A 56,645-nucleotide genomic window follows, 5' to 3' on the forward strand; every position below is an offset into this window, starting at 1 on the left:
GCCGTCATCCGCGCGGCGCACGGTCAGTGGCTCGGTGCCGGAGGCGAGCAGAAGGGGGGTCATGGGCTGCCAGGAGTCGGCCGCGCTATCGACGAGGAACTCGCGCGCGGTGGCGAAGCCGTCGGAGAGCCCGGCGGTGCAGGCCCGCAGGAATCCCTCGACGATCGCCACGGGGTCCGCGCCGTCGACGGGGCCGGGAGCCGTCTGGACGAGGACGTCACTGCCCTCGTCGACGGCGTTGGACTGGAAGACGTCCCCTTCCATGGGGAGGCTGGAGCATGCCGCGAGGGAGCCCGCTCCCCCGACGGCGAGCATCGCGATGGCCGCGCGCCGGCTCGGGAGGCGCGTGGGAGGGGGCGAGTCGTGAGTGCCGCGCGGCGCGCTCACGACGGCCTCCCGCCGGACACCTCCGGGGTTCGGGCCGTGGGCGCCTGGCCGGGGGCGATGACGGTGACGTGCCCCGGGGCGACGGGGGCGTCGGCGACGGCCAGGGGCACCTCCCCATCCCCGTGGGGGCGCGCCGAGCGGCGCGAGACGGGCCCGGGTCCGAGGACGGTCCCGGTGACGGCCTCGGGGGCTCGGCGGGGCTTGACACGCGCGACGGCGGGGGCGTCGTCGGGGATGCAGGGCAGGGGGCCGGGCTCGGAGTAATGGCCGGGGGTCCCGCCCTCGCCGAGCTCGCGCGGGAGGGTGAGGAGGAAGGAGGCGCCGTCGGCGGGCCACCCCCAGGCCTGGAGGGAGCCCCCGTGGAGATGGGCATCCTCGGCGGAGATCGACAGGCCGAGCCCCGTGCCCCCCAGGGTGCGCTTGCGGGAGGGATCAGCGCGGTAGAAGCGGTCGAAGACGCGCCCGACCACGTCAGGGCTCATGCCTACGCCGTGGTCGCGCACGCGCACGGCGACGGCGTCGTCGTTGACCGCCATGGTGATATCGATCGGGTTGGACTCGGCGTGCTCGATCGCGTTGAGGATGAGGTTGCGCAGGATCCGCTGGACGCGCACGGAGTCGACCTCCGCCGTGGCGGGCTCATCGGGGGCCTGGAGGCGGATCTCGCAGCCCGAGGACTGGATGTGCACCTCATTGTCCTCCAGGACGCCGGACAGCAGGTCGCGCAAGTCCACCTCATCCGAGCGCAGCGTGACCCGCCCGGAGTCGATCCTGGAGATCTCGAGCAGGTCGGTGAGCATCGTCTGGAAGCGGTCGACCTGGCCGTGCAGCAGCACCGCGGCGCGGCGCACGAGGGGGTCCTCGATCTCCTCGCGCAGCTCGAAGATGTGCTCTGCCGCCATCTTGATCGTGGTCAGCGGGGTGCGCAGCTCATGGGAGACGTCGGAGACGAACAGCTGCTGGGAGACGGACATGGCGTTGAGCCGGTCGATCTGGGACTGGATGGACTCCGCCATCGTGTTGAAGGACGTGGCCAGAGCCGCGAGCTCGTCCTCCCCGTTGACGGCCAGGGGCTTATCGAGGCGCCCCTCCGCCAGGCGCTTGGCGGCCAGGGAGGTCCGCCGCACGGGGATGAGGACGCGCCAGGTGAAGACCGCCACCGCCAGGATGATGATGAGGAGGAAGCCGACGCCTGTGAGGACCACGGAGCGCTTGACCGTGTCCACCACCTGCTGCTGGGACTCCAGGGAGTAGACGATGTAGAGCTCGTAGTCCCCGGCCAGCGGCATGGAGACGCGCGATCCGACCACCATCCCGGACACGGTTCCGGCGCGCTCCCCGGGAACGCTCACGGACTGCCAGTACTGCCGGCCGATCCGGCCATTGCGGACCTCGCGCTCCATGCGATCCGTGATGAGATCGGTCAGGCGGTCATCGGTGGCCAGAGTGTTGATGGCCACCGATGACGACTCCCCGCTGCCCTGGACGACGGCTCCGATCGCCCCGGCGCCCGACGCGGAGTCGCTGATCCCCGACAACTCGGCTTGAATCGCCGCGGAGACCTCCTCGGAGGTGGAGGCCACCGTCGTCGCCAGGGCGGCCTGGGCGGCGACGATGCGCTGATGAGCGTTGGCCAGGATCGCGTCGCGCCGGTCGTTGAAAACGTTCTGGTGGATGGTGACGTTGACGATGCTCAACAGGATGGCGGTGGCCAGGGCCCCGATGATGACCGCGCCCAGGGTCATCCTGGCGACCAGGCTGTGCCGGAAGAGGAGGATCGGGCGCCATCGGGCGCGCCGGGAGCGCACGGGTCAGCGGGCGTCGCCGGCGCGGTACCCGACGCCGCGGACTGTCAGAACGATGGTCGGGTGCTCGGGATCCTGTTCGATCTTGGCGCGCAGGCGCTGGACGTGGACATTGACGAGCCGGGTGTCCGCGGTGTGCCGGTAGCCCCAGACCTTCTCCAGGAGCTCCTCGCGGGTGAAGACCTTCCAGGGGGTGCGGGCGAGGGCCAGGAGCAGGTCGAACTCGAGGGGGGTGAGGGCGATGCGCTGATCGCCACGGCGGACCTCGTGCCCGGCGACGTCGATATCGAGGTCGCCGGCGCGCACGTGCTCGGCCACGGGGTCGACGCCCCGGCGCAGGCGGGTGCGGATGCGGGCGAGGAGCTCCTTGGAGCGGAAGGGCTTGGTGACGTAGTCATCGGCGCCGGCCTCCAGCCCGGCCACGACATCCATCGTGTCGGTGCGGGCTGTCAGCATGATGATGGGGACGTCGGACTCGGCGCGGATGAGGCGGCAGACCTCGACGCCGTCGAGGCCGGGGAGCATGAGGTCGAGAAGCACCAGGTCTGGCGTGTTCTCGCGGAAGGCCTCGAGCGCCCGCGAGCCGTCCGTGCAGAACGACGGCGTGCACTCCTCAGCCTCGAGCATGATCCCGATCATCTCGGCCAGGGCGGTGTCGTCATCCACGACGAGGATATTGGTGCTCATGGGGCGTATCTTGGCACGACCATCCCACCTGGGAACACGCTGACACCCCGACTGATTCCTCCTTGTGATATGCGGGGCGCCTCCCGGGCCCGCTGAGGGCACGGTCTCCTCTGGGTCGCCCATGGGCCGAGACCCCCTGATTCCTCCTCTGGATGGAGGAGAGCGCTGCGCCGCGCGTGACAGCATGGGGGCATGAGCAATGACAGCAGTCACTGGCTGCCCCCCTCTCAGCCCGATACCGAGGACCCTAAGGGCATCGGTACCGGCGGCGAGCGGCCGGCACCGGACTCGCCGGGCGCGAGCGGCACTCCCGCGCGGCCCGCCTATGGCGCCTACGGGACCCCGCCCGCCGGTCAGGCGCCGTCGGCCGAGGGCATGGTCGGCGATCCCCACTGGGGCGCGCAGGGCTTCTTCGTGGCCCCCAAGCCGGGCGTCATCCCCCTGCGGCCACTGGGCATCGGGGACATCATCTCCGGCGCCTTCGAGTCGATGCGCGCCAATCCCAGGGCGATGTTCATCCCGGCACTGCTGACCATGGCGGTCGTCGGCGCGATCAACGCCGTCGGCAGCTACTCCCTGGGGAACTCCCTGCTGACCATCATCCCGGACCCGGGAACGAGGGAAGCGCTCACCCCCGAGGAGGCTGTGGCGCAGCTGCCCGCCCTCCTGCTCGGCCTGGCGTCCCAGCTGGGCTCGCTGGTCCTGACTTTCCTGGCGACGACCGTGCTGTCCGGACTGCTCATCATGACCGTCTCCCGCTCCGTCCTGGGCAGGGTCGTGAGCGCGAGCGAGGTATGGGGCCGGGTCAGGGGTCGGATGTGGGCCCTCATCGGGCAGGCGGCGCTCATCAGCCTCATCTCCTTCGCCACCGTCGCGGTCCTCGGGGGACTGGCCCTCCTGGCGGTCTACGGCATCATCAGGGATGCGAGCTCATCCCTCCCACCGGTCCTGGCCCTGCTCGTCATCCTGACCGCCTTCGCGGTCGCGATCCTGGCCATCGCGCTGTCCGGAGTGTTCCTGGTCCGTTTCACCTGCGCCCCCAGCGCGCTCATCCTGGAGGATATCGGGATCATCGAGTCGCTCAAGCGCTCCTGGCGCCTGAGCCGGGGCTCCTTCTGGCGGGTACTCGGCACCTTCCTGCTGGCCATGCTCATCACCCAGATCGCCTCGAGCCTGGCGACGCTCCCGATCTCCCTACTGGCCTCCGCCAACGTGCTCGTCGGGAGCAGCACTCTCCCCCTCATGGCGGCCCTGCAGGTCTTCTTGGCCAATCTCGTCCAGGCGATCATCCTGCCGTTCAGCGCCGCGGTGTCCGCCTTGATCTACATCGACCTGCGCATGCGGGGCGAGGGCCTCGACGTCGAGCTGCGCCGCGCGGCCCAGGCCTGAACCATGGCGGAGCGGTGGCGGGATCACGCATGATCGCATTGGAGACGGCGGCCTTCCAGGACTGGGGCGCGCCGGGAGGGCTCGCCCGCGCGGGGGGCCCGCCGGCGACGCCGGATGCCTCGCAGGCCGGCGAGGCGGCCCGGCGCGAGCTGGCGAAGCCCGCCTACGCCGAGAGGACCGACCCGCTGACGGCGATCTGGCAATGGCTCCAGCACCATATCGATCTCGGCTCGGTCATCCCCGGCATCCCGCCGTGGGCCTCCGTGACGATCGTGGTCCTCGCGCTGACGGCCCTCATCGTCATCATCGGCGCGATGGCGAGGCGGGTCACGATCGCCAGGCTCAGCGGCGACGTCCGCGGCCCGCTGTTCGAGGACGACCGCGACGCGGCCGCCCTGACCAGCACCGCGGACCTCGCCGCTAATCGGGGCGACTTCGCCACCGCGGTCGTCGACCGCTTCCGGGCGATCATCCGCTTCCTCGATGAGCTCTCCATCCTCGAGGACTACCCGGGGTTGACCTCCCACGAGGCGGCCGCGCTCGCCGCGAGCGCGCTGCCCGAGCTGTCCGCCGACCTCCACACCGGCGCCCGCCTCTTCGACGCCGTTCGCTACGGGGACGTGGTGGCCAGCCCGGATGAGGACGCCTGGATGCGGGCCCTGGCTGGCGACGTCGAGGCCCAGGCGGGCCGCGCGCAGCCGGGCGCCAGGGCCCGCGCCGGACGCCCCGCTGGCGCTCCGACCGCGAGCGGGGCACGCCGGTGACCCCCATTGGGGCGCGCCCCGGGACCGCGCCCCTCGTCCCAGTGCCCCCGGAGCCAGGGCCGGCGGGCGCGGGTGGGGGCCAGGTCATCGGCGCGACCATCCATCAGCGCCTGCGCTCCTGGAGGCCAGGGCTCCTCGCGCTGCTCGCCCTGCTCGTCCTGGTCATCCTCGCCCAGGCCCTCAAGCCCCCTGAGTCGACCGAGCCGCTGGCCATCGACAACCCGCACTCGAATGGGGCAAAGGCCCTCACGGCCCTCGTGGGCGAGTGGGGCGTCGAGGTCGATGCCGTCTCGACCGCGCGCGCCGCGCGCGAGGCCTCAGCCGAGGGCGCGACCGTCGTCCTCATCAACGCCGGGCGCCTCAGCGACGAGGAACGGGAGCGGCTCGCCTCGGCCGGCGGCGACGTCGTCGTCCTCGGCGCCCTCGACAACAACCTCGGGGGGCTCACCGAGCTCACGCCCAGCGGCGTCAGCGCCGCCCCCGGCGCCACTGTCAGCGCCCAGTGCGGCGACGTCGACGCCCAGGCCGCGGGGACCATCCCGGCCGGGCGCGGTTCGGTGGGACTGGGCGGCGCGGAGGGGGCCACGGGCTGCTTCCCCGTCGCCGACGGCATGTACGGCTACGCCACGGCGCCGCTCCCCTCGGGCGGGACTCTGCGCGTCCTGGCCTGGCCCGACACCGCGATGAACTCCCAGCTGACCAATCAGGGGAACGCGGCGCTGGCGATCCGCGCGATCGGCGTCTCCAAGCGCGTCGTGTGGTACGACGCCGCTCAGGCGCGGAGCCGGAGCATCTGGGACGAACCATCGATGCCCCGCTTCCTGCCGGTCGTCCTGGTGCAGTTGACCATCGCGGCGCTCGCCCTGGCCATCGTCCAGGGCCGCCGGTTCGGACGCGTCGTCGTCGAGGATCTGCCCGCCGTCGTGCGCTCCACGGAGACCACGATCGGCAGGGGCCGCCTCTACCGGCGAGCCCGGGACCGCGGCCGTGCCGCCACCGCCCTGCGCGCGGGGACGGCCCTGCGCCTCGGCAAGCGCCTCGGGCTGCCCACGGGCGCCGGGCGAGGCGAGCTCATCGACGCCCTGTGCCGTGACGGGCGCCTGCGGCCGGCCGACGTCGACCGCATCCTCTACGGCCCCACGCCCCCCGACGACCGGTCCCTCTCGGACCTGGCCGCCCAGCTCGACCGACTCGAGAGCGAGGTCCACTCATCATGAGCACCACTGACACCGGCCGACCCGATCAGGCCGATCGCTCCCCCGCGGCGCCGGCCCCGCCTGGAAGCCCGAGCGCTTCCGGTGCCCCCGGAAGCGCTCGGAGGGCGGAGAGCGCCGGCCCCGATCCCCGCTCCCGCCTCGTCGCCCTGCGATCGGAGATCGGCAAGGCGGTGGTCGGCCAGGATGCCGCCATCACCGGGCTGGTCATCGCCCTCCTGGCCGACGGGCACGTCCTGCTCGAGGGCGTGCCCGGCGTGGCCAAGACACTGCTCGTGCGCTCCCTGGCCCGGGCCCTCGCGATCGGAACCAAGCGCGTGCAGTTCACGCCGGACCTCATGCCCGGAGATGTCACCGGCTCCCTCATCTACGACGCCCGCAGCGCCGAGTTCTCCTTCCGCGCGGGGCCGGTCTTCACCAACCTGCTGCTGGCTGACGAGATCAACCGCACTCCCCCCAAGACGCAGGCGGCCCTCCTGGAGGCCATGGAGGAGCGCCAGGTGAGCGTCGACGGCGATCCCCGCCCCCTGCCCTCGCCCTTCATGGTGATCGCCACCCAGAACCCCGTCGAGTACGAGGGGACGTACCCGCTGCCGGAGGCCCAGCTGGACCGATTCCTCCTCAAGCTCGTCCTGCCCCTGCCCGAGCGCGGTCAGGAGGTGGAGGTCCTGAGCCGCCATGCCGGTGGCTTCAACCCTCGTGACCTGGCGAGCGCGGGCCTGACGGCGGTCGCCGACCCCGCCGATCTCCTCGCGGCCCGCGAGCAGGTGCGCGACGTCGGCGCCTCCCGGGAGGTCCTGGGCTACATCGTCGATCTCGTGCGCGCCACGCGCGAGGCGCCCTCGGTGTCCCTGGGAGTCTCCCCCCGCGGCTCGACCGCTCTGCTCGCGGCCGCGCGCGCCTGGGCCTGGCTCTCCGGGCGCGCCTTCGTCACCCCCGACGACGTCAAGGCGCTGGCGCTGCCCGTCCTGCGCCACCGCATCGGGCTGCGCGCAGAGGCCGAGCTCGAGGGCGTGACGGCGGAGGCGATCGTCACCGGCGTCCTGCGCTCCGTCCCCGTCCCCCGCTGAGCCCCATGCGCGAGCCCCGGGCCTTTCATCGATTCCCGCCCTCCACGGCGCCGCTGAGGGGAGAGCCGCCATGTTCCTAGCGCGGCGCACGGCCGTCGTCCTCGCCCTCGGCGCGCTCCCCGGCCTGATCTGGCCCCGGCCCGCGACCATCGCGGTCGTCCTGGCCGCCACCGTGATCGCGGTGGGAGCCGATGCGCTGCTGGCCGCGTCGCCGCGAGATCTGCGCGTCCGGCGGAGCCTGGACGGCGCCATCATGCTCGGCGAGACCGCCACCGCCACCCTGACTGTGACGAACACCGGCTCGCGGACCGCGGTGGCCGAGGTCCGCGACGCCTGGGCGCCGTCGGCCGGGGCGGCCGGTGAGCGCAGTCGAATGACGATCCCGGCCGGGCAGCGGCGCCGGACCCGCACCGCACTCACGCCCACGCGGCGCGGGGATCGACGGGCCGATCTCGTCACCGTGCGGCTGCTCGGCCCACTGGGGCTCGCCGGGCGCCAGGCCTCCCTGGTCGCCCCCGCGCGCCTGAGGGTGCTGCCGCCCTTCGCCTCCCGTCGCCACCTGCCCAGCAAGCTTTCCCGCCTGCGCGAGCTGGATGGGCGCAGCGCCGTGATGGTGCGCGGCGCAGGGACGGAGTTCGACTCACTGCGCCAGTACGTCGTCGGCGATGACGTGCGCTCCATCGACTGGCGCTCGACAGCGCGCCGAGGGGAGGTCGTGGTGCGGACCTGGCGCCCCGAGCGGGACCGCCGCGTCCTCATCGTCCTGGACACCGGGCGCCGGGCGGCGGCGAGGCTGGGGGACGCGCCCCGGCTCGATGCCCAGATGGAGGCCGCTCTGCTCCTGGCCGCCCTGGCCTCGCGGGCCGGCGACCGCGTGGACGCCCTCGCCGTCGACAGCGCCGTGCGCGCCCAGGTGCGGGGCGCGTCCGGCGCCTCCCTCATGAGCTCGCTCGCCGACGCCTTCGCCCCTCTCGAGGCCTGCCTGGTGGAGACGGACTGGTCGCTGATGACCTCGGCAGTGCGCCGGCTGCTCCCCCAGAGGTCGCTCGTCGTCATCCTGACCGGGATCGATGGCTCCGCCACCGATGCGGATATGCTGCACGCGACCTCCGCGCTGGCCAAGGATCACTTGCTCATCATCGCCTCGGCTCTCGACCCCGGGCTCGCCGAGCTGCGGGCGGAGAGGGGCGACCCCGTCTCCGTCTACACGGCCGCCGCCGCCGAGAGCGATCTCGTCGAGCAGCACGCGGTGCGCGCTCACCTGGCCCGCTCGGGGGCCGAGGTCGTCCAGGCCGATCCTGCAGGGCTGGCACCGGCCCTGGCCGACGCCTACCTCGCGCTCAAGGCCTCTGGACGGTTATGACGGCGGCAAGGAGTATGGGAGCGCCGAGCCCGCTCCCGGCACTGGCTGGGCGCCCGGGGCGGGGGCGGGCTCGGCGCCCTGCGGGCATCGTGTCCGGGGGCGGCGCCTGCCGCTCAGCCCGCCTCGGACGCGGCGTAGCCCATCTCATCGACGCGCACGACGTCGTCGCCACCGGCGAGGGCGCGCTCGGCGCGGCGCCCCAGGACGAGCACGGCCGCCCACAGGACCGCCAGGGCGAGCAGCCCCAGTGCCGCCTTGAGCAGCCACGGGATCCGCGCCGCGGTGACGAAGCCCTCCAGGAGCCCGGCGATGGCGAGCGCTCCCGTCAGCCCCACCGCAGCGGTGATGAGCAGCCGGCCGTCCTCGGCGAGCGCCCGTCCACGAGAGCGCGGTCCGGGGGCGAGAAGGGCCCAGAAGAGCCTGAGGCCCACACCGCCCGCGAAGAACACGCAGGTCAGCTCCAGCAGTCCGTGCGGGATGATGAGCGCGAGGAAGTGGAGGAAGCGATCATGGTCGGCCATGACGGCGCCGCTCCGGCCGAGGGCCATGGCATTGATGAGCACGAGGAAGGCGGGCACGACGCCGGTGATGCCCGCACCGATGCAGATCGCCGCGATCCGGGCATTGTTGGTCCACACCAGGGCGGAGAACTCGTGGGAGTCGTAGGTGGAGTAGTAGTCCTCGAAGCTCTGGTCGGCGTACCTGTCCAGCGCGCCGGGCGTCCCGAGGGCGCCCATGGCCTCCGGGCTGCGCAGGGTCCACACGCCGACGACGACGGCGATCGCCGTGAACGCGGTACCCACGCCGATGGCCCACCAGCGCGCCCGGTAGAGGGCGAGGGGGATCGTCTGCGTGAGGAATCGGGTGATATCCCTGACCCGGATCTCCCGGGGGCCGGTGATCCTCCCCCTCGCTCGGGCCACCCGCGCCGACATCTCGGCGATGAGCTGGGGGTCGGGCGCGGTCGTTCTCAACCGGGACAGGTGCTGCGCGGCGATCCTGTACAGGATGACGAGCTCATCGGCCTGGGCGCCGCTCAGGCGGCGCTTCGCGGCCAGTGCGTCCAGCCGCTCCCACTCATCGCGGTGCGCGGCAGTGAAGGCATCGATATCCACAGTTAGGAGCATGGCATGGAGGATGAAACGATGGCCTCATCCGAGCGGATGATGGAGGAGGTCCGGATCGTCACGGGCGAGGCGGTGCTCCTCGACGCCGCCCCGGCCTCGGTCGCAGTGCGCATGCTCAGCGGCCTCATCGACTACGGCCTGGTGATGGTTGGGCTTGTCCTGTCCCTCATCACGCTCGTGTCACTGCGGCCCATGAGCGCGGCGGCCCCGGATCCACTGATAGTCATCGCAGTCTCACTGATCCTCCTGACCTGGCTCGTCGTCCTGCCGCTGACGATCGAAACCGTCTCGCGAGGCTCCTCCATCGGCCGGTGGGTCCTGGGGTTGCGAGTGGTGCGGGACGATGGCGGTGCCGTGAGGCTGCGCCACTGCCTGGTCCGCGCGCTCGTGGGCATCATCGAGATCTACGCTGCCTTGGCGACACTGGCGATCGCCTCGTGCGCGGTGACCAGGCGCGGCAAGCGGCTGGGGGATCTGCTCGCGGGGACCTACGTGGTCCGTGATCAGGTGGAGACGGCCGCGGCACCGCCGATCCTCATGCCGCCCGAGCTCGCGTCCTGGGCGGAGCAGGCGGATCTGCGCGCCCTGCCGGGGGACCTGGCGCTGGTCGCGCGGACCTTCCTGCAGCGAGCCTCGACGATCGAGCCCCGTTCGCGGGAACGGATCGGCGCCGAGCTCGCCGCGAGTATCTCCCCCAGCGTCTCACCCCCGCCGCCGGAGGGCACGCACCCGGAGAGATTCCTCGCGGCCGTGCTGGCGGAGCGGCGGGATCGCGAGCTCGCCCTGGCATGGAAGGACCGGCGCGCAGCCGAGTCGACTCGCACCCGGATGGCCCTCCTGCCCCACGGCGTCGGCGAGTAGGAGGGCATCCCACCCCAATCACCCATCACCCCTTCTTATGAGCGAGACCGGTCGATATCAGGATTGAAACCGGTTCGGTAACCGGTTTCAATCCTGATATCGACCGGTCTCGCAGGAAGAGAGGGTCAGTCCTCCTTCTCGCCGCGCAGGACCCGGAGATGTCCGCGGCGGGCGATCTCCCCGTCCCCGAGACCCGTGAGGTGGTCGGGCAGGACGTTGGGATCGTGGGTGAGCGGGGCCGGCATGATGCCGCCGGGGCGGCCCACGCGCTCGGCGGGCCGGGCCGGGGGCCTGGGAGCGCGCGAGGCCTCGCGAACGGCATCGGCCAGGGCGAGCAGGTCGTCCTCCGACGGCGGCGCGGGAGCGAACTCGGTGGCCAAACGGATGATCTGCCACCCCCTGGGGGCGGTGAAGGACTCGACGTGCTTGGCGCACAGGTCGTAGGCCTCAGGCCGGCGCTCCGTTGACAGCGGTCCGATGACGATCGTGGAATCCGCGTAGACGCTGGTGAGCGTCGCGACAGCAGGGTTCTCGCAGCCGGGCCGCCGGCAGCTCCTCACATTCCTCACCAGCGCAGGTTATCGCGCCCGGCCAAGCGAATCACTCCGGGCGACGGCGGGGCGCGCACGGCCGCCCCTCGGCCCGGCACGTATGGTGGCCGCGTGAGACGCTCCCGCCCTTTCCAGCCCCGAGCCCTCCCGGCCCCGGCCCCGAGATCGGCCAGGCGCCACCGGGACCGTCACGGGCACGGCCTGCGCGGCCCGCTCATGCCCCCGGTGCTGCCGGCCTGGCGGACCCGTGCCGAGCTCTTCGACACCCTCGTCATCGAGGTCGCCGACGATCTGGCCCGGAGGCACCCCTTCGTCGCGGATGTGCAGTTCGCCGTCGAGGAGGTTCCCCCCTCCGACCCCGCGCCCTGGGAGCCGGGGATCGTCCTGGGGCGCGGTTTCGCTCCGGAGCCCCGCGCGGGGCTGCCCGGGCGGGTGGTGGTCTACCGCAGGCCCGTGGTCTCCCGGACCCGGGACATCACCGAGCTGCGCGCGCTCGTGCGCCACGTCGTCGTCGAACAGGTCTCAACGATGATGGGCCGCCGCCCGGAGGAGATCGACCCGAACTTCTTCTGACGCCCTGCCCGGTCCGCGGTCCTCGGCATCGCTGCCCGCGCCCGGACCTGGTCAGCCGAGGCTGATCCGCGTGGAGGGCTGCGAGGCGGAGTCGGCGATGACCGGCAGGACGGCGATGAGCGGGCCGGCCGCGTCCCCCAAGGCCTTGCGGGTGAGCAGCACGGCGGCGCTCAGGCCGTCGGGCTGCGCAGCACTCAGCCGCACGGCGCTCACACCCGCCGGCACCTGGGCCGTCACGCTCGACCCCGCCGGGATGTCGACGGTGGTCGACCATCCCCCATCGGGACTGGCCAGGTCCACGGTCCTGGCCTCGCTCGCCGTCGAGGAGATGACGAGGCCCGGCGAGATGCCGTCGCGGGGCATGAGGGCCGTCGCGGAGGCGAGAGCACCGGGTGGGGCCGCCTGGCTCCAGGCGACATCGTGAACGAGAGCGCCGGAGCCCGCGGGCAGCTCGCCGCCGACGCGGACCATCCTGGCGGCGGCGCTGACCGGAGCGTCGGAGGTGACCCGGATGCCGTAGGTACCGGGGTCGACACCGGTCAGCGTGATGTCGAAGACAGAGCCGGGATCGATGGTGACGGCCTGCGCGCCGGGCAGTGGGGAGGGGCCGGCGCTGCCGGAGAGCGCGACCGCGACGGTGGCCGTCGTGTCCCCGGGATTGACCACGCGCAGGACGGGCTCGTCGGAGGACTCCGCCCCGTTCACGGCCTCGGAGCCCTGCTCGGCGGCCTTCGCCATGACCACCGCGGGGATGGTCTGCTCGGTGGCGGGCGCGGCGCCCGGGGTGAGCATCTCCACCCCGGCGGGGGTCTCGCCGTCAAGGCCCTCGGCGACGAGGGTGGGGACGATGCTCCCGCCGTCGGATTCGACGGACAGGGCGATCCTGGGGTCGGCGGCGCCGGCGGACTCCAGGAGGAGGGACGAGGTCTTCCCCGCCGCGACGACGACCTCGCCATTGGAGGGGAGGGAGATCGCCCCGGCCGATCCGTAGAGGCGCACGCGGGCGGTCACGGTGGTGACGCCGGGGTTGGTCAGGCGCAGCTCGGCGGAGGAGCCGAGGGCGGTCGAGCCCCCGACGATCCAGGCGACGGGGCGGGCGGGCGCGCAGGGCGCGGCGGCCAGCCCGCGCAGGTCCCCCGCATCGGTGGCCGAGGTGACGGCGCCGGCGGCGCCGGCGGGCGCGGCGGTGAGGACTCCGCCGCCGGAGCCCTGGGAACCGGTCAGCGTCGTCGGCGTGGAGGTCGCGGCACTCACGGCCCTGCCCGCGTAGCTCAGTGAGGCGGGCGATCCGATGGGGAGGATCGTGGTGGTCGTGACGGCCTGCCGCACGTCGACACCGCCGAGGGTGTTGCCGGGGGCGGCGGGGCAGCCGTAGGCCGCGGTCCCGGGGGGCGTATCGACATCGACGGCCCCGACCTCCCGGATGGGTGCCGCGGGAGCGGGGCCGGCCCAGGCCGCCAGGGCGACCGCGCCGGTGAGGAGGAGGGCCCCGGCACCCCATCCGGCGGCGCGCCGAGCGGGGCTGGACCCGAGGCTGATGCGGGGGCTCATGCGGACCTCCTGCGACGCAGCGGGAGCGCGGCCAGGGCGGTGATCGCCCAGACCGTCATGATGGCGACGGCGAGGATCCGCTCGTCGAGAGAGGAATGGGTGAGGGTGAGCTCACCGCCGCCGGCGGGGACGAGGAAGGCCTGCTGCCACTGGCCCCGGCCATCGGTCCGGGTGGTGGCCTGGAGGGGCTCTCCGTTGAGGGCGGCGCTCCAGCCCGGGTCGGCGCGCTCGGCGAGCACGAGCACGCGCTCGCCCCCGGAGACGGAGTCGGGGATGGTCGTGGTGGTGCCCTGGCCGGTGAACGGGACGGTGGAGGCGCTCGGACCATCGCCGTCGGCGGTCTCGAGGAGGACGGCGCGCGCCGATTGCGCGGCATTACCGGGGCTGACGCGCCAGGAGACGCCCGCGTCCGTGCGCGCGAGCTCCTCCAAGCCGGGGGTGGAGGCCAGTCCGGCGCGGGCAGTGGCCGTGGTCTCGTCGCCCTGCCTGGTAGTCAGCAGGACGACGCCGATGCCGTGCGCCGAGAGCTCGTCGGCGGCGGTCTCGCCCTGGCCCGCGACGGCATGGGCGATGGCCGCCGCCAGTGAGGAGTCGGCGGTGTCGGCGAGGCCCGCGGACCCGTCCGCGGCCGGACCCGCTGAGGCGGACTGGGCGGCGCGGCTGTCGAGACGCGCGCCGGTGGGCTCGGGCAGCGCATCGGTGAGCAGGAGACCGGCGCCGCGCCAGATGGAGGCGGTCAGGGCGGAGCCGTCCCCGGTCCCTGACGAGCCGAGGACGAGGACGCGACTGGCCTCGGGGGCGCGCTGGAGCTCGCGCGCGATGAGCGGGACCCGCTGCGCTGCCGGCCGCAGGGCCATGAGGGGGGCGCCCGGGTTGGCGGCCCGCGCCTGACCGGGGACACGGTCGCCGTTCGCGACGGCGAGGGCCCATCCGGCGCCGAGCACCAGGGGCGGGGTGAGGACGAGCGCGCAGGCCAGCGGGGCGGCGATCTGGAACCAGCCGTGGGAGCGCTGGACCAGGGCGGCGCGAGCGGCGTCGGCCCCGGCCAGGGCCGCGGCGAGCATCCCTGCCAGGGCGAGGCTCTGCGCGGCGCCGGGCCAGCCGGCCACGGTCATGCGGACGCCGCTGGGCGCGAGATCGGTGCCGATGATGGTCCCGGTGGTGACGACGGCGAGGGCGAGGGCGCCGATCGCCGCGAGGGCGCCCGCGCGTGCTCTGCCGCCCCGGCGCCCGGAGGCCAGCAGGCCGGTGAGGGCGAGGAGTGGGGCGAGCGCCAGCAGAAGGCGGACGGCCAGGAGCGCGTGCGCGCCGGGGATGAGCGAGGCCAGATCGATGGGTGAGCCGAGGAGCAGGTCCGTGCGGCCGGGCGCCGGGGTGACCACGGGCGCGCCGGGGTCGGTGACGAGGAGGCGGAGGGCCGCGGCCCCGTCGCCGGCCTCGCGCAGCTGCCAGGCGCGCCACCACACGGGCGCCGGGGTGATGGCGGCCGGGACGAGGGCGAGCAGGAGGCGCCGTGCCCCGCCGGAGGCACGGATGGGGCCGAGCGCTCCCTGGAGCGCCTTGACGGCGATGAGCAGGAACAGCGCGGGGACGATGACGGCGGCCGTGGCGGGCACTGCCGCGGTGATGGCGGCCAGGAGCAGCCCGGCGACGGCGGCGGCCGTCGGGGAGCCGGGGCCGTAGTGCTCGACGGCGGCGGTGGCCCGGGCCTCGGTGGCCGCCTGCTGGATCCTGGCGGCCAGCCGTTCGGACAGGGGATGCCTCGGCGGGGCCTCGACGCCGTCCTCTGCACCGTCCTCCGCCGCCGCCTCCGCATCGTCCGCTGGCGGACCGGGGGCCTCGGAGGCCCCGGGCCCGTGCTGCTCGCCCGACTCCCCGAGTTCCCCGAGATCCTCGATGCGGGCGCTGCTGATGCTCTCGGCGTGGGCGAGCTCGTCGTCGGAGATACGGTGGGCGCCCGCGAGACCCGAGAGCACGCGATCGCGGCGGTCGGCGCCGACGGCGCGGGCCAGCGCCACCAGCGCCCAGGGCAGGATGAGATGGACGATGAGCGAGGCCAGGCGCCCCTGCCCGACGGCGAGCAGCAGGCTGGGCGCGGCCGTCCAGGTCAGGGCTGCCCAGGCGCGCAGGGCGATGCGGCGGGTGACCGTGCCCGCGGCGAACCAGGCGCCGGCGGCGGCCAGGGGCAGCGAGACGAGCAGGAGCAAGTGGACGAGCGCGTCCCCGCTGATCCCCACCGCGCCGGCCAGGGCCATCGGCAGGGCGAGGACCGCGAGGAAGGGCGTCATCGCGGTGGGGTAGCCGTCGGCCGAGCCCGCCCAGGTGCTCCAGGCCGCCTCCCACAGGGCTCGCCAGTCCTCGCCGAGCGAGGCGAGCGCCCCGCCCATGACCGAGCGGGCGGTGAGCACATCGCTCAGGGCGGTCAGGCCGCAGATGGCGGCCAGGACCAGGACGACCCCCAGGGTCCGCCGGCGGCGGAAGGCCAGGATCGCGAGCTCGCCCAGCTCGAGCTCACTGGGCGCGGCGGCGCGGGCGAGGCGCTGGCGCTCCTGGCGACCCCGATCCCTCCTGGCCGCGCGGATCTCGGCGGGGTCGAGGTAGAGCTCGGCGAGCACGCTGCGCGGGACGGCGGTGAAGGAGGCCAGGCGCCGCCGGCCGCGCCGGATGCGGGCGGGCCGGGAGGCGACGGTGAGGGCGGCCGCCAGCTCGTCGCCCGCCAGGGCCGGGTCCTTGGTGAGCAGGCGCCAGGCCCCCCGCCCGAGGGCGAGGAGGATCATCCAGGCGAGCAGCGGGAGCAGGGGCCGGGTGGAGATCGTGGCCCAGGCGGCCAGCTGGGCGGTGCGGCGGGCCCGGAAGGAGCGGTCGAGATCCGGTGGATCCACTGAAGCGGCGGCCTCGGGGGTCTGCCCGGCATCGGGGGACCCGGCGCGCTCTCCCGGGGAGTCCGCACCGGCGGCCTCATCAGCGTTGGTGGGAGCGCCGCCCTCCTTGGCGCCGCGCAGGCCTAGGTAGGTGGCGCGTCGGTGGCGGATGACGGCGCTCGGGACGACGACGACCCTGTGCCCGGCCAGCCGCAGGGCGTGGGAGAGCTCCAGGCCCTCGGCGAGCAGGGGCATGTCGGGCGAGGCGCCGCCGATCTCCTCCCAGGCCCGATGGGAGATGAGCGCGCCCGCGGTGCCCACGGCGAGCACATCGCTGCGGTCATCGTGCTGCCCCTGATCGATCTCACCGGGGACGATGTCGTTCGCGCGGCGCGCCGAGCCCGTGGCCCGCAGCCCGACCTCGAGGAGCAGATCGGGGTTGTCCCAGTCCACCTGCTTGGGGCCGGCCAACGCGATCGAGCGAGCGGTGGTGACGGCCTGGAGGAGCTCGGCGAGGCAGTCGGGCTCCGGGGCGGAGTCGTCGTGGAGAAGCCAGAGCCACTGGGCGTCGGAGGGGTCGAGGTCGAGGCTGAGGAGCGGGCGGCCCTCGTCCTCGTCACCGATCTGCGGGCGGGGCCGGGCCGAGGCCCGCTCCTGGGCGAGGGCGAGCCCCCGGGCGACGGCGCCGCCGAGGGTGGGCGCGGCGGGGGCGCGCAGGATGCGCACGGCGGTGACGAGGTCGAGGCCGGAGGCCTCCACGACCTCCTCGACGGGGGTGCCGTCGCCCAGGCCGTTGGCGCGCGAGGCGACGTCGACGATGAGGACGGCGGCCGGGAGGACGGTCTGCGCCGCGAGCGCGACCAGCGTCCGGGACAGGAAGGCAGTGACCCCCGCGGTCACGACGACGGCGAGGGTCTCATCCTGAGCGCGGCCGACCCCGGCGCCGGGAATGCCCTCGGCGCTCGAGCGGGCTTCGGGGCCCGGCGAGGTCATACGGCCCGGCGCTTGAGCTTGCGGCGCTCCCGCTCCGACAGGCCGCCCCAGATGCCGAAGCGCTCATCATTGGCGAGGGCATACTCAAGGCACTCCTCGCGGACCTCGCAACTGGCGCACACGCGCTTGGCCTCGCGGGTGGAGCCGCCCTTCTCCGGGAAGAAGGCCTCGGGATCGGTCTGGGCGCACAGCGCGCGCTCCTGCCACGGCAGCGGACCGGACTCGTCCCCACCCCCGAAGAGAAGGATGATCGCAGCGTCGTCAGCATCATCGGGCAGTGCCAGAGGCCCGTCGCCGAGGATGTTCCACACGATAACTTCCCTTCGAAGAGGATCAAGCAATGAAACCAAACTACACGCCTGTAAGACCAGGTATCAAGCCGGGAAAGGCCACATGATCTGCTGAGACCGAGTTGAGACACACCACTCAAGCCCGCAGATCACCCGCTGTTCTGCGGAAATCTCGTCACCCGAACCTCGCTGGCGACCCTCAGAAGTGCCTCGATCTGATTGAATCCGGCTATGAACGACCCCCTCGCCCCACTCCTCCCGACCTCCGCCGACGGCGATCGCCCCTGGCTGATCTGGTACGCTCCCGAGGAGCGCATCGAGCTGACGGGGCGCGTGCTGGCGATGTGGTCGTCGAAGACCGCCGCCTTCCTCGACGCCGAGGCGGGTCCCGCGCCCCTCGTCCACTGCGCACTGGAGCCCCACTGGAGGACGGTGACCTGGTGGCTGGGAACCTGGCAGGTGGGGGGCGGCGTCCTGGAGGCGGGCGCCCTGGAGACCAGCACCGCCGCCGCGCCCGCCGTCAGCGTCGCCTTCTCCCCCGATCGGCTGCACCGGGACGCCGACGTCCAGGCGCTCGTGGCCCGAGCCTCGCTCGCCCTGCGCTGGCCGGACGGGCTGCCGCCCCTGGTGAGCGACGGCGTCGCCGATCTCATGGCTCATCCGGACTCCTTCCCGGCCCTCCCGGCGGCTCCCGGCGCCCCGGCACTCATCGAGGCCACCGGGACACCCGGCGAGCCCGGCGCGGAGCGGAGCCTCGACCGGGGGGCGCTGGTCGACTCGCTGCCTCCCACCACGGGCTCGCCGGGCGCTCCGCCCGGGGCGCCCGGCGCGGTCCTCATCCGCCGCGAGACGATGCCGGCCGCGATGCGCACCATCCTCGCCGCCTGGAGGGATGGGCGCGCCGCAGTGCTCCTCGCTCCGGACGCCGACGACGCGCTCGCCACCGCGGCCGCCCGTCAGGAGGGGGCCGCCTGAGGGTCAGGGCACATCCGCCTGGACGACGCTCCCATCGCCCTCGACGGTGAGGGCCCGCTCGTCCGCCCCGACGAACAGCGCCTGCCCCCGCTGGAGCCGCTCGCGCCCCGCCGTCGTCGAGACCTCCACTCGGCCGTCGATGCCGAGCAGGATGCGCGGACCGCGCCCGGGGACTCCCACGGCGCCATCGGCCGCCGCCACGTCGGTGACGAGCAGCTCGAAATCGTCCACCGGCGCGTAGTAGGCGCGGGTCGCCCGCGAGAGGTACTCAGGGGCGGGGCGCACCGGCGGCGCGGCCACGTAGTCGACGCAGGCGAGCATCTCCGGGATGTCGATGTGCTTGGGGGTCAGCCCGGCCCGCAGGACGTTGTCGGAGGAGGCCATGATCTCCACGCCGAGCCCGCCGATGTATGCGTGGACGGAGCCCGCGGGGACGAAGAGGGCCTCTCCCGCGCGCAGGGTCACCGGGTTGAGCAGGAGGGCGGCGGCGATCCCGGGGTCGCCGGGGAAGGCGCGGGCCATCTCCATCGCGTTGGCGTCCGCGCGCCGCGACGGCGAGGCCCCTGCGGCCAGGCGGGCCGCGAGCTCGACGACGAGCTCATCGATCTCCTCGCCGCTGGGACGGCTGTCCACGGAGACGATGTCGGTGAATGCCTGGCGGATGCCGAAGCGGCCGGGCGCCAGACGCAAGGTCCGGCGCATGCGGCGGGCCAGGGGGGAGGAGAGCCCCGAGAGCACCTCCGCCGCACGGCGGGGGGCGCGGAAGCCCGCGACCGCCTCGAAATCGGTCAGGGCCAGGACCATCTCGGGCTTGTGGTTGCGATCCTTGTAGTTGCGCACGGGGTTGGCCAGGTCGATGCCGGCCCGCTCCTCGGCCTCGTAGCCCTCGATGGCCTGCCCGATGGAGGGGTGGACCTGGAGGGACAGGGGGCGCGCGGGGGCGATGATCTTGAGCAGGAAGGGCAGCCGGGGACCGAAGCAGAGCATGACGTCCTCGCCCAGGAGGCGGGCGGGCTCGGCGGCGATCCGCTGGGCGAGAGTGTCCGCCCCCTCCCCCATGGTGGCGGGCCCGAGGGGATGGGCCCCGAGCCACTGCTCGGCCCAGGGCTCGCCGTCGGGCGCCTCCCCCAGGAGCTCGGGGATGGCGGAGGCGTGCCCCCAGCCGTACCTCTGCCGGAAGCCGTGGAGTCTCTCCATGGGCACACCGTAGCGGCAGCACCGGCGCTTCCACGCGCAAGCGGGCCGGATGGTACACACTTGGGGACTATGCGAGGCATCATCCTGGCCGGCGGCTCCGGCACACGACTCAACCCGATCACCCTTGGCACCTCCAAGCAGCTGGTGCCGGTCTATGACAAGCCGATGATCTACTACCCGCTGTCCACGCTCATGCTGGCCGGCATCCAGGACGTCCTGGTCATCACCACCCCGCACGACGCCCCCAGCTTCCACCGCCTGCTGGGCGACGGCTCGCAGCTGGGAGTCAACCTGTCCTACGCGGTCCAGGAAGTGCCCAACGGGCTGGCGCAGGCCTTCGTGCTCGGCGCCGACTTCATCGGGGGCGAGAGCGCAGCCCTGATCCTGGGCGACAACATCTTCTACGGCCCCGGCATGGGCACCCAGCTGCGCCGCCACACGAGCCCCGACGGCGGAGTCGTCTACGCCTACCAGGTGGCCGATCCCACCGCCTACGGCGTCGTGGAGTTCGACGCGGACTTCAGGGCCGTCTCCATCGAGGAGAAGCCCGCCCATCCCAAGTCCGACTACGCGGTGCCCGGCCTGTACTTCTACGACAACGACGTCGTCGCCATCGCCCGCGACCTGGCCCCCTCGGCCCGCGGCGAGTACGAGATCACCGATGTCAACCGCACCTACCTGGAGGCCGGGCGCCTCACCGTGGAAGTCCTGCCCCGCGGCACCGCCTGGCTGGACACCGGCACCTTCGACTCATTGGCGGACGCCACCTCCTTCATCCGCACCATCCAGCACCGCCAGGGCCTCAACATCGGCTGCCCGGAGGAGATCGCGTGGCGCATGGGCTTCATCGACGACGACGGCCTGCGCCGGCGCGCCGAGCCCCTGGTCAAGTCGGGCTACGGCCAGTACCTCCTCAACCTCCTGGCCCGCGAGCGCCGCTGAGTGCCGTCCGCGCCCGCCGGGCCCCGGCGCCGACGAGATGAAGGCAACACGGCCCTCCTGTTCATCTTCTGAATATATGGGACTATTCTCGAACATGCGAGGTCCCCATTCAGATCCGAACAGGAGGCCGCTTCATGCCCGGCACCCTCACCCAGCCCCAGTTCGACGCCCTGATCGCACTCCTGCGCGCCGACGCGGCCCTGACCCAGCGGCAGATCCAGGAGTCGACGGGCATGTCCCTGGGCAGCGTCAACGCCGCGGTGCGCGAATGCGAGGCCGCCGGCTACATCGCCGGGCGCGAGCTGACCGCCTCCGGCCGGGCCGCACTGGAGCCCTACCGGGTGGACAACGCGATCATCCTGGCAGCGGGCCTGTCCAGTCGCTTCGCCCCGATCTCCTACGAGCGCCCCAAGGGCACCCTCAAGGTGCGCGGGGAGGTCCTCGTCGAGCGCCAGATCCGCCAGCTACACGAGGCCGGGATCACCGACATCACAATCGTCGTCGGCTACAAGAAGGAGTACTTCTTCTCCCTGGCCGAGCGCTACGGGGCGCGGATCGTGGTCAACAAGGAGTACGCGACCCGCAACAACAACGCCTCCCTGTGGCTGGTCAAGGACGACTTGGCAAATACCTACATCTGCTCCTCGGACGACTACTTCACGATCAACCCCTTCGAGTCCCACGTCTACCAGGCCTACTACTCGGCCACGTACATCGCCGGCCCCACCCGGGAGTGGTGCCTGACCACCGGCGCGGGCGGGCGGATCACCGGGGCGACCGTCGGCGGGGCGGACGCCTGGACGATGCTCGGCCACGCCTACTTCGACCGCGCCTTCTCCGCCACCTTCCGGACGATCCTGGAGTCCGTCTACGACCTGCCCGAGACCGCCCCCAAGCTGTGGGAGTCCATCTACCTCGATCACATCAAGAGCCTCGACATGGTGATCCGGAAGTACCCCGACGGCGTCATCCACGAGTTCGACTCCATCGACGAGCTGCGCTCCTTCGACCCCGCCTTCATGGAGAACATCGACTCGGAGGTCTTCGAGAACATCTCGGCCGCCCTGGGCTGCGAGCGCGGCCGGATCGGCGCCTTCTACCCCCTCAAGCAGGGCATCACGAATCTGTCCTGCCACTTCTCCGTGGGCGAGGACGAGTACGTCTACCGCCACCCCGGCGCCGGCACCAACCAGCTCATCGACCGCCGCGCGGAGATCGAGGCCCTTCGGCTCGCCGGGGAGCTGGGCCTGGACTCCACCTTCCTGGCCGGGGATCCCGAGCAGGGCTGGAAGATCTCGCGCTACGTCCCCGACTGCCGCAACCTGGACGTGTCCAATCCCGATGAGCTGGAGCGGGCCATGCGCATGGGCCGCGCCCTGCACGAGTCGGGCCGCGAGCTCGCGCGCAACTTCGACTTCGTGACCGAGGGGCTGCGCTACGAGTCGATCCTGGCCTCCCGCGGCCCCATCGATATCCCCGGCTACGACGAGCTGCGCGCCAAGGTGCTGCGCCTCAAGGAGTTCGCCGACGCCGACGGCTTCGATCTGGCCCCCAGCCACAACGACTTCTTCCCGCTGAACTTCCTCGTGGACGCCTCCGGCGAGCTCTCCCTCATCGACTGGGAGTACGCCGGCATGTCCGATGTCGCGGCCGACTTCGGCACGATGGTGGTCTGCGCGCAGCTGGGCGCCGAGCGCGCCGAGGACGCCCTGGGCTACTACTTCGGCCGCCCCCCCACCCCCGCCGAGCGGCGCCACTTCTGGTCCTACGTCACCTTCGCCGGCTGGTGCTGGTACGTGTGGTCCCTGGTCAAGGAGGCCGAGGGCGACGACGTCGGCGAGTGGTTCCTCATCTACTACCGCCACGCCGTCGACTACGTCGACGCCCTCCTGGCCTCCTACGTCTCCGGCACGGACCTCACGGACGCCCCAGCGGCCCTGAGCGCGAGGAGGGGAGCCTGATGCGCTACGGAGTCATCAGCGGGGCCACCTGGGGTCTCGACACCGTGATCCTGGCCATGGCCGTCGCCCTCGCCCCGTTCCTCGGGGCCTCGCAGGCGCCCATCGCCAGCGCCCTCATCCACGACGTCATCTCCGCGCTGCTCCTCGTGGCCTACATGGGCGCGCGCGGGCGCCTGCGGCACACGCTCGCCGCCCTGCGCACCCGTTCGGGCAGGGTCGTGGTGCTGGCCGCGATCCTCGGCGGGCCGGTGGGAATGAGCGGCTACCTCATCGCCATCAACAACATCGGCCCCTCCTATACTGCGATCATCTCCACCTTCTACCCGGCCCTGGGCACGCTCCTCGCCTTCCTCATCCTCGGCGAGCGCATGAGTCCGCGCCAGATCCTGGCCCTCCTCGTCGCCCTGGGCGCCATCATCGCGATCGGCTGGTCCTCCTCCGCCGAGTCCGGTGGCGGCAACGCGATCCTGGGTATCATCGCGGCCCTGGCCTGCGTCCTCGGCTGGGGTTCCGAGGCCGTCATCCTCACCTGGGGGATGCGCGACGACTCCGTGGACAACGAGACCGCCCTGCAGATCCGCCAGACGACCTCGGGCGTGGCCTACCTCCTCGTGGTGGCCCCGCTCGCGGGGGCCCTCGGCTTCTCCGCCGGCGCCTCCCTCACGCCGGCCACCGGCGTCATCGCCCTGGCGGCCATCGCCGGGACCGCCTCGTACCTCTTCTACTACAAGGCCCTGGGCTCGATCGGCGCCTCCCGGGGCATGGCCCTCAACATCTCCTACTCCGCGTGGGCGGTCATCCTCGCCCTCGTCCTGCAGGGGACCATCCCCACGGCTCTTCAGGTGGTGTGCTGCGTCGTCATCCTCGCGGGCACGGTCCTGGCCGCCACCGCCGACTGGTCCGACCTGCGGCTCACGCGCCGCGCCCCCGTGCTCGCGGAGGAGGCCTGAGGGCGGGGCCGGCCGCGCCCGGCGTGAGCCGCTCGGCACGGCCGGCCCCGACACGTCGCCCCGCGGCTTCCCGGTCGGCTCCCCGCCGGGAGAGGATGTACTCATGAGCACCACCGGCTACGACGACCCCGCCCTCCTCAAGCGCGTCCAGAGGGCCACCGCCCGCGCCCTGGCCGAGCTCGACCGCGTCTGCAACGAACTGGGCCTGGAGTACGCCGCCTACGGGGGCACCGCGATCGGCGCCGCTCGCCACCAGGGCTTCATCCCCTGGGACGACGACGTCGACGTCGTCATGCCGCGCCCGGACTACGAGCGCCTCCTGGCCGAGGCCGATCGCGTCATCGGCCCCGGCTTCGTGCTGCTCAGTTCCCGCAACTCCCCGGACTACCCCAAGACCTTCGGCGTGCTGGGCCTGGCCGGGACCGCCTTCATCCCCGAGATCGCGCGCGACCGCGCCTACCGGGTTCCCATCGGCGTCGATATCTTCCCCCTCGATGTCCTTCCCGACGACGAGCGCGCTTTCAAGCGGATGGCGCGGCGGACCTGGGTGTGGGGGCGGCTCATGTACCTGCGTGGGACGCCCACCGCCGAGGTCCCGCTGCCCGCGCCCGCGAGGCAGGCGGCCGGGCTCGTCCTGCGCGCCGTCCACTGGGGGCTGCGGGCCGCCCGGGTCTCACCGCGCGCCCTGTACGAGCGCTGGGATCGCGCCGCGCGCTCCCACGAGGGCGAGGACTCGGTGTGGCTGGGCGATTTCTCCACCCAGGACCCCAGGCGCTGGTCCATCCGCCGCGATGAGCTGCTCCCCACCCTCGCCCTGCCCTTCGAGGGCATGACGATCCGGATGCCCCGCGCCTACGACGCGGTGCTCACCCGGGGCTATGGCGACTACATGGCGATCCCGCCGGTCTCCGAGCGGGTCAACCACAAACCCTCACTGGTGGACTTCGGGGATCACGACTTCGCCGACGACGCCGAGGACTGAGCCGGCGGCCCGCCCCGCTCCGAGCCGAGCCGGCGGTAGTCGCGGACCAGGAACAGGGACAGCAGCGCGACGGCGAGCGAGTAGGACAGCACGCCGACCCAGCTGACACCGTTCATCCCGAAGGCGTCGACGAGGACCTTCATCGAGACCAGGGAGGTCAGCGCCGCGAGGGCGTTGCCCAGGAAGCCCGCCTTGAGATCGCGCACGGCGATGAGCAGGTCGTTCATGAACCAGGCGAAGGCCGTCATGACCGTGCACACGATCGCGGGCAGCAGCAGGTCCGTGTGCCCGATGATCTTATCGCCGAAGATGAGCCGCAGCACCGGATCGCCCAGGAGCAGCAGCAGGGCCGCCGCGACGGCGATGACCACGAGGATCCCGCCGATGGTCCGCCACAGGAGGGCCAGGGCCGAGCGCTTATCGGAGTGGAAGCGGTCCGCGAACTCCCCCATGAGGGGGCTGTAGACGTAGACGGCGCCCATCTGCACGATGACGACGGGCGAGGCCACGGAGTTGTAGATCCCCAGCGCCTCGCTCCCGACGGAGGACTCCAGGTACTGGCGGGGCAGCGTCAGGACGGAGGAGCTGCAGACCTGGGCGATGACGAGGGGGAAGAGGGTGACCAGCAGGGACATGGCGGGGCGGAGGTCGATGACGGGGCGCAGGCGCTCGAATTGGGCCGAGCGCGGTACGTCGTAGACGACGCCCACGAGGATGGTCGCCACCGCCATGGCGACGACGGCCGCCATGAGGGAGTTCGCCAGCCACAGGACGACGCAGAAGCCCGCCAGGGTGGTCACGCCCTGGAGGATGTAGGACTTGCCGATGTAGTCCATCCGGCGGTGCCGCTGGTCGATGGCGTGGAGGACCTCGATGAAGTTCGTCGCCAGGGAGTAGACCAGGTACATGGCGATGAGCGGCAGGGCGTCGAATGAGGCCGTGGCCAGGGAGTAGATGATGCCGATGAGGAAGGCCAGGGCGGTGGTCAGCACTCGCAGGCCCACGTACTCCCCGGCGCTCCGCTCACCCTTGGTATCGGTGACCTGGATCGTGCGCAGGCGGTAGTCGGCGAAGGGGTTGATGAGGTTCGCGATCGCCATGACGAGCGCGAGCCCGCCCGCGGTGTCGAACCCGTGCGAGAGGCGCACGACGGCGACCCCCACGAGGTAGTTGCAGACGAGTCGGGTGATCGAGCCGACCGAACTCCACAACATGTTCGTCCGGAGGGACAGGGCCTCGGGCTGTGCCATCGTTCTCCTACTTGAACAGCGTGTACCTGGCCACCAGCGCGGGCAGGTAGCAGGCCAGGGCCGCTGGCTTGTTGGGCGCCATGCGCAGGGCGCCGGACTGCCCGGCCAGGCGGCAGCCCACAAGGTACAGGAGCGTCTCGCGGACGACGCCCTTGAGCGTGGTGGAGCGCTCGGCGCAGTAGCGCTTGTGCTTCCAGTAGCCGATGGGGTTCCGCTTGGCGTTGGCCGCGAAATTGCGGGTGAGCCCATCGGGCAGGTAGTGGCAGATCGTGAGAATCGTGTTATCGGCCAGCATGACGTAGCGCTCGTCGAGCCGGTAGTAGACCGAGGTCTCGGCGATGAAGATCTCCCCGGGGGCGACGTCGTAGGGGTAGTCCCGCAGGACCTCGGTACGGTGGATGAGGGAGGTGTCCCCCCTGAATCCCATCGTCTCGAAGAGGTCCCAGTACTTCACGTCGCGCGCGCCCTCGGGCATCCACGTGTCCATGGGGGTGCGCTCATCCGTGCCGCGCAGGGCGACGATCCCGGCGTAGCGGTCCTGGCCCTTGATGGTGGCCCAGGTGGCCAGCACGTGCTCGATGGCGCCGGGGAGCAGCCAGTCGTCGGAGTCGACGACGAAGAACAGCGGGCTGGTGGCCCGCTCCACGCCGAGATTGATGGCCCGGGGCTTGCCGCCGTTGGCGGTCTTGACGTAGTCGATCTCGATCTCGCCGCGCTCGATCCAGGAGGCGACGAGCTCCTCGGTGCCGTCGGTGGATCCGTCGTCGACGATCATCCATACGAAGTCGTGGGAGGTCTGCGCCACGAGGCTGTCGTAGAGGACGGGCAGGATGTAGGCGCGCTCGTAGGTGGGGGTGAAGACGCAGACGGTCCTGGGCGCGGGGCCCGCGTGGGTCTCGGCGATCTCAGGGCTCCCGGGCATCATGACCTGTCTCCTGCCCAGGTGACGGCGCGCAGATGCGCGGGCGGGCGCTCCTCGGCCGGCGGGATGCGCTCCCAGTCGCCGTAGTAGTCGGTGAGCACCTGGGCCGCCTTGGCGGGCACGGGGTATGTCCCTCCCTCGAAGACCGCGCGGGCCGCGGGGAAGAGTGAGCGGGGCTCCAGGGTGTTCTTATCCATGTGGTCGTCCACGAGTAGGACGTAGCGGATGTCGTCGTCCTGGGAGGAGGCGTCCTTGATATTAGCCCCCCGGGCCAGGGCATCGGCCCTGGCGGCGATCCGGTAGGGGTCGAGGCGGCGGGTGGCCGGGTGGATGACGCGCTTGACGAGCTTGGCGGCGCCGGAGGTGGCGTATCGGGGATCGGTGGCGGCCAGCGAGCGCCACCGGACGAGTCGGGCGGCCTTGGCGCGCACCCGGCGCATGCGCGGGTCGGACAGCCTCACGCGCTCCAGGGGGAAGATGTCGCTCCACAGGCCCAGGGCCCGCTCCTCGTCGATGAAGGTCTCCTCGGCGCGCGTGCGGGTGTCCACGAGCTTGAAGTAGGGGTAGATCGAGGTGCGGTCGCGGTAGGAGACCAGTTTGTAGCGGTCCGCGAGGGCTCCCGCGCGGCACAGGCGGAAGAGGGCCTCGTAGTCGTCACGGGGCATGACGACGTCGACGTCGTCGTCCCAGGGGATGAAGCCCTCGTGGCGCAGCGCGCCGATGAGAGTGCCGTAGGCCAGGAAGTAGGTGAGGCCGTGCTCCGCGCATACGCGATCCAGCTCGCGCAGGATGTCGAGCTCGATCTTCTTGATCTCCTCTTGTGAGAGCGATTCCATCGCTGGCCTTTCTCATCGCGGGCGCCGGATCGAGCGGGGCGGGCGCCCGGTCGCACAGATGGGCGCGCCGTCGATGCTACCGCTCCCTGCCCGGCCCCGGGGCCGCCCGGGCGCTCCCTGCCCGGAGCTGCGCCATCGATGGCCCCGCGTGTGAGAGCATTCCTCCTAAGGAGTGCCCTCGCCGCCCGTGTCCCACCGATGGAAGCCCGTATGAGAGTCGCCCTGGTCATCAATACCTACCCGCCCCGCCTGGGCGGCCTCGAGAACCACGTCTCCTCCCTGGCCCGGGGACTGCGCGATCTGGGGCACGAGGTGTGGGTGCTCACCCTCTCGGACGCCCCCGGGCTCCGCGATGACGACGGCGTGCGGGTCCTCACGGGGCGCGGTTATCTCCCGATCGCGGAGGTCATCAGCTTCCCGCGCGTGGGCACGACGAGGCGCGTCGCCCGATTCCTGCGCGAGAACCGGATCGACATCGTGAGCACGCACACGCGCTTCTTCCCCATGAGCCTCGTCGGATTGCGAGCGGCGCGCATGGCCGGGATCCCGGTGATCCACACCGAGCACGGCTCGGGATTCGTGGCCACCCCCTCCCCCATCATCCTCGCGGGCTCGCGGGCGGTCGACCTGGCGATGGGCCGCTACGTGCTGCGCCGCGCCGATCGAGTGCTGGCGATCTCCGCGCAGTCCGCCGCCTTCGTCAAGCGCTTGGGCGGCGTCGACGCCGAGGTCTTCCACAACGCCATCCCCGCGCCCGAGCCCCATCGAGCGCCCGAGGACAGGCCGGGCCACCTCGTGTTCGTCGGGAGGGTCGTGGCCGGCAAGGGCTGGGAGGCCTTCCTGTCCTCCGTCGCCGCTCTGCGCGGGCGCGGCATCGACGTCGACGGCGAGTTGCTGGGCGCGGGCGCCGAGCTGGAGGCGGCCCGGGCGATGGCCCGCGAGCTGGGCATCGATGACGCCGTGTCGATCCCGGGCCGCGTGCCGCCCAGTCAGGTGGGCCGGGCGCTGGCCGGGTCCACCCTCGTCAACCCGACTGTGCTCTCTGAGGGCTTCCAGACCACGCTGTTGGAGGCGATCGCCGGGAGCGGCCGCGTGGTGACCTACGAGGTCCCCGGCGCCCGGATCCTGGCCGACGAGGGGGCGCCCGTCGTGGTCACGGGGGAGCGCAGCGCCGAGAGCCTCACCGACGCCCTGGCGACGATGCTCGCCGCCCCACCGGCCCCGGCTCCCAGCGGCCTCATCGAGCAGTGGACCTGGCCCGTGCGCTCACGTCAGTACGCGGGCATCCTCGCCGAGGTCCTGCGCGATCACCGCGCCTGAGGGCCCGGCCCCTCGCCGTCCGCGAGGTCCATGGACGCCGTGCCCGCGGAGCCCGTGGGAGCCGCGGCGCCCGGGTCCCGCGCATCGATCCCCACCTCGTCGATCCGGGCGGTGAGCCGATCGACCTCGGCGCGCAGGATGGCGATCTCCTCAGCGAGGCGCCGCCGATCCTCGGCGTTGTGGGACAGGTCCACGCTGAAGCGCAGGGAGAGCAGCAGGAGGATGATCCCCGCGACGAAGAAGCCCAGGTTGAGCGGCACCTCGACGCCCAGTCGGCTGGATACCGCGCGCAGGCCGCCGGGGATGAGTGCGAAGACGAAGCAGCCGATGGCGATGATGATCCACCACGTCGCGTAGGCCTCCTTCATCCCGGAGTTGCGCATGCGCAGGAAGATGGAGACCAGCACGATCATCGCGAAGATGACGCCGAGGATATAGGTGGAGCTCATCGCTGCCCCTCCTGGTGGGCCGACGAGGGGCCGGCGTCGGGGGCGGCCCGGTTGGGGCGGCTCAGCGCGATCCCCAGAGCGAGGAAGGCTCGCAGGAGGAAGCGCGCGGCCTTGAGCGGGTTGTGGGAGGGCTCGCCGCCCGCGCGGGGGCGCATCCGCACGGCGACCTGGCGGACCAGCAGCCCGGACCGCTTGGCGACGACGAGCGCCTCGATGGTGTCCCCCAGGTACTCGGCGGGGTAGTCGCGGGAGAAGACCGCCAGGGCCCGGCTGTTGTAGAGCTTGAAGCCGCTGGTGCTGTCCGTCAGACGAGTCCCGCTGACGCGCGAGAGGATCGCGGAGAGCACCTTCATCGCCCAATGACGGGGGCCGCGCACCGAGTAATCGCCCTTGCCCGCGAAACGGGCGCCGATGACGAGGTCCGCCCCCGTGGTGCGGGCGCACTCGAGCATCACGGGGATCTCCGAGGGATCGTGCTGGCCATCGGCGTCGAGCTGAACCGCGTGGGAGTAGCCGTAGCGCACGGCGTAGACGAAGCCGGCCCGCATGGCGCCGCCAACCCCCAGGTTGATGGGCAACTCGAGAACGGTCACCCCGGCGCCGCGGGCGAGCGCGGCCGTGCGGTCCGTCGAGCCGTCCGAGACGACGACGATATCGGCAATGCCCCCGAGCCTCGACTGGACCTCGGCGATCACTCCCGGCAGGGCGATCTCCTCGTTCCAGGCGGGGATGATGACGAGGAGGTCGTGGCGGCGCTCAACGCTCATCGGAACCCTCCGCGGATGGGTCTGCCGATGGGCGGCGCAGGGGATCGATGGGGGGCCTGGTGCCCTGGGCGCCAGTGGCGACGGCGGCACCGGGCGTGGCGGGGCCTGGCGGGGCAGTGGTCTCGCGCTGGTCGGCCTGGACGCGCGCGTGCCGCCCCGGCGACCTCCGGGTCACGAAGGCCTCGGCCGCCTCCCGGCACTCCGGCTCGGCCTGGGCGGTGGCGGTAGGGGCGGCCGGCTCCGCGATGGGTCGCGCGGGGCGGCGCCATACCAGGAGCGCCATCGAGGCGATGGCCACGGCGTAGACGAGGACGAGCACGCGCCAGGTGTATTCCGGGGTGAGGGGGAAATCCGACCACCACCAGCGCAGGGAGAGATCGAGGCTGTAGACGGGGTGGTCGAGATCGAGGCGCCCATGGGTGTAGCGCTCCATGACCCTCCGCAGCGCGTAGGCGTTGACGATCACCGAGCCGATCCCGATCATCCAGACCTGCGCGCCGACCACATGCCCGCCCTTGACGGACATCGCGAGCCAGAGGAAGAGCAGGATCGCCAGGAGCGGCAGCATGTAGCGGGGCTGGTACTGGTAGACCCGCGAGAAGCCGGCCTGCAGGGAGACGACCAAGGGGACCCCGGCGATGGCGCCGAAGACGATGAGGGCGCTCAGCGCCTTGCGCCGCCCCACCCTCCGGGCGCCGATGAGCAGGCAGGCAACGACCAGGCCGATGGCGATGGTGGACGGGGCGCCATCGAAGGGGATGTCGAACCAGCCCGCCCCCCAGCGCTGTCCGTAGAACCCCGCGAAGTACTCGGGGAGGGAGGTGACCAAGGAGCTCAGGCGCATCACCAAGGGGATGGCCTCCTCCGAGGGGGAGACGGAGCTGAGCGCGCTGGCCTGGCCCGTGGACTGCATGATCCACACACCGACGGCGCTGGCGGTCAGGGCGAGGCAGGCCTCCGGGAGGATCCTCCTCGTCCATGGCGCGCCGACGAGCACGGCGAGCGAGATGACGAGCATGAAGAAGGCCGAGTCCCCGCGCGCGGAGCACGAGACGAGCGCTCCGATCGCCGCGAGCCCCAGGAGCGCCCAGCGGCGCCTCCCCTCCGTGCGCAGCGCGCCGAAGAGGGCGGCGGCATACGCCAACGTTCCCGATAGGGCCCAGGATGTGGGGTTGTTCGAGGCTACGAAGTAGAGCCCCATGGGCATCCATGCCACGAGGATGGTCAGGGCGAGGCTCTCCCTGTAGCGCGATGGCAGGAGCCATCCGATGGAGCCGAGCAGAACCATCGCGATGAGGATGTTGACCCCGCGCATGATGAGCACGGAGCCGGTGACGTCGTCGCTGACGAACAGGTGGTGGAACCAGTAGTAGCCGCCCGGGTAGTTGCCCGCGTCGTAGCGGCGCGAGTACGTGTACTCGTCGTCGGACAGGGCCCCCTTGCACAGCAAGGTCCCATCGCTGTCCGGGTAGGAGAAGCAGGAGGTCCGCTGCGAGACGGTCTCGGGCACGTAGACCTGGACCTCATTGTTGATGACCTTGGTCCCACAGCCCGAGGATTCCACGGGCGGGGGGCACCAGATGGAGCCCAGGTGGTAGTCGTCGTCCGGGGAGCCGCCGACCGGCGAGACCAATGCCCAGCCGAGGCCGGTTCCGAGCACCGTGAGCGCCAAGAGAGCGCCGAGGATCCAGCGGGTGGAGGGCCGGTCCAGCCAGGCGGTGCGGCGGGAGGGGGGCGTGGCCGCCGGGGAGTCGCCCCGTTCGGGGGAGTCGGGAGGGTCGAGGGTCTCGTTGGGCCGGGCGGCCGCAGCGGCTGAGGGAGGGGAGTCCTCGCGGTCCCTCACAGTGCCGTGCCTCATAGGCCCGCGATGTAGGCGTCGAGGCGCTCCATCGAGTCGCCGGGGGTGAAGCCGGTGGCCTTGATCCGGGTGAGGTCCAGGGCGGACTTCAGGGGCCGGGGGGCGACGTCCTGGCCCGCGAAGTACTCCTCGGTGGTGATGGGAGTGACCTCGGCGGGGTCATGGCCGAGGCGCTCGTAGACGCGCTTGGCCACATCCGCCCAGGAGACCACGGGGCCCTCGCCGGAGAGGTTGTAGGTGCCGTAGGCGGCGGAGGAGGACAGCAGGTGGATGATGCCCGCGGCCAGGTCCGTGGTGAAGGTGAGGCGGCCGGTCTGATCGTCGACCACCTTGGGGGCGATGCCGCGCTCGGCCAGCGAGGCCATGGTGCGCACGAAGTTCTTCCCGTCGCCCACCACCCAACTGGTGCGCACGAGGTAGTGGCTCGGGGCGGCGAGGACGGCGGCGTCCCCACCGGCCTTGGACTGCCCGTACACGCCCAGGGGGCTGGGAGGCTCATCCTCGGTGTGGGGCTCGGTCGCGCCGTCGAAGGTGTATTCGCTCGAAATGTGGACGAGGACGAGCCCGTGCTTGGTGGCGGCGCGGGCGAGGTTGGCCGGGCCGGTGGCATTGGCGCGCCAGGCTGCGGGCCGGCCCTCGGGGGTCTCGGCGCCGTCGACGTTCGTCCAGGCGGCGGCGTTGATGATGATGTCGTAGGCGGACCAGTCGAGCACGTCCATGGCGGCGGCGTCGGAGATGTCGAACTCGGGCAGGTCCACGCCGGTGGCCGCGTAGCCGGCGTCGGCGAGCCGGCTCATGAGCTCACGGCCGAGCTGGCCGTTGGCGCCGGTGACGAGCACCCGGCGCCCCGGGACGGCGGTCCGGCCGACGGCGGGGAAGGGGGTGACGTCGGCCAGGCGCGGGTGGGCCCTGTCCTTGTCCGACAGGATGGCGTCGTCGAGGGGGATGGGCCAGGGCACGGCGACGGTCTCGTCGGCGAGGTTCAAGAAGGTGTACTGGGCGTCGGGCGACCAGTGATCGTTGACGAGGTAGGTGTAGGCCGTGTTCGGCTCGAGGGTCTGATAGGCGTTGCCCACCCCGCGGGGCACGAAGACGGCGACGGAGGGGTCGATCTCGCAGGTGTAGACGGTCCCGAAGCTGGGGCCCTCGCGCAGGTCCACCCAGGCGCCGAAGACGCGCCCGGTGGCCACCGAGACGTACTTGTCCCAGGGCTCGGCGTGGATGCCGCGGGTCACCCCGGCCTCGTCGTTGAAGGAGATGTTGTTCTGCACCGGGCCGAAGTCGGGCAGGCCCAGCGCCACCATCTTCTCGCGCTGCCAGTTCTCCTTGAACCAGCCCCGGTTGTCCCCGTGCACGGTCAGATCGATCCGAAGGAAGCCGGGGATGGGGGTGGTCGCAACACCGAGGGGCTTCGCAGTGGTGGTCATGGGCTGGTAGTCCTCGTTCCTCGTTGCGCCCAGCGCGTACCGGGCACTGATTGGGATTGGGCTGAGTCTATCCTCCGCGCGGGGTGGCGGGCACCATGATCGCCGCTACCAGCCTGGGCGCCGGGCGCGGCAGCAGCGCATTAGAGTGGCACCGCCAGGTCCACCCCCGCGCCACGCGGGCCGTCTTGGGAGAGCCCATGAACAACCCGGGATCAGCCCCATGAGCAGCGCCACAGTCGTCGCCGTCATCGTCACCTACGAGCCCGGGCCCCTGGGAGGCCTCCTGGGGGCGCTCATCCCCCAGTGCGACGCCGTTGTCGTGGTTGATAACGGATCAGCCGCTCCCGGGCTCGAGCGGGCGCGCGAGGCCTGCGCCGCTCATGGCGCCGAGCTCATCGAGCTGGGTGAGAATCTCGGGATCGCCGCCGCGCAGAACCGGGGCATCGCGGCCGCTCGGGCCAAGGGGGCACGGTACGTGCTGCTGTCGGACCAGGACTCGATCCCCTCGCCCACCATGGTGGCCCAGCTCCTCGAGGCGATCGAGGAGGACACGCGGATCGCCGCCGTCGGGCCGCTGCCGGCCGAGGAGCGCGAGGGCGCCGACGAGCTCGTCTACGTGGACCGGGGATGGAGCCCCAAGCGCGCCACCAAGGCCGAGTTGGCCAGGCCGAGGCTGGAGGTCGCCTTCCTCATCGCCTCGGGCTGCCTGGTGCGCGTCAGCGCGCTGGAGGAGATCGGGCCGATGCGCGAGGACCTGTTCATCGATCATGTGGACCTGGAGTGGGGAGTGCGCGCCCGGCGCTCGGGATGGCGGCTGGTCGCGGTGCCGGCGGCCCGGCTCACCCACTCGCTGGGCGATGAGGTGGTGCGCCTGCCGGGGCGGGACCAGCCGATCCACGTGCACGCCCCGATCCGCAACTACTACATCCTGCGCAACACGCTCGCGCTGGTGGGCCGCGGCTCGCCGCTGCCGGCGCGCTGGCGCGTCCGCTACTCCTACTGGGCGGCGAAGTACGCGGTGTTCAACGCCGCTCTGCCGGATCGGCGCGCCGAGCGCCACCGGATGCTGCGCCGGGGCCTGGCCGATGGCCTGCGCGCCCGACTGGGCCCCTACGCCTCCCGCTACCCCGACCGCTGATCCCCACGAGACCGGTCGAAAACAGCATCGAAACCGGTCGATATGAGCACCGAGACCGGCCCGGTGACAACCCGCCGACATTCTGGCACCAACGGTTGCGGGAATCGGCGCTTGACTCCCCCGCGAGCGCCCGAGCAAACTTGTACTTGATGCCGTACATCTAGAGAGGTCTCACCATGTCCGTCATGACGGCGAGCCAGGCACGCGCGAATCTGTTCGGCCTCATCGAGCGGGTCAACGAGGATGCCTCCCATGTGGAGATCACCTCCCGGCGCGGAGACGCGGTACTCATCTCCCGCGATGAGTTCGATGCCCTGGAGGAGACGGCGCATCTGATGCGCTCGCCCGCCAACGCGGCGCATCTACTCGCCAGCCTGGCGCAGGCCCGTCGGGGGGAGAGCGCCGAGCACGAGCTGCTGCGGTGAGGATCTCGTTCACGCCCAAGGGCTGGGAGGACTACACGTCCTGGGCGGACACCGATCGACGCATGATCCCGCGCATCAACAAGCTCCTCGACGATGCGGCCCGGCATCCCTTCGAAGGGATAGGCAAGCCGGAGCCGTTGCGTCACGCGCTGGCCGGGGCCTGGTCGCGACGCATCACCGGCGAGCACCGGCTGGTCTACATCGTCGACGGGGATGACATCGTCGTCGTCCAGGCCCGCTACCACTACAAGTAAACGCCGAGACCGGTCGAAAACAGCATCGAAACCGGTCGATATGAGCACCGAGACCGGCCCGGTGCGCCGGCGGGGAGCCCCTCAACTCCAGATGGCCTGGCGCAGGGCGAGGAGGTAGGTGCGCCCGTAGCGCGTGGTGGGCTCCAGGACAGCCGACTCGGCCCACTCGTTCCAAGCGTTGATGAACACGAGGCGGTCGGCCTCCTCGCGCCCGGCAACGGCCCGGATGAGGCCCGCCACCCAGCGGTGGAAGCTGTAGGGGTTCGAGCCGTACCAGGCATCCGCCTTCCACTGGCGGCGGGCGGTGTTGTCGAAGGTGACCATGGCGCCGGGGTACTCGTGCTCGGTCAGGCGCACCGCGTTGCGCAAGGAGGCCTTGAGAGTGGCCTGATAGCTCATGAAGTTGCCTCGCCACCGCTTGTCCAGGCCGACGTCGAGGGCCGGGCCCGCGATCCACGGCAGGTTGTGGGGGGCGAACTCCAGGGTGCCATCGAGCCCATTGGCGCGATAGTCCTCGCCGACGCCGTCGAACTCCTTGGCCACGGACACGGCGATGACGTGGAGCTCGCCGACGCCCGCGGCTCGGGCGCGCTCGCGCCAGGCGGCTACAACCTGCGGGAAGTTCTCCATCTGGGCGGGTCGGTAGACGGCGATGAGCGCCTTGCCGTTCACGCGCATGTAGCGGGGGTCCAGGAGGAACTCCATGACGTCGTCGATGAAGTCCTCGGCGGGGACCTTGTCGTAGTCCTGGCCGATGAGGACGTCCTGGCTGCGCCCATCCCAGCGGCGCGTCCAGTTCTCGTTGGCCCACATGATGCAGTACGGGAAGTCGAGGTCCGACGCCCGGAGCTTCTCGATGGGGCGGTTGAGGATCCGCTCGCCGGAGAACCAGTAGTAGTAGTACATGAAGCCGGCCAGGCCGTGGGTGCCGGCCAGCTCGGCCTGGGCGGCGCGCACGGAGTCCATCTCCAGGTCGTAGTAGCCCAGCTCCGTGGGCTGCTTGGGCTGGTAGTGGCCTCGCCATGCGGGCACGGCGCCCACGACGTTGGACCACTCGGTGAAGCCCTTGCCCCACCACACGTTGTTCTGCGGGGAGTCGTGGAACTGGGGCAGGTAGAAGGGGATGACGGTGGCGGCCGGGACTCGCTCGGCATCGCGATCGAAGCGGCGCCAGCCCTGCCGGTCGGTGCCCGGGGCGGCGAGGAGCTCCCGGATCGCGTCGGGCTCCACGGTGCGCAGCCCGGCCTCCTTGGTGACGATGCCGATGATCCTCTCGACGGCGTGCGCGGTGGTGCCGTCCACCTGGCCGGCCTCGTGGTCGAAGTCGGCGGCCTGGAGGTTGAGGGCACGCAGGCCCTGGAGCACCAGGCCGCGGCACCAGTACATGGAGCCGGAGGCGAACTCGAGCTCGTCGGGATCGATCCTCAGCTCGAGGCGGCGCAGGAGCTGCTCGACGATGCGCTGGTCCCCGCCCCAGAACTGCTTGCCGACGATGGAGTCGGTGGCGGTGAGCACGCCCAGGGCGGGATCGGCGGCGAAGGCGGCGAGGATGCCCTCGATCGTCTCCTGCGAGCCCGCGAGGTCATCCAGGAACTGCTGCTTCCAGGTCTCGCCGCTGCCGGCGAGCTCGGCGTGCTCCTCGCGCCACGGGCTGCGCTTGGTGTGCATCTTGAGGATGAGGTCGTAGGGGTCGAGGATCCCAGAGTTGACCAGGTTGACGGTCGGCAGGATGTCACGGCCGTGGTTGTCCACCTCGACGACGACGCTGGTCCCCAGGTGCTCCAGATCGTCCGGGACCCGGATCCCCCTGCCGGAAGCGTTGGTGACGAACAGGTCGAAGTCGACCGGCATGAGGCGCAGGTGCGTGAAGAGCTCGTCCATGAGCTCGGGGTAGAAGCAGTGGATGACGACGGCGATGCGGGCCGGCGATTCGACGCGGAAGGCGGGATCCACGCGCCACTTGTCCGGGAATCCGGAGTCCTGGCGCCCGCCGAGGCGGTCGACGAAAGCGGCGAAGTCCGCGGGGTGCTTGGGGCGGTAGCCGCGCACTGAGCCCGTGGCGATGAGGTTGGCGGCGGCGTTGCGTCCGCGGGCCGCGAAGTAGGTGGCGCGGCGGGCGGCGCCGTGCTTGGAGATGCGGGTCATGTCTCGTGCCTCTTGCTCACCACTGGTGGATGTCGATGTTGTACAGGCGCTGCAGGTGCTCGGCGCTGGCGGCCGCCTCAGCGGCCAGATCCGGATGGGTCAGGATCGTGCGCTTGAGGAAGGGGGCGCCCGAGGCGATGATCCCCTGCCAGGCGCGGATCGTGGGGTTCTCATACCCGGCCCCGATATCGGTCCCGGTCACCCATTCGTCGATGGAGTAGGCCTCGGAGAAGGCGAGCCTGGACAGGCCCAGCTCGTAGGCCATGACGACGTCCTCCTTGGTCGGCTGGACGCGGATGCCGTCGAAGAAGCGCACCCAGGCCCGCTCGGCGAGGATCCCTCCTCTGAAGGACAGGAAGTAGCTCTGCATATGCCGTCCGAACTGGTAGGAGGTCGTCAGGCAGCGGATGTCGGGGCCCGGGGGCTCGGCCGCCCACTCCAGGAGAGTGTCGATGGGGGCGAAGGGCCCGAGCATGGAGTCGTTGGTCAGCAGGACGACGGGCTTGGACCGCACACCCGGGATCCAGCCCAGCCCGGTGGTCCAGGAGCCGAAGTCGTAGCCGAGGTTGGGGCGGCGGATGACGACGGTCCGCTCGGGGATGCCGTGCGGGAACTCGAGGGGCTCGCGGCGCTCGCATGTGGACACCACGACGGTGACGTAGCCGGAGGCGTCCAGGGCAGCCAGGTAGCGGCTCAGGGAGAGCGGCTGAACCGGGGTCGCGGAGTACTGGGCGACGATGGCGACCCGCTCGGCGGCGTCGACGGTGCTCCGCTCGCCGCGCTCGACGTGGATCCGGCCCCGCGTGACGTCGACGACGCGCGGCCCCTCATGGGAGGCCTGGCCGTGCTGGGCGCGCAGGAGGCGCCCCGGAAGGGGGCTCACCGGGGAAGCCTCATGCGGATAGCCGACTTGACGAGCCTGACCGGGGCGGTGAGGTGCCAGGAGGTGGAGTGGCGGATGTCGCTGAGCTGCTCCCAGGCGCCGTCGAGCTTGCGCTGCATGATGCGCTGCTCCTTCTCCAGGCGCTGGATTTCGGCATGGAGTTCCCCGGCCTCGGCGTGCGCGTGGCGCAGGGCGGCTCGCAGGCGGCGGATCTCGTCATCCTGACTGATGGTCATCGGTCCCCCTCGTTCAAGGACTCGGACTGTTCGGCCTGGGGCGCCCCTGCGGCCTCGACGCTCAGGGCGGGGCTCCAGCGGCCCTCGGGCATGGTGATCAGACCCGGCTCGTCAATGACTCTGCCCTCGTGGATGAGGAGCTCGGTCTGGCGGTCGGAGTAGTCGTAGGTGGCGCCGTCGCGCAGGAAGCAGGTGGTCAGCCACAGGCGGCCGGGATGGAGGACGACGGGGTCCATCGCATAGTCGACGAAGCCGTCCTCGCCCGCTCTCAGGTTGTAGAGGTACCCGGCATGACGGGAGTTGGGACCGGAGATCATGACCCCGCCGTCGGTGATGAAGGCCAGGCCGAGCTCGACGTCGCGCAGGTCCTTGCGGGCGTGGACGTGGATGCGCAGGGTGGCGGGCCTCCCGGTGGTGAGGAAGGGGACCTTGTTGCCCTCGCCGTCGAAGATCTCGACGCCGGTCATGCGGCACTCCCCCGAGCCCTGGTTGAGCCGGAAATCCTTGTCCGCCTCCCGCTCGGCCTCGGTCTGCTCGGCGGCGCGCTTCTCCGCCTCCTTGGCGTTGACGGCGGCGATGTAGGCCGAGACGCCCTCGTCGGCGGGACCGATCATCTTGACGCGGCCGTGGTCGAGCCAAACGACCTCGTCGCACATCTCCTTGGCCAGGGACAGCGAGTGGGTGACCAGGGCGATCGTGGTGCCGTGGTCGCGCAGGTCGCGCATGTACTCGAAGCACTTGCGCTGGAACTCCTCGTCGCCCACGGCGATGATCTCGTCGACGATGAGGATCTTGGGGCGGATCGCCACGGCGACGGCGAAGCCCAGGCGCACGGTCATTCCCGAGGAGTAGACCTTGACGGGCTGATCGATGAAGGCGCCGATGTCGGCGAAGTCGATGATCCAGTCGATGGTGGACTCGATCTGCTTGCGGCTGCGCCCCAGGATAGCGCCGTTGAGGAAGATGTTCTCGCGCCCCGTGAGCTCGCCGTGGAAGCCGGCTCCGAGCTCGAGGAGGGCGTCGACGCTGTCCGAGACGGTGACGGTGCCACTCGTGGGGCGGTAGACGCCTGCCAAGAGCTTGAGCATCGTGGACTTGCCCGAGCCGTTGTGGCCGACGAGCCCGAAAGTGGTTCCCTTGCGAATCCTGAAGGAGACGTCGTCGAGGGCGTGGAAAACGCGCTGCTCGGAGGTGGCGCGCCCGCGCACGAAGCGCTCCTTGAAGGTGGAGCGGCGATCGGCCTGCATCTCGAAGCTCTTCGAGACGCGGTCGACGACGATGGCGTATTCCTCCGGCCCGGAGCCCCCGGGGGTGGTGGGCGCGGAGGCTGTCTCGATCATGTCAGCGCTCATCTCAGATCATCTCCCCCAGGTCGGCGCCCCACTTGCGGGCCACGATGCGCGCCCCGAGGTAGGCGAGTCCCGCCCAGGCCAGGCAGGCGGCCCAATGCGTCAGGGAACCGACCTGCCCCATGTAGACCAGGGATCGGAAGAGCTCGATGTACTCGGCGACCGGCATGTGCTTGACGACGAACTGCAAGGGGATTCCCCATTTGCTCTCCGGCACGATGGTCACCACATAAATGATGGGCGTGGCGTAGAACATGAGCTGGAGGATGACTCCGACGAGCTGGGCGAGGTCGCGCATATAGACATTGCCGATAGCCAGGATGACCGCGATCGCCTGGACGAAGACGACGATGAGCGCGAGGAGCACGGGTACCAGCAGCCATGACCAGTCCAGGAAGCCCAGGAGGGCCAGGACCACCATGAGCAGCCCCGCCTCGATGGCGCTCTGGATGCCGACGGCCAGGCCCGCGCCGAGCACGGGTGCGTAGGCCGGGAAGTAGACCTTCTGGAGCAGCCCTCCGGAGGACAGGAGCCCGTTGATGCCCGCATTGATCGAGTTCTGGAAGTAGCCCCAGATAGTCAGGCCGGCGAAGAGCCACAGGGCGAACTCGCCGATACCGCCCGTACGATTGTCCAGTGCCGGGGGGCGCATCTTGAACAGGCCGCCGAAGATGACGGCGTAGATGCCCAGGGTGACCAGGGGCACGACGAGGGACCAGAGCCAGCCCAGCAGGGTGCCGTTGAACTTGGCCTTGAGATCCCTCTGGCCGAAGGCGTTGATGAGGCTCGCCTGCTGGCCGAGGGTCAGGGGTGCCCTCACGTCGATATGCTCCGCCATGGCCTCACTCATCCGGGTCCGGGTGCGAATCCGCCGCCCTGGGAGATGGCGACTCGAAGGCTCAGTCTAGACCAGGCTCGGTGCCGCGCGGGCAACCCGGCCTGTGCGTCCGGCTACGGCCGGCTCGGTCAGGCGATCCAGGCGCCGGAGGGCGCGAAGCGGTAGGTCCTGCCGTCGATCCGCTGCGCACCGGTGACCATGAACCCGGCATCGGGGCGCAGGTAGTACCAGCTGCCGCCGATGCGGTGCCAGCCGGTGGCCATGCCTCCCCAGTCCTCCGCCAGGTAGTACCAGCCCCCGTTGATGAACCGCCAGCCGGTGGCCATGGCCCCGTTGGAGGGATCGAGGTAGTACCAGTCGGGGCCGACCTTCTGCCAGCCAGTGGCCATGGCCCCACTGGAATGCAGGTAGTACCAGCGGCTGCCGTCCTTCTTCCAGCCGGTGGCCATGGCTCCGCTGGAGGGATCGAGGTAGTACCAGTCGGGGCCGACCTTCTGCCAGCCAGTGGCCATGCGGCCAGAGCCGGGCGAGAGGTAGTACCAGGTGGAGCCCTGCTCGAGCCAACCGGTGACGAGCTCCAGGTCGTCGGTGTAGTAGTACCAGGCGCTCCCGGACCGAACCCACCCGGGCCTGGGTGCGGGGGCGCCGCCCATCTGGGTGGCGGCGATGGAGCGGATCCGGTCCATGCGGGAGTAGCCGACATCGCCCGGGCACGCGGTGTTGCCGACATCGCGGTGGGCGAGGATGCGGGGCAGGGAGACGACCTGCCCGGCGGCGTACTTCTCGGAGGAGTGGATGGTGAAGTCCGCCCAACCGTCCGCATCCGTCACCCCGCCACGGGCGAGGAACCAGCCGGCGAGCCTGCCGACGCGGTCGAGCTGGGCCTGCGTGGGGGCCACGGCCGAGTAGTCGCCCATCATGGAGATGCCCATCGTCCCGGTGTTGGCGCCGTAGGCGTGGCCGCCCACCGCCATGGTCCCGGGCGCGGAGTCGAGGGTGCCCAGGCGGCCCTCGTAGACGGTGCCGTACTTGTCGACGAGGAAGTTGTAGCCGATGTCCCCCCAGTCCAGAGTGACCGAGTGGTAGTGGTAGATGCCCTGGATGATGCCCATGGACTGGGCGGCGGTGTAGTTGTTCGTCCCCGCGGTGTGGTGGACGACGACGTGCTTCGCGCTCGCGTACTCGACGTCCCAATCGGAGCTGGAGGAGGCGCCCCAGGCCGAGCGCGGGGTGACGGCGAAGGGCAGGCCGGCGACGGCGACCGCTCCGGCGATGCCCAGGAGCGCTGCCCCCGCCCCGGCGGCGCCGGCGCCCGCGAGCGCGGGAGCGGGGGCCTCGATGGTCCCAGCGGCCCGGCGGGCAGTGGCGGCACGGTCGACGGGCGTGGCGGGCGCGGTGACGGACTCGAGCTCGGAGGTCTCGATGGTCTCCTCCGAGCCGCTGGGGGCGTCGGGGATGAGATGGAGGCGCAGGCCCGCGGGGATGGATCGGGTGTCGTCGATGACGAGAGCGGCCTGGACGGCGTCGGCGCCACCGGTGACGAAGGGCTCGGTGCCGGTGGATCGGGCGGGGCCCGAGTCGCGCCCCCCGGCGCTCTCGACCTCGAGGAGGTGCCAGGTGGACCACTCGCCGCCCTCGCGCACGCGCAGGTAGGCGCTCGCGCCGTCGGGCAGGCCCCCGCCGTTCCAGGTGAAGCCGGCCACCACGAAGCCGTCGACGGCGAGCGGCTCGGTCAGGAGGGCGGCGTCGCGCTCGGGGTCGATGTCGGAGGAGGGATCCGCCGTTGCCAGGGGGAAGTGGGCCGCTCCGACACCGGTGCCAGAGGCGGCGGGCGCGCTGCCAGCCGGGCCGGGGGCGGCGGGCGAGGCCTTGAGGCCCGCCCGGGCGAGGGAGGTGAGAGCACCGTCCCCCGAGGTCAGCTCCAGCACCTTCGCGGGGGCGCCGTCGGAGGGAAGGGAGAGGGTGCGGGTCGGGGCCGCCGCGGGCGCAGTGGACGCCGCGGACTCACTGGCAAGGCCGAGGGCGATCAGGGGCAGGGTGGACATCATCGCGAAGGAGCGGCGGCTGAGCATGGGGTCCTCTCGTGTCGCGCCACCGGCACAACAGCGCCGATGTGACGATTGGGGCGAATGAGACTATTGGGATCGGCTTGACACCCTACCCGCCCCCAGCGCCCCTCTTCACTGTGAGCCTGGCGACGCTCATCGAAATGCAATGCTCCGCGACGCCTCCGCGGCTCCGACGGCCCGCGCCGCTCGCCCCACGGGGCTGCGGGCCCCACCCCGCCAAGCGCCGCGCCCGGGGCCTGTGGCATGATGGCGGGCGAAAGAATTCGGCGTTTTCACGGCATCGCACTATCCCATGCCTACTGGCCGAGCAGTGTCGACCACGGAGTCCCTCATGAACGTCCTCATCACCGGTGGCGCCGGCTTCATCGGCGCCAATTTCGTCCACCAGACCCTCTCCCGCTACCCCGACGCGCGCGTCGTCGTTCTCGACAAGCTCACTTACGCGGGCAACAAGGGCTCCCTGGCGGATGTGGCGGACCGCGTCGAGCTCGTCGTCGGCGATATCGCCGACATGGACACGGTGGACCCGCTGGTGGCGGACGCTGACGTCGTCGTCCACTTCGCCGCGGAGTCGCACAACGACAACTCCCTCAACGACCCCTCCCCCTTCATCCGCACCAACCTGGTGGGCACCTTCACCCTCCTGGAGGCCGTTCGCCGCCACGGGACGCGCTTCCACCACGTCTCCACCGACGAGGTCTACGGGGACCTGGAGCTCGACGACCCCGCCAAGTTCACCCCGGAGACGCCCTACAACCCCTCCTCGCCGTACTCGTCGTCGAAGGCGGGCTCGGATCTTCTCGTGCGCGCCTGGGTGCGCTCCTTCGGCATCGAGGCCACGATCTCCAACTGCTCGAACAACTACGGGCCGTACCAGCACATCGAGAAGTTCATCCCCCGCCAGATCACCAACCTCATCGACGGCGTCAAGCCGCGCTTGTACGGCGCCGGCGAGAACGTGCGCGACTGGATCCACGTCCTGGACCACAACGACGCCGTGTGGGACATCATCGAGAAGGGCCGCATCGGCGAGACCTACCTCATCGGTGCCGACGGCGAGAAGAACAACAAGGAGGTCGTCGAGCTCATCCTCGAGCTCATGGGCTACGACACGGACGACTACGTCCACGTCAACGACCGCCCCGGCCACGACATGCGCTACGCCATCGACAACTCCCGGCTCGTCGAGGAGCTCGGCTGGAGCCCGAGGTTCACGGACTTCCGCTCCGGCCTGCAGGCCACCATCGACTGGTACCGCGACAACGAGGCCTGGTGGCGCCCGCTCAAGGCGGAGGTCGAGGCCAAGTACGCCGCCCAGGGCCAGTGAGACCCAACCCGTAGGACGTGCAACCGCCTCCACGCTGTGAGGGTGGGCTCCCCTTCTCGGGGAGCCCACCCTCACAGCGTCAGACGCCCAGTCGGGCCCGTCCGGTGCCACCAACCCACGTCAGTCCCGGGCCAACTCCTCCTGATCAGCCGCAGGCGCCCTGAGCGCCGCCCCGGCCGCACTCGCAATCGCTCGATGACGGCGCGTGCCTGGCGGTCGTCGATGATGGCGACACGCCCATCATCTTCGCCAGGGCAGCGGCCCTGTCGTGTCCCAGACGAAGATCTCCGTACTCGGCGAACTGCTCATCTCAGTGCTCACGATGACAGAACACCGAGCGTCATCTCCGCCGCGCGTCGGGGCGTGACAAGCTGACGGTCAAGGGCCCGGGCGCAGGCCCGGATCCACGCCGGCGCCAAGCCCGGCGGTACGACGTCCTCCCGGGGCCGAGCCCCGAGAACACGGTAGAAGTCCGCGTCGACGGGGGTCGTCGTCGCGTCGATCGACGCCAGATCGAGGCCCGCCCCCTCAGCGACCCTCATGAGCAGGGACCACGAGACCCGGTAGTCGCCCGCCAGGCGCACCAGCGTCTCGCGCGACGGGCTCTCGTCCCAGGCGCGGCGCACCGCGGCCTCGGGAAGGAGGAGCTCGGCGGCGAAGGCGTCGACCAGCTCCTCCGCCTCGCGCGGCGCCGCGTAATGGCCCGAGGCCTCGTAGGTATCACCTGCGAGGTGATGGCCGATCTCATGGGCCAGTGTCGCCCGCCGACGACCGGGCTCGACGTCGGCCCCGACGAGCGCGACACCGAGACCCGGCTCCGGGGTCAACGACCTGCCGTCGATGTGCGCCGGCGTCGTCCGGGCCCACAGACCCAGCCGGGAGGCGACATCGGTCATGTCGCCCAGGGGCTCGCTCCCCACCCCAAGGTACTCGCGCGCGCGACGCGCCAGGTCCTGGGCCTCCTCGCGGGAACTGAGACCGGAGCCGCCGAAATCCAGCGCCACCGGCTCGATGAGCCCCGCCTCCCGCAGCTGGCACAGGTCCCTCCACGCGCGGTCGAGGTCGATCTCCGCCTGGACCTCCTCGCGCTCGTCGGGCAGGACGGCCTCTTCGACCGGCCGGCGCGCTGCCCGGACGTCCGGAGTGGGACGCGCGACGAGGTCGATGAGGTCCACATCGAGCGCCTTGGCGATCCTCATCAGCTCGAGCGCCGAGACCTTGCGCTCACCGGACTCCGCACGGGACAGGGCCGTGCGCTCCAGACGGCACCGGTCGGCGAGCTGTCCCTGATCGAGCCCTCGGCCCCGGCGGATCCTCCGGATCTGCTCCCCGAGCTGAGTGAAGTCCGTGACCATCTCCATATGTGCGATTTTCGCACACCCCTGTTCACCGCTCAAGGCGGAGGCCGGGGCCGAGGACGCCGCTCGGCGCCAGCAGGGCCAATGAGACCGGTGACGGGCGTCAACCGCAGGCGGTGATGCGCCAGAGCGTCGCCGTGGACCCGGCGCCCGACGGCGCGGAGTCGACCTCCTCCAGGTACTCGTGGGGCACCTGGTCCATCCGCCAGCCCCACAGTGGTTGGCGGCCGCCCCCGGTGGCGCCATCGGGATGGGCGTCGTCGGAGTAGTAGTGCGTCACCCCGCGCTCATTGAGGATCCGGCACACCTCGGGGTCGGAGCCGAGCTGGTCGAGGTGCTCCCCCAGCCACTCCAGCTCCGGGCTGATCGGCAGGAGCCGCGTGGGGTAGACCGTGCGCACACCGGCCACGCTCCACAAGTAGGCGCTCCCGTTGGACGGGTTGCCTATGACGAGCGCATCCGCGCCGAGCTCCTGGGGAGCGCGGCGGATCATCGCCAGCTCCGCATCGGAGAGCATCGTGCCGTAGGAGATGCGCTCCGGATCGTGGACAGCCTCCATGATCTCCGCTTTCAGGCCCCACCTCCAGGCGGGCGCGAGGACGAGGGAGATCGCGAGCACGGCCAGCGCCATGCGCTGCGGGACCGATGCCAACCGCCCACGCCATCCGGTGAGCGGGCGCCAGGCGCGGACGAGGCCGCGGGCGCCGAGCGTGGCGAGCACGAGAAGCCCGATCGTCACGAGGACGATGATGCGGGCCCGTTGGGTGTACCACGGCCCGGCCAGTACGCGCAGGGGCCACTGGGGCCCTGCGGCGAGGAGCAGGATGAGCGCCGCCGCCCCGGTGCCGATGGACCATAGGCGCGCCTGCCGGGCCTCGCTGCCCCGGACGCCCCGCCATGCCCCGACCACGGCGATGAGCGCCAGGGCGAGCACCAGGGCGTTGCCCGGGATGTATGGGGAGAAGCGGGCGAGCAGGGGGTGATCGGCGGCCAGCGCGTAGACGGTCTCCGCGAGGTTGCTGGGGGGTCGCTGGTAGGAGAAGACATCCGTCAGCGAGCTCCGCACCCTCCAACCGGCCCCGACCACCAGGACCCCACTGGCGGCAACGGCGCCGATCAGAGTGCTTCGGCCCCGCCCGCCGCGGCGCCAGGCCGCGGTCACCGGGCCCCAGAGGCCGCCGACCGCCAGGGGCCCGGCGAGCACGGCGAGGTTGAAGGCGCCGGCGCCGTGCGCACCGACGACGCCGACAGCGCCCAGGCCCGCCAGCACGAGGGCCCGCGCGCGCCGTCGGCCGCCCACGGCGCCGGATCCGCAGGCGCGCGTCACCAGGGCCAGGCATCCGGGCAGGAGGCACAGGGACAGCGCGTAGGGCCACACACTGGTCAGCAGGAGGAGGACGGAGACCACGGAGCCGGACAAAGCGGTCCCCAGCCCCAGGAGCGCGCCCGCACCCCGATCCTCCTCGGGGCCCGTGCGCCCGAGGGTCTCGCGTAGGAGGGCCGCCATGCTCAGTGGCCAGATGGCTGATGAGAGCACTACGACGAGCGTGTTGGAGCCCTCGATGACCCCGCCGGGCAGGAGAGCGGCAATGGCGTGCCACAGCATGGGGTAGTAGATGCGCTGGCCGTCGTAAAGCGGCCAGGTCCCTCCGAACGGGCTCGCGTCGCCCGTCAGGCGCACGAAGGCGGTGGCGGACAGGTGGTAGATGGAGTCCGAGGCCTGCATCGGGGAGTCGAGGGCCCCGGTTGAGCGGATCACTGGCACAGCGGTCATGAGCGCGGCCAGCCCCAGCCCCGCGCACAGCGCGGCCCGGCCCTGAGCATCGAGAGAGGCCGGGCCGAACGGCGGACCGGCGGTACCGGGCGCCAGGGGCGCGCGTCGCGCGAGCAGGCCCGCCGCCGCGCACGCGGCCCATAGCCAGCCGACGGGGCCGATGAGCAGGTGGGCGCGATCCCAGGGGATCCCGAGGGGTTGGGCCAGCGTGCTGCCCACGGCGAGGATCCCCGCGGTGATCGCGGGCGCGGCGCCCAGTGCTGTCACACCGCGCAGTCCCCAGGCCTGGGAGATCGACCAGCCCGGGATGATGAGCCCACCGAGGGCCGCCACCGCGATCGGCGGGGCGGCCGCCCACGAGGCTCCGGCACCGCCGCCCAGGAGGGGCATCAGGGCGAGCAGCGCGATTCCCACCAGCGGCAGGACGACCACGCGGATCGCGGTGGGCCCGATCCGAGCCGCGCGATGGGCGCGCCGGGAGCCGCTCATGGGGTCCGTCCCTCCTCGTCGCAGGCGGTGATGCGCCACAGTGTCGCACCATCGACGTCGGCGACCCTCACGAAGCCCTTCGAGGTATCGACGTGCTGGAAGCCGGGGTAGAGGGCGTAGGTCTCCGGGGGCAGACCCGGCTGCTCGTAGTACAGGGGGATTCCGCCCCGGGCCCTGATGATGCCGCAGACCCGGGCATCGGCGCGGATCTTCGAGAAGTTCTGCGCCAGGTACTGCTGCTGCCAGTTGATGGGGGCGCCGTAGTGCCGGTAGTAGGAGGTGCCGTCGGTGAGCGCCGCCGTGTAGGAGGCTCCCGACTCCGGGGAGCCGTAGACCACGGCTCCGTTGAAGGCATCGTGATCGCTGCCGCGCATGGCCCGGGCCTCCTCGGGATCGAGCCACACGTAGTGCATGAACTTCTGGAAGGAGTAGTAGCTCCAATACTCGGACGATCCGGTGCCCGCCCTGATGGCGGGAATGGCGAGGCAGATCGCCGCGCACAGGGTGAGGATGGTGGTCGCGCGCGGGGCGCGGAGAACCCGTCCGCGCCAGGAGCGCGTGGGCCGCGGTCGGATCCCCCGGATCCTATCGAGGATGATGCCGAGCTCCTGGACGCAGGCGGCGGCGAGTACGCCGTCGATGAGCACGATGAGGGTGAGAACCCTCAGCAGGTCCCGCCACCAGGCCCCGGTGAGCGCGCCGATGGCGGGGTCCGTGGAGGAGGTGGTCAGGGCGAGGACCACGAGTGTTCCCCAGACCGTCAGCATCGCCCAGCGGCCGCGCACGGCCATGAGTATGGCCCCGACCAGTGCAAGGGCGCCGACGAGCTCGAACCATCCGGTGGCCGGCTGGCCCTCGATGGGCTCGAGGAGCAGGCTCATCGAGGCGGTGCGCCCCAGGGTCCTGCTCTCCTCGGGGTAGGCCGCCATGGACTGGAGCACGGGCAGGCGCATCATGATCGCGATGGGGGCCAGGCAGGCCAGGCAGGCCGCCGCGCGCAGGAGGCGCGCCCGCAGCGCGTGGGCGGTTCCCGACTCCCCTCGGATCGCGGCGCGCGCGAGCCCGACGGCGCCGAGCACGCACAGCACGATGACGAACACCTGGCCGCCGCCGGGGTGGGCGGCGGAGATGCCGCCCAGGCAGGCCAGGCCGAGCGCGGCGCGCAGGAGCTGCTGACCGATGCCCCGGGGGCGCAGGACGGCGAGCGCGGTCACCGTCCCGATGAGCAGCTCCACCGACATCGCCGCTGCCAGTTGGGCGTTGTAGAAGACCATGTAGCCCGGCATCCACATCGTGGTGGAGGCCAGGAGGGCGGCGAGCGATGCCGCCCACCAGCGCAGTCCGGCGGATCGGGCCAGGAGCACCACCATGAGGGGCAGCAGCATGGCGCCCAGGGAGATGAGGGAGGCGCTGAGGATGAGCGCGGGGTCGGCCAGGGGGCGCAGGACCGCAGCGATGGCGTGGTAGCCGTCGGGGTAGATCGCCCCGTTGATGGCCCGCGACGCGCTGATGATCGAGGCGTTGCCGGTGCGGTGGATCTCCTCGATGAGGTTCATGTGCAGGACGGAGTCCCGATTCTGGTGGACGGCGTCCACGGCCCCCATCTGACTCGTCAGGGCGAGGATGTGCGTGATGGCGGCCGGCAGGGCGGCCAGGATCGCGGTGATGAGGAGGCGCGGGATCCCGCCTCGGCGGCGCGCGCCCCGGGCGATCCTCTCGACGGCGTCCTTCGCCCGGGGCCCATCCGGCTCCTGGGCGGCCCTGTCCCCGTCAGCGCTCTCCGACTCCCCGGGCTCGGCCTCGTCCGCCGCCTCCCCCGCGTCCGGGGCCTCCTCCTGGGAGGCTGCCCCGACCCGGCCCACGGCGGCAGCACGGGCGGCGAACCGGCGGCGCGCGCCCCGGGAGAGTGCCGGGCCGGCGAGGATGAGCGCGCCGAGCACGATCTGCGTTCCGGCGCCCCATGGCAGCACGAGGCCGATGAGGGTGACGATGAGCACGGTAACGGCGGGGCCGGAGGCGAGCGCGGCCAGCGGGGCCAGCCCCAGGGAGCGCAGGAGGATGGCGCCAGGCGCGACGATCAGCGCGGTGAGCGCGACCGCGAGAAGGACCAAGGCACTCCAGTCCACTGGGCCTCCCTCACCGCATTCCGGGGACTCAACCCTGTCGATCATAGACGGCCGACAGCGGAGCGCGGCCCATCGACGACGAGCAGGCCCCTGATCCCACGCGCGGTGAGGAGCATCGCGGGGATGGTCACAATGGCATGATCCGCGCCTCCTGGAGGCACCAGGTCGAGACGATCTGGCGCCCCGGCCAACCCTGATCCCCGGCCCGGGCCCGGGCCCGCATGAGCGGCACCGGCCTCAGTCCAGGCGCTGGCCCCCGCCGATGGTCAGACGGGGCGTGCCCGTCCACCTCTCGGCGTCGGTGGCGCTCCGCCCGTCGAGCAGGAGGCGGATGCCGGGCAAGTCGGCGGGGGTGAGCCCGGCGTACTCGGCGTGGTCGGCCTGGACGATGGCGGCGTCGACCTCCTCGCCGAGGTGGTAGGGGACCCAGCCGAAGGCGGCGAGCTCGTCGTCGGAGTACATGGGGTCGTGGACGCTCACGACGGCGCCGCGAGCCCGCAGTGCCTCCACGGTGGGGAAGGCCCCGGAGAAGGCGGTCTCCTTGACGCCGCCCCGGTAGGAGGCTCCGAGCACCACGACGCGCAGGCCCGCCAGGTCCCCGAGAACCTCCTCGGCGCGGGTGACCACGTACTCGGGCATGGTGGCGTTGAAGGCCCGCGCGGTGCGCACGACGGAGGCGTCGGGGTCGGTGGACAGGTAGAGCCGCGGGTAGACGGGGATGCAGTGTCCGCCCACCGCGATGCCGGGGCGGTGGATGTGGGAGTAGGGCTGGGAGTTGCAGGCCTCGATGACGCGCTGGACGTCGAAGCCGCATTTGTCGGCGTAGACGGCGAACTGGTTGGCCAGGCCGATGTTGACGTCCCGGTAAGTGGTCTCGGCGAGCTTGGCCATCTCGGCGGCCTCGGCGCTGCCCATGTCCCACACGCCGTTGGGGCGCGGCAGGTCGGCGCGCGCGTCGAAGTCGAGGACCTGCTCGTAGAAGGCGATGCCGGCGCGGGTGCCGGCCTCGGTGAGCCCGCCCACGAGCTTGGGGTAGCGGCGCAGGTCGGCGAAGACCCGGCCGGTGAGGACCCGCTCGGGGCTGAAGACGAGGTGGAAGCCGTGCTCGCCGTCGCCCTCGACCAGGCCGGAGATCCTCTCGATCATGGGCTTCCAGCGCCCGCGCAGGGTGCCCACGGGCAGGGTGGTCTCGTAGGAGATGAGGGTGCCGGGGCGCAGGTGCTCGGCGAGCGAGGCGGTGGCCGCGTCCATGAGCGCGAAATCGGGCTCCCAGGTGGCGTCGTCGACGAAGAGCGGCACGACCAGCACGACCGCCTCGGCGCCGGGGATGGCCTCGGCGTAATCGGTGGTGGCCCTCAGGGTGCCATTGCCGGTGGCGGGGCTCAGGGCGGCGAGCTTGGCCGCCAGGTGGGCCTCGCCGGGGAAGGGCTCGCGCCCGGCGTTGACGGCCTCGACGGTGGCGGGATTGACGTCGACGCCGATGACCTCGTGGCCCTTCTCGGCGTACTGGGCGGCCAGGGGCAACCCGATCTTCCCCAGGGCTACGACGGCGATGCGCATGATGATCCTTCCGTGCCGGGCGGCGGCTATCACCGTATGGTAAGGCCTCCCCGCGCCGCTGCCGGCAGGCGGTTCCGCGACGTCGGGCGACGGGCCGAACCACTCCTGAGCACGGCGATCCGCTCTCACGTAGGATGATGGGGTGCCCCAGCGCCCATCGCGCCCCCCGCGCATCCTCGTCCTGTCGTTCTCCCCGATCCATTGCGACGCCCGCGTGCTCCGGGAGATCCAGGCGCTCTGCGAGGTCGGCGAGGTGACCTCCGTGGGGTACGGCCCCGCGCCGCCCCAGGTGGCCAGGCACCTGCGCGTCCCCGACTCCGCCCCCTCCCTCCCCCAGACGCCCATGGGCGTGTCGCGCCTGGCGCTGCGCCGCCTGCGGGCGAGTGAGACGGCGGCGCCGGCCGCGAGGGCCGCCTTGCGTCTGGTGCGCGAGGCCGGGCTCGGGCGCTTCGACATGGTGGTGGCCAATGACGCCCGCTCGATCCCCACGGCCTTCGCCATCGCCGATGGGGCGCCGGTGTGGGCCGACATGCACGAGTGGGCCCCGGAGGAGCGCACGCATGTGACGAGCTGGCGACTCCTGGTCGCGCCTCTCATGGACCACATCTGCCGCGCCTACCTCCCGCGCTGCGCGGCGGTGACCACCGTGGGCGACGAGATCGCCGGCCTGTACGAGCGGCGCTACGGCGTCGCGCCGCGCCTGGTGCGCAACGCCGCGGCCTTCGCGGACCTGAGCCCCAGCGAGCCGGCCCCCGGCCGCATCCGCCTCGTCCACTCCGGCGGGGCCGTGCCCGGGCGCGCCATCGAGGCGATGATCGACGCCGTCAAGGCCTGCGATGACCGCTTCACCCTCGACCTGTTCCTCGTGCCCGGCGGTGACCGGGGCGCCTACCTCGACCGGCTCAAGGACCGCGCCGCCGACTGCGAGCGGATCTCCTTCCCCGCCCCGGTGGCCCCGGGCGATCTGCCGCGCGTGCTCAACGCCTACGACGTCGGTGTCTTCTGGATCCCGCCCTTCAACACGAACGCGCGCCTGACCCTGCCCAACAAGATCTTCGATTACGTCCAAGCGAGGCTGGCGATCGCGGTGGGCCCGACCGCGGAGATGGTGCGGCTCGTGGACGAGCACGGACTTGGCGTCCACTCCCGGAGCAATGAGACCGCCGATATCACGGCCACGCTGATGGCCCTCACGGTTCAGGACGTGGCCGACTACAAGCGCGCCTCGCACGCGGCGGCGCACGCGCTCAGCTTCGAGCGCGACAAGGGGACGATCCGCACGATCGTCTCGGAACTGACAGGATCACCAGCAGCAGCGCCGGGCCCCGAGGCGCCGGGCCCCGAGGAGGACTCCCAGCGATGAGCCGACCGGACACCCCCCGCCCCTCCCGGCCCTCCCCCGCTCCCGGGGGCTCGGCTCCATCGCGGCCCCCGCTCAGGGTCATGTCGGTGGTCGGGGCGCGGCCCCAGTTCGTCAAGCTCGCCCCGATCGACCGGGCCTTCAGCGCCGCGGGCATCGATCACGTCATCGTCCACACCGGCCAGCACTACGACCCGCTCCTCTCCGACATCTTCTTCTCCGACCTGGGGATCTCGGCCCCCGATGAGCATCTGGGCATCGGCTCGGGAACGCATGGGGCGCAGACCGGGGCGATGCTCGCGGCGATGGACGAGGTCATCACCGAGCGCGCGCCGCAGTGGGTGCTGGTCTACGGGGATACGAACTCCACGCTGGCCGGCGCCCTGTCCGCCGTCAAGCTCCACGTACCGGTCGCGCACCTGGAGGCGGGCCTGCGCTCCTTCGACCGCCGCATGCCCGAGGAGATCAACCGCGTCCTCACCGATCACGCCGCGGACCTCCTGCTGACCCCGACGGCCGTGGGAGCACGGCACCTGGCCGACGAGGGACTGGCGGCCAGGACCGTGGTGGTCGGTGATGTCATGACCGACGTGCTCCTGGATGTGCGCGACAGGGTCGCGGGATCGCCCTCGCCCATCGTGGCCGGAATGGGCCTGGAACCGGGCTCGTACTCCCTGGCGACCATTCACCGCGCGGAGAACACCGACGACGCCGGGCGGCTCGGCGCCATCCTCGACTCGCTCGCGGGCCTGGGCCATCCCGTGGTCCTGCTGGCCCACCCGAGGCTCGTGGCCAAGTGCTCCGAGCACGGGATCGCGCTGGCGGATCGCGGGAGCCTGAGAGTCCATTCGCCCCTGCCCTACCCCGAGCTCATCGCCTCGGCGCTGGCCGCCCGTGGCGTCATCACCGACTCCGGCGGCCTGCAGAAGGAGGCGTTCCTCCTGCGGGTGCCCTGCACAACGGTCCGCCCGGTCACCGAGTGGGTGGAGACGGTGGAGCTGGGTTGGAACGCCCTGGTCGAGCCCGGACCGGACCTCGTGCGCGCGGCATGCCGCCCCGCGCCCGACGAGCCCGCGCCCCAGGAGGCGCACCCTTACGGGGATGGGCGGGCCGCGGAGCGCGTGGCCGCGGAGCTCGCCTCCCGGGCCTGAGCCGCACAGCGGGGCTCCGCGCATCGCGCCTCGACTCGGGCGCCGTCCCCCGGGTCCCGACTCAGGGCTCCTCGGCCTCGAATGTGGGGGGAGGATTGACGTCCAGGAGTGGCTCCTCGGCCGAGTCCAGGGTCCACGGGTAGCGGTCCGTGCTCACCGGACCGCATGCGGTGATCCGGTAGATGGTCGCCCCGCCGCCGCTGGCGACCTCCTCGAAGCCCTGGGAAACATCGACGCCGTAGAGGCCGGGGGCCCGCTCGACCGGGTCGATGCCGAGGACACGGCCGGGGGCGTCGGCGTAGTAGTAGCCGATCCCATAGTGGCGCACGATCTCGCAGACGCGGGGGTCCGTGCGGATCCGCGCGAAGTGCTTCGCGAGGTAGAGCGCATCGGTGTCCAGGCCCCGGAAGGTCATATGGGGGAATACGGAGCGCTGCCCGCCCAGGGCCTGGACATACGCGGCGCCCGCCGCCGGATCGCCGAGCACCATGAGATCAGGATCGAGGCTCCCGGGCAGGGAGCGGATCATCTCCGCCTCGTCGGCGCTCAGGACCTCGACGAGGGTCGGCGCGGCGGCGCTGTACGCCGAGCGGCTGGCGAGCAGGCGCGCGGGCATGGCGCCGAGTCCACCGATGACGAGCGCGCAGATGACAGCACTCGCCATCCGCCTTCCGCTGACGCGATGGCGAGCGGCGGCGAGCCTGTCCATCAGCGCGTCGAGGGCCGCCGCGCCGAGCAGCGCGATCGCGGGGATCACGAGGGGGATGATCCTGTACGGGTCGTTGTACCACAGACCGGTGAGGGCGGTGAGGGGCCGCAGGGGGAAGTAGGCGGCCGCCAGGACGAGCATCGGGGCCGCCCAGGCCAGGACGATCCATCGCCAGTCCCGTCGGCGCGCTGTCACGACGAGCCCGAGGAGGATGAGGAGCGACTGGATGGCGAGGGTGAGGAGGAAGGGGGTCCTCCCACCACCCATGGGCCACAGGGTGATCATCGCGGCGATCCTGAGCAGGAGCCCGGAGAAGCCCGCGTAGGAGGAGCGGCCCAGGCGCCCAAGCACCGCCGGATCGAGGACGAGCGCCGCCGCCGCGGCCAGGGCCCCGATGATGGCGCCTCCCACCAGGTACCTCATCGCGCGCGGGCCGATCCGGCGTCGGATCCCCCGGCCGAGAGCGATGAGGACGCGGCCCAGCAGGGGCAGGCCGGTCAGGCAGAAGGCGAACAGCGTCGAGGGGTAGGCGGCGATGGCGCCCAGGAGCGCGACGGCGAAGATCGCCAGAGTGATGACCACGCGGCGCCGTCCCACCTCCTCCTGGTGCTCGAGGAGCCGGACCACCCGGAGCAGCATCGCGAGGATCGCCGGGAGCACGGCGTAGCCCAGGGCGTTGGGCCACAGCTGCCGGAACGCGATCATGTAGACGGGGTAAGCGGGAAGAAGGGTCGCCACCAGCGGCGCCATCACCGGTGCCCACCGCGAGGCGGGGAAGGCCTCGCGGGCCAGGACGGCGATGCCCAGCGTCCAGACGAGGGGCACGAGGACGACGAGCGTGTTGGTGGTGCCCACGATGTCCCCGCGCCCGACCCCGGCGACGACGGCGTGCCAGACGAGCGGGTAGTAGGCGGGGATCGCCCGCAGGCTGAAGGACCAGGAGGCGCCGGCCAGGAGCGAGGCGTTGCCCGTCTGCTCGATGGTCCAGGCCAGGTTGTAGTGGAAGACGGAGTCGATCTGCTGAACGGGCAGGGCGGGGTCCCACTGCAGGGCGATGGGCGCGGCGATGATGAGGGCCGCGCCCAGGGCGGCCGCCAGGACCGCGCGGCCGGACGACAGGCGGGGCGGGGCCAGCCCATAGGGCGATCGGGAGGGCAGCGGGCCCAGGGCCTTGCGGGTCAGCAGCACGACCAGGCCCACGATGGCGAGCGCGCCGATCCCCAGGGCCCAGCCGTGGTAGCGGATGGAGAAGTGCCTGCAGACGATGCCGGTGAGCGTCACGACGCTGAGGCTGAGCGGCGGCGCGGCGCCCAGAGCGAACAGGCGCCGGTAGCCGGCGCCGCGCAGGATCGCCATGCCCGGGGCGAAGAGGATGAGGAGCAGCAGCGCCGCCCTCCCGGTGTACGGCAGCCATGCGAGGATCGCGCTCATCGGCTCTCCCCGGTGAGGGCCTCGGCGACGGCGCGGGCGCGCTCGGCCCAGGTGTTCTGGGAGGCCGCGCGCCTGGCGGCCTCGGCCCGCTCGGCGATCTCCTCGGGATGGTCGCGCAGGCGGGCGAGGAGGTCCCCGATGGCGCGCGGGTCGTCGTCGACCACCCATCCGGCGCCGTTGGCCCCGATGATGCGCCCGGCCTCGGTGCCCCGGGTGACCATGACCGGGCGCCCGTAGGAGAGGTACTCGAAGAGCTTGACCGGCACCGCGATATCCCAGTACTCGGCGGGGGTGACGAGCAGGACGGCGGCGCGGGCGGAGGCGTAGAGCGGCGCGAGCTCACCCGCCGAGAGGTGATGGGCGGTGATGGCCGGGGAGCGCAGGCGCGCGTCGCCCGCCAGGGCCCGCTCCCACTGCTGGGGCCGGGTGACGAGGTCGAGTCGGACCGACGGCGTCGCGCTCAGGGCGGTGAGGAAGGAGTCGAGGTCGTAGTGCCCCCCGAGCCCGCCGACGTAGATGAGCCGCAGCTCCTCACCGACCGGCGGCAGGGGTAGGAGGCGTCCGGGGTCCCCGGCCGGGGGCAGGGCGGAGAAGGAGTCGTTGGCGCCGAGGCCCACCAGGGCGGACATGGGCTCGGAGGGGAGGAAGAAGTGGACCCCGTTGCGCCTGTAGCCGGCCAGGTCGACGCGCTGGAGGGCGTC

Annotated in this window: 47 protein-coding genes (2 of these 47 running past the window's edge); 19 read left to right on the plus strand and 28 right to left on the minus strand. The window is 71.8% G+C overall.

Going from position 1 to position 56,645, the window contains the following annotated elements:
* The 3 genes from B1H50_RS01395 to mtrA form a co-directional block, all read right to left on the minus strand.
* Positions 1 to 264: the 5' end (the start) of a GerMN domain-containing protein gene (locus tag B1H50_RS01395; RefSeq protein ID WP_188640679.1), read on the minus strand. 1,359 nt of this gene lie to the left of the window's left edge; the window shows 264 of its 1,623 coding nt (coding positions 1–264); the start codon lies at positions 262 to 264; its stop codon lies off the left edge, out of view.
* Between the two features lie 119 nt (positions 265 to 383).
* Positions 384 to 2,195, minus strand: a complete 1,812-nt coding sequence (mtrB, locus tag B1H50_RS01400) for an MtrAB system histidine kinase MtrB (RefSeq protein ID WP_268237213.1) — start codon at positions 2,193 to 2,195, stop codon at positions 384 to 386.
* A 3-nt stretch (positions 2,196 to 2,198) separates the two neighbouring features.
* The gene (mtrA, locus tag B1H50_RS01405) at positions 2,199 to 2,879 is read right to left on the minus strand and encodes an MtrAB system response regulator MtrA (RefSeq protein WP_080461995.1); all 681 of its coding nucleotides are present in this window, start codon (positions 2,877 to 2,879) and stop codon (positions 2,199 to 2,201) included.
* Positions 2,880 to 3,071: 192 nt separating this feature from the next.
* Between mtrA and B1H50_RS01410 the strand changes: the two genes are divergently transcribed.
* From B1H50_RS01410 to B1H50_RS01430, 5 genes are all read left to right on the plus strand, one after another.
* Positions 3,072 to 4,268 carry a DUF7544 domain-containing protein gene (locus tag B1H50_RS01410; protein WP_080461996.1) on the plus strand — a complete coding sequence of 399 codons (1,197 nt, stop codon included), beginning with the start codon at positions 3,072 to 3,074 and terminating at the stop codon, positions 4,266 to 4,268.
* A 29-nt stretch (positions 4,269 to 4,297) separates the two neighbouring features.
* Positions 4,298 to 5,032 carry a DUF4129 domain-containing protein gene (locus B1H50_RS01415; RefSeq protein ID WP_080461997.1) on the plus strand — a complete coding sequence of 245 codons (735 nt, stop codon included), beginning with the start codon at positions 4,298 to 4,300 and terminating at the stop codon, positions 5,030 to 5,032.
* A 41-nt stretch (positions 5,033 to 5,073) separates the two neighbouring features.
* A complete protein-coding gene (locus B1H50_RS01420; RefSeq protein WP_229657874.1) occupies positions 5,074 to 6,249 on the plus strand; it encodes a DUF4350 domain-containing protein in 1,176 nt (391 codons plus the stop codon).
* Positions 6,246 to 7,316, plus strand: coding sequence for an AAA family ATPase (locus tag B1H50_RS01425; RefSeq protein WP_080461999.1), 1,071 nt, complete (start codon positions 6,246 to 6,248; stop codon positions 7,314 to 7,316). The genes B1H50_RS01420 and B1H50_RS01425 overlap by 4 nt, the downstream gene beginning before the upstream one ends.
* A gap of 70 nt (positions 7,317 to 7,386) precedes the next feature.
* Positions 7,387 to 8,679, plus strand: coding sequence for a DUF58 domain-containing protein (locus B1H50_RS01430; protein ID WP_080462000.1), 1,293 nt, complete (start codon positions 7,387 to 7,389; stop codon positions 8,677 to 8,679).
* Positions 8,680 to 8,792: 113 nt separating this feature from the next.
* On the opposite strand, the gene B1H50_RS01435 is transcribed toward B1H50_RS01430, so the two are convergent.
* The gene (locus tag B1H50_RS01435; protein ID WP_229657873.1) at positions 8,793 to 9,806 is read right to left on the minus strand and encodes a stage II sporulation protein M; all 1,014 of its coding nucleotides are present in this window, start codon (positions 9,804 to 9,806) and stop codon (positions 8,793 to 8,795) included.
* A gap of 3 nt (positions 9,807 to 9,809) precedes the next feature.
* On the opposite strand from B1H50_RS01435, the gene B1H50_RS01440 reads away from it, so the two are divergent.
* A complete protein-coding gene (locus B1H50_RS01440; RefSeq protein WP_080462002.1) occupies positions 9,810 to 10,667 on the plus strand; it encodes an RDD family protein in 858 nt (285 codons plus the stop codon).
* 125 nt (positions 10,668 to 10,792) lie between these two features.
* On the opposite strand, the gene B1H50_RS01445 is transcribed toward B1H50_RS01440, so the two are convergent.
* Entirely contained in the window at positions 10,793 to 11,236 is a 444-nt protein-coding gene (locus tag B1H50_RS01445) for a DUF3499 domain-containing protein (protein WP_080462003.1), read from the minus strand.
* A 93-nt stretch (positions 11,237 to 11,329) separates the two neighbouring features.
* Between B1H50_RS01445 and B1H50_RS01450 the strand changes: the two genes are divergently transcribed.
* Complete coding sequence (locus tag B1H50_RS01450; RefSeq protein ID WP_229657872.1) at positions 11,330 to 11,791, plus strand: metallopeptidase family protein; 462 nt, start codon at positions 11,330 to 11,332, stop codon at positions 11,789 to 11,791.
* A 51-nt stretch (positions 11,792 to 11,842) separates the two neighbouring features.
* Here the strand turns inward: B1H50_RS01450 and B1H50_RS09680 are convergent, their stop codons facing one another.
* Genes B1H50_RS09680 through B1H50_RS01465 form a run of 3 tightly spaced genes read right to left on the minus strand, consistent with a single transcriptional unit; the run spans position 11,843 to position 17,447 of the window.
* On the minus strand, positions 11,843 to 13,342 hold the full coding sequence (locus tag B1H50_RS09680; protein WP_080462005.1) for a DUF5719 family protein: 1,500 nt from the start codon (positions 13,340 to 13,342) through the stop codon (positions 11,843 to 11,845).
* Positions 13,339 to 17,196, minus strand: a complete 3,858-nt coding sequence (locus tag B1H50_RS01460) for a glycosyltransferase family 2 protein (RefSeq protein WP_080462006.1) — start codon at positions 17,194 to 17,196, stop codon at positions 13,339 to 13,341. Before B1H50_RS01460 ends, B1H50_RS09680 begins: the two co-directional genes overlap by 4 nt.
* Positions 17,193 to 17,447 carry a WhiB family transcriptional regulator gene (locus B1H50_RS01465; RefSeq protein ID WP_188640695.1) on the minus strand — a complete coding sequence of 85 codons (255 nt, stop codon included), beginning with the start codon at positions 17,445 to 17,447 and terminating at the stop codon, positions 17,193 to 17,195. Before B1H50_RS01465 ends, B1H50_RS01460 begins: the two co-directional genes overlap by 4 nt.
* 270 nt (positions 17,448 to 17,717) lie before the next feature.
* Between B1H50_RS01465 and B1H50_RS01470 the strand changes: the two genes are divergently transcribed.
* A complete protein-coding gene (locus B1H50_RS01470) occupies positions 17,718 to 18,461 on the plus strand; it encodes a TIGR03089 family protein (RefSeq protein WP_080462007.1) in 744 nt (247 codons plus the stop codon).
* 3 nt (positions 18,462 to 18,464) lie between these two features.
* Here B1H50_RS01470 and manA read toward each other — a convergent pair whose 3' ends face one another.
* Positions 18,465 to 19,658: a mannose-6-phosphate isomerase, class I gene (gene manA, locus B1H50_RS01475; protein WP_080462008.1), complete on the minus strand. Its 1,194-nt coding sequence runs from the start codon at positions 19,656 to 19,658 to the stop codon at positions 18,465 to 18,467.
* 69 nt (positions 19,659 to 19,727) lie between these two features.
* Here manA and rfbA point away from each other — a divergent pair, with 69 nt between their 5' ends.
* From rfbA to B1H50_RS01495, 4 genes are all read left to right on the plus strand, one after another.
* Positions 19,728 to 20,600 carry a glucose-1-phosphate thymidylyltransferase RfbA gene (rfbA, locus tag B1H50_RS01480; protein ID WP_080462009.1) on the plus strand — a complete coding sequence of 291 codons (873 nt, stop codon included), beginning with the start codon at positions 19,728 to 19,730 and terminating at the stop codon, positions 20,598 to 20,600.
* 134 nt (positions 20,601 to 20,734) lie between these two features.
* Complete coding sequence (locus B1H50_RS01485) at positions 20,735 to 22,561, plus strand: phosphotransferase (protein ID WP_080462010.1); 1,827 nt, start codon at positions 20,735 to 20,737, stop codon at positions 22,559 to 22,561.
* A complete protein-coding gene (locus B1H50_RS01490; RefSeq protein ID WP_080462011.1) occupies positions 22,561 to 23,511 on the plus strand; it encodes a DMT family transporter in 951 nt (316 codons plus the stop codon). The genes B1H50_RS01485 and B1H50_RS01490 overlap by 1 nt, the downstream gene beginning before the upstream one ends.
* Before the next feature lie 103 nt (positions 23,512 to 23,614).
* Complete coding sequence (locus B1H50_RS01495; RefSeq protein ID WP_080462012.1) at positions 23,615 to 24,493, plus strand: LicD family protein; 879 nt, start codon at positions 23,615 to 23,617, stop codon at positions 24,491 to 24,493.
* On the opposite strand, the gene B1H50_RS01500 is transcribed toward B1H50_RS01495, so the two are convergent.
* The 3 genes from B1H50_RS01500 to B1H50_RS01510 are packed head-to-tail and all read right to left on the minus strand — an operon-like array spanning position 24,463 to position 27,501.
* Positions 24,463 to 25,743, minus strand: coding sequence for a lipopolysaccharide biosynthesis protein (locus tag B1H50_RS01500; protein WP_080462013.1), 1,281 nt, complete (start codon positions 25,741 to 25,743; stop codon positions 24,463 to 24,465). The two genes, B1H50_RS01495 and B1H50_RS01500, sit on opposite strands and share 31 nt — an antisense overlap.
* Before the next feature lie 7 nt (positions 25,744 to 25,750).
* The gene (locus B1H50_RS01505; protein ID WP_080462014.1) at positions 25,751 to 26,668 is read right to left on the minus strand and encodes a glycosyltransferase family A protein; all 918 of its coding nucleotides are present in this window, start codon (positions 26,666 to 26,668) and stop codon (positions 25,751 to 25,753) included.
* Positions 26,665 to 27,501, minus strand: coding sequence for a LicD family protein (locus B1H50_RS01510; protein WP_080462015.1), 837 nt, complete (start codon positions 27,499 to 27,501; stop codon positions 26,665 to 26,667). The genes B1H50_RS01505 and B1H50_RS01510 overlap by 4 nt, the downstream gene beginning before the upstream one ends.
* A 210-nt stretch (positions 27,502 to 27,711) precedes the next feature.
* Here B1H50_RS01510 and B1H50_RS01515 point away from each other — a divergent pair, with 210 nt between their 5' ends.
* A complete protein-coding gene (locus B1H50_RS01515; protein WP_080462016.1) occupies positions 27,712 to 28,821 on the plus strand; it encodes a glycosyltransferase family 4 protein in 1,110 nt (369 codons plus the stop codon).
* On the opposite strand, the gene B1H50_RS01520 is transcribed toward B1H50_RS01515, so the two are convergent.
* From B1H50_RS01520 to B1H50_RS01535, 4 genes are read right to left on the minus strand one after another with little or no spacing between them, the layout of a single operon-like run.
* Positions 28,809 to 29,270: a DUF2304 domain-containing protein gene (locus B1H50_RS01520; RefSeq protein WP_080462017.1), complete on the minus strand. Its 462-nt coding sequence runs from the start codon at positions 29,268 to 29,270 to the stop codon at positions 28,809 to 28,811. The two genes, B1H50_RS01515 and B1H50_RS01520, sit on opposite strands and share 13 nt — an antisense overlap.
* The gene (locus B1H50_RS01525) at positions 29,267 to 30,037 is read right to left on the minus strand and encodes a glycosyltransferase family 2 protein (protein WP_080462018.1); all 771 of its coding nucleotides are present in this window, start codon (positions 30,035 to 30,037) and stop codon (positions 29,267 to 29,269) included. The genes B1H50_RS01520 and B1H50_RS01525 overlap by 4 nt, the downstream gene beginning before the upstream one ends.
* Positions 30,027 to 31,895, minus strand: a complete 1,869-nt coding sequence (locus B1H50_RS01530; protein WP_080462019.1) for a DUF2142 domain-containing protein — start codon at positions 31,893 to 31,895, stop codon at positions 30,027 to 30,029. The genes B1H50_RS01525 and B1H50_RS01530 overlap by 11 nt, the downstream gene beginning before the upstream one ends.
* Positions 31,892 to 33,322, minus strand: coding sequence for a sugar nucleotide-binding protein (locus B1H50_RS01535; protein WP_080462020.1), 1,431 nt, complete (start codon positions 33,320 to 33,322; stop codon positions 31,892 to 31,894). The genes B1H50_RS01530 and B1H50_RS01535 overlap by 4 nt, the downstream gene beginning before the upstream one ends.
* Before the next feature lie 220 nt (positions 33,323 to 33,542).
* Here B1H50_RS01535 and B1H50_RS01540 point away from each other — a divergent pair, with 220 nt between their 5' ends.
* The 3 genes from B1H50_RS01540 (at position 33,543) to B1H50_RS01550 (ending at position 35,139) form a co-directional block, all read left to right on the plus strand.
* A complete protein-coding gene (locus tag B1H50_RS01540; RefSeq protein WP_080462021.1) occupies positions 33,543 to 34,460 on the plus strand; it encodes a glycosyltransferase family 2 protein in 918 nt (305 codons plus the stop codon).
* Between the two features lie 185 nt (positions 34,461 to 34,645).
* A complete protein-coding gene (locus B1H50_RS01545; RefSeq protein WP_229657871.1) occupies positions 34,646 to 34,885 on the plus strand; it encodes a type II toxin-antitoxin system Phd/YefM family antitoxin in 240 nt (79 codons plus the stop codon).
* A complete protein-coding gene (locus tag B1H50_RS01550) occupies positions 34,882 to 35,139 on the plus strand; it encodes a Txe/YoeB family addiction module toxin (RefSeq protein WP_080462023.1) in 258 nt (85 codons plus the stop codon). The genes B1H50_RS01545 and B1H50_RS01550 overlap by 4 nt, the downstream gene beginning before the upstream one ends.
* 81 nt (positions 35,140 to 35,220) lie before the next feature.
* On the opposite strand, the gene B1H50_RS01555 is transcribed toward B1H50_RS01550, so the two are convergent.
* The 6 genes from B1H50_RS01555 to B1H50_RS01580 form a co-directional block, all read right to left on the minus strand.
* Positions 35,221 to 37,284: a glycoside hydrolase family 99-like domain-containing protein gene (locus B1H50_RS01555; protein ID WP_080462024.1), complete on the minus strand. Its 2,064-nt coding sequence runs from the start codon at positions 37,282 to 37,284 to the stop codon at positions 35,221 to 35,223.
* 16 nt (positions 37,285 to 37,300) lie between these two features.
* A complete protein-coding gene (locus B1H50_RS01560; protein WP_080462025.1) occupies positions 37,301 to 38,167 on the minus strand; it encodes a rhamnan synthesis F family protein in 867 nt (288 codons plus the stop codon).
* Positions 38,164 to 38,403, minus strand: coding sequence for a methyltransferase (locus tag B1H50_RS01565; RefSeq protein ID WP_080462026.1), 240 nt, complete (start codon positions 38,401 to 38,403; stop codon positions 38,164 to 38,166). Before B1H50_RS01565 ends, B1H50_RS01560 begins: the two co-directional genes overlap by 4 nt.
* Positions 38,400 to 39,755 carry an ABC transporter ATP-binding protein gene (locus B1H50_RS01570; protein WP_229657870.1) on the minus strand — a complete coding sequence of 452 codons (1,356 nt, stop codon included), beginning with the start codon at positions 39,753 to 39,755 and terminating at the stop codon, positions 38,400 to 38,402. Before B1H50_RS01570 ends, B1H50_RS01565 begins: the two co-directional genes overlap by 4 nt.
* A 1-nt stretch (position 39,756) precedes the next feature.
* Entirely contained in the window at positions 39,757 to 40,590 is an 834-nt protein-coding gene (locus tag B1H50_RS01575; protein ID WP_080462027.1) for an ABC transporter permease, read from the minus strand.
* A gap of 128 nt (positions 40,591 to 40,718) precedes the next feature.
* Positions 40,719 to 42,662, minus strand: coding sequence for an N-acetylmuramoyl-L-alanine amidase (locus B1H50_RS01580; protein WP_080462028.1), 1,944 nt, complete (start codon positions 42,660 to 42,662; stop codon positions 40,719 to 40,721).
* 328 nt (positions 42,663 to 42,990) lie between these two features.
* Between B1H50_RS01580 and rfbB the strand changes: the two genes are divergently transcribed.
* Complete coding sequence (gene rfbB, locus B1H50_RS01585) at positions 42,991 to 43,986, plus strand: dTDP-glucose 4,6-dehydratase (protein WP_080462029.1); 996 nt, start codon at positions 42,991 to 42,993, stop codon at positions 43,984 to 43,986.
* A gap of 317 nt (positions 43,987 to 44,303) precedes the next feature.
* Here the strand turns inward: rfbB and B1H50_RS01590 are convergent, their stop codons facing one another.
* The 4 genes from B1H50_RS01590 to B1H50_RS01605 all read right to left on the minus strand — a co-directional run bounded on the left by B1H50_RS01590 (position 44,304) and on the right by B1H50_RS01605 (position 51,293).
* Positions 44,304 to 45,347, minus strand: a complete 1,044-nt coding sequence (locus B1H50_RS01590; protein ID WP_080462030.1) for a helix-turn-helix domain-containing protein — start codon at positions 45,345 to 45,347, stop codon at positions 44,304 to 44,306.
* A gap of 100 nt (positions 45,348 to 45,447) precedes the next feature.
* A complete protein-coding gene (locus B1H50_RS01595) occupies positions 45,448 to 47,607 on the minus strand; it encodes a DUF6541 family protein (protein ID WP_080462031.1) in 2,160 nt (719 codons plus the stop codon).
* Complete coding sequence (locus B1H50_RS09770) at positions 47,604 to 49,733, minus strand: DUF6541 family protein (protein WP_080462032.1); 2,130 nt, start codon at positions 49,731 to 49,733, stop codon at positions 47,604 to 47,606. The genes B1H50_RS01595 and B1H50_RS09770 overlap by 4 nt, the downstream gene beginning before the upstream one ends.
* 237 nt (positions 49,734 to 49,970) lie before the next feature.
* Complete coding sequence (locus B1H50_RS01605; RefSeq protein WP_080462033.1) at positions 49,971 to 51,293, minus strand: nucleotide sugar dehydrogenase; 1,323 nt, start codon at positions 51,291 to 51,293, stop codon at positions 49,971 to 49,973.
* Positions 51,294 to 51,435: 142 nt separating this feature from the next.
* Here B1H50_RS01605 and B1H50_RS01610 point away from each other — a divergent pair, with 142 nt between their 5' ends.
* Together B1H50_RS01610 and wecB are read left to right on the plus strand one after the other, a co-directional pair.
* Positions 51,436 to 52,656, plus strand: a complete 1,221-nt coding sequence (locus tag B1H50_RS01610) for a glycosyltransferase family protein (protein ID WP_080462034.1) — start codon at positions 51,436 to 51,438, stop codon at positions 52,654 to 52,656.
* Between the two features lie 80 nt (positions 52,657 to 52,736).
* A complete protein-coding gene (gene wecB, locus B1H50_RS01615) occupies positions 52,737 to 53,804 on the plus strand; it encodes a non-hydrolyzing UDP-N-acetylglucosamine 2-epimerase (protein WP_080462035.1) in 1,068 nt (355 codons plus the stop codon).
* A gap of 61 nt (positions 53,805 to 53,865) precedes the next feature.
* Here the strand turns inward: wecB and B1H50_RS01620 are convergent, their stop codons facing one another.
* Both B1H50_RS01620 and B1H50_RS01625 read right to left on the minus strand, forming a co-directional pair.
* Positions 53,866 to 55,944, minus strand: a complete 2,079-nt coding sequence (locus tag B1H50_RS01620; RefSeq protein ID WP_080462036.1) for a DUF6541 family protein — start codon at positions 55,942 to 55,944, stop codon at positions 53,866 to 53,868.
* Positions 55,941 to 56,645, minus strand: partial view of a glycosyltransferase family protein gene (locus B1H50_RS01625; RefSeq protein WP_229657869.1) — the 3' portion only. It continues 399 nt past the right edge of the window; only the last 705 of its 1,104 coding nucleotides appear in the window; the start codon falls outside the window, past its right edge; it ends in the stop codon at positions 55,941 to 55,943. Before B1H50_RS01625 ends, B1H50_RS01620 begins: the two co-directional genes overlap by 4 nt.

Origin of the sequence: Actinomyces gaoshouyii (assembly GCF_002072175.1) — a bacterium.
GTDB lineage: Bacteria > Actinomycetota > Actinomycetes > Actinomycetales > Actinomycetaceae > Actinomyces > Actinomyces gaoshouyii.

Excerpts from the sequence above, each read along its gene's own strand:
- mtrA (WP_080461995.1), bottom strand. The coding sequence starts at position 2,879 with ATGAGCACCAATATCCTCGTCGTGGATGACGACACCGCCCTGGCCGAG.
- B1H50_RS01410 (WP_080461996.1), top strand. The coding sequence starts at position 3,072 with ATGAGCAATGACAGCAGTCACTGGCTGCCCCCCTCTCAGCCCGATACC.
- B1H50_RS01415 (WP_080461997.1), top strand. The coding sequence starts at position 4,298 with ATGATCGCATTGGAGACGGCGGCCTTCCAGGACTGGGGCGCGCCGGGA.
- B1H50_RS01425 (WP_080461999.1), top strand. The coding sequence starts at position 6,246 with ATGAGCACCACTGACACCGGCCGACCCGATCAGGCCGATCGCTCCCCC.
- B1H50_RS01430 (WP_080462000.1), top strand. The coding sequence starts at position 7,387 with ATGTTCCTAGCGCGGCGCACGGCCGTCGTCCTCGCCCTCGGCGCGCTC.
- B1H50_RS01435 (WP_229657873.1), bottom strand. The coding sequence starts at position 9,806 with ATGCTCCTAACTGTGGATATCGATGCCTTCACTGCCGCGCACCGCGAT.
- B1H50_RS01440 (WP_080462002.1), top strand. The coding sequence starts at position 9,810 with ATGGAGGATGAAACGATGGCCTCATCCGAGCGGATGATGGAGGAGGTC.
- B1H50_RS09680 (WP_080462005.1), bottom strand. The coding sequence starts at position 13,342 with ATGAGCCCCCGCATCAGCCTCGGGTCCAGCCCCGCTCGGCGCGCCGCC.
- B1H50_RS01460 (WP_080462006.1), bottom strand. The coding sequence starts at position 17,196 with ATGACCTCGCCGGGCCCCGAAGCCCGCTCGAGCGCCGAGGGCATTCCC.
- B1H50_RS01470 (WP_080462007.1), top strand. The coding sequence starts at position 17,718 with ATGAACGACCCCCTCGCCCCACTCCTCCCGACCTCCGCCGACGGCGAT.
- manA (WP_080462008.1), bottom strand. The coding sequence starts at position 19,658 with ATGGAGAGACTCCACGGCTTCCGGCAGAGGTACGGCTGGGGGCACGCC.
- rfbA (WP_080462009.1), top strand. The coding sequence starts at position 19,728 with ATGCGAGGCATCATCCTGGCCGGCGGCTCCGGCACACGACTCAACCCG.
- B1H50_RS01485 (WP_080462010.1), top strand. The coding sequence starts at position 20,735 with ATGCCCGGCACCCTCACCCAGCCCCAGTTCGACGCCCTGATCGCACTC.
- B1H50_RS01490 (WP_080462011.1), top strand. The coding sequence starts at position 22,561 with ATGCGCTACGGAGTCATCAGCGGGGCCACCTGGGGTCTCGACACCGTG.
- B1H50_RS01495 (WP_080462012.1), top strand. The coding sequence starts at position 23,615 with ATGAGCACCACCGGCTACGACGACCCCGCCCTCCTCAAGCGCGTCCAG.
- B1H50_RS01500 (WP_080462013.1), bottom strand. The coding sequence starts at position 25,743 with ATGGCACAGCCCGAGGCCCTGTCCCTCCGGACGAACATGTTGTGGAGT.
- B1H50_RS01505 (WP_080462014.1), bottom strand. The coding sequence starts at position 26,668 with ATGATGCCCGGGAGCCCTGAGATCGCCGAGACCCACGCGGGCCCCGCG.
- B1H50_RS01510 (WP_080462015.1), bottom strand. The coding sequence starts at position 27,501 with ATGGAATCGCTCTCACAAGAGGAGATCAAGAAGATCGAGCTCGACATC.
- B1H50_RS01515 (WP_080462016.1), top strand. The coding sequence starts at position 27,712 with ATGAGAGTCGCCCTGGTCATCAATACCTACCCGCCCCGCCTGGGCGGC.
- B1H50_RS01520 (WP_080462017.1), bottom strand. The coding sequence starts at position 29,270 with ATGAGCTCCACCTATATCCTCGGCGTCATCTTCGCGATGATCGTGCTG.
- B1H50_RS01525 (WP_080462018.1), bottom strand. The coding sequence starts at position 30,037 with ATGAGCGTTGAGCGCCGCCACGACCTCCTCGTCATCATCCCCGCCTGG.
- B1H50_RS01530 (WP_080462019.1), bottom strand. The coding sequence starts at position 31,895 with ATGAGGCACGGCACTGTGAGGGACCGCGAGGACTCCCCTCCCTCAGCC.
- B1H50_RS01535 (WP_080462020.1), bottom strand. The coding sequence starts at position 33,322 with ATGACCACCACTGCGAAGCCCCTCGGTGTTGCGACCACCCCCATCCCC.
- B1H50_RS01540 (WP_080462021.1), top strand. The coding sequence starts at position 33,543 with ATGAGCAGCGCCACAGTCGTCGCCGTCATCGTCACCTACGAGCCCGGG.
- B1H50_RS01545 (WP_229657871.1), top strand. The coding sequence starts at position 34,646 with ATGACGGCGAGCCAGGCACGCGCGAATCTGTTCGGCCTCATCGAGCGG.
- B1H50_RS01555 (WP_080462024.1), bottom strand. The coding sequence starts at position 37,284 with ATGACCCGCATCTCCAAGCACGGCGCCGCCCGCCGCGCCACCTACTTC.
- B1H50_RS01565 (WP_080462026.1), bottom strand. The coding sequence starts at position 38,403 with ATGACCATCAGTCAGGATGACGAGATCCGCCGCCTGCGAGCCGCCCTG.
- B1H50_RS01570 (WP_229657870.1), bottom strand. The coding sequence starts at position 39,755 with ATGAGCGCTGACATGATCGAGACAGCCTCCGCGCCCACCACCCCCGGG.
- B1H50_RS01575 (WP_080462027.1), bottom strand. The coding sequence starts at position 40,590 with ATGGCGGAGCATATCGACGTGAGGGCACCCCTGACCCTCGGCCAGCAG.
- B1H50_RS01580 (WP_080462028.1), bottom strand. The coding sequence starts at position 42,662 with ATGCTCAGCCGCCGCTCCTTCGCGATGATGTCCACCCTGCCCCTGATC.
- rfbB (WP_080462029.1), top strand. The coding sequence starts at position 42,991 with ATGAACGTCCTCATCACCGGTGGCGCCGGCTTCATCGGCGCCAATTTC.
- B1H50_RS01590 (WP_080462030.1), bottom strand. The coding sequence starts at position 45,347 with ATGGAGATGGTCACGGACTTCACTCAGCTCGGGGAGCAGATCCGGAGG.
- B1H50_RS01595 (WP_080462031.1), bottom strand. The coding sequence starts at position 47,607 with ATGAGCGGCTCCCGGCGCGCCCATCGCGCGGCTCGGATCGGGCCCACC.
- B1H50_RS01605 (WP_080462033.1), bottom strand. The coding sequence starts at position 51,293 with ATGCGCATCGCCGTCGTAGCCCTGGGGAAGATCGGGTTGCCCCTGGCC.
- wecB (WP_080462035.1), top strand. The coding sequence starts at position 52,737 with ATGTCGGTGGTCGGGGCGCGGCCCCAGTTCGTCAAGCTCGCCCCGATC.
- B1H50_RS01620 (WP_080462036.1), bottom strand. The coding sequence starts at position 55,944 with ATGAGCGCGATCCTCGCATGGCTGCCGTACACCGGGAGGGCGGCGCTG.